37 protein-coding genes, 1 tRNA gene and 3 pseudogenes (1 of these 41 cut by a window edge) are annotated in these 40,735 nt (G+C 56.1%); 11 read left to right on the top strand and 30 right to left on the bottom strand.

Annotation, left to right across the window (positions count from 1 at the left end; genetic code table 11):
- The 19 genes from NMG80_RS26360 to NMG80_RS26455 form a co-directional block, all read right to left on the bottom strand.
- On the bottom strand, nt 1-121 hold the 5' portion of the coding sequence (locus NMG80_RS26360; protein WP_254020818.1) for a tyrosine-protein phosphatase. 689 nt of this gene lie to the left of the window's left edge; the window shows 121 of its 810 coding nt (coding positions 1-121); its start codon is at nt 119-121; its stop codon lies off the left edge, out of view.
- A gap of 263 nt (nt 122-384) precedes the next feature.
- A complete protein-coding gene (locus tag NMG80_RS26365; RefSeq protein ID WP_254020819.1) occupies nt 385-867 on the bottom strand; it encodes a hypothetical protein in 483 nt (160 codons plus the stop codon).
- Between the two features lie 311 nt (nt 868-1,178).
- Nucleotides 1,179-1,643 carry a hypothetical protein gene (locus NMG80_RS26370; RefSeq protein WP_254020820.1) on the bottom strand — a complete coding sequence of 155 codons (465 nt, stop codon included), beginning with the start codon at nt 1,641-1,643 and terminating at the stop codon, nt 1,179-1,181.
- Nucleotides 1,644-1,756: 113 nt separating this feature from the next.
- Nucleotides 1,757-3,997: an AGE family epimerase/isomerase gene (locus NMG80_RS26375; protein WP_254020821.1), complete on the bottom strand. Its 2,241-nt coding sequence runs from the start codon at nt 3,995-3,997 to the stop codon at nt 1,757-1,759.
- Between the two features lie 120 nt (nt 3,998-4,117).
- Nucleotides 4,118-4,738 carry a class I SAM-dependent methyltransferase gene (locus NMG80_RS26380; RefSeq protein WP_254020822.1) on the bottom strand — a complete coding sequence of 207 codons (621 nt, stop codon included), beginning with the start codon at nt 4,736-4,738 and terminating at the stop codon, nt 4,118-4,120.
- Between the two features lie 24 nt (nt 4,739-4,762).
- Complete coding sequence (locus NMG80_RS26385; protein WP_254020823.1) at nt 4,763-5,692, bottom strand: glycosyltransferase family 2 protein; 930 nt, start codon at nt 5,690-5,692, stop codon at nt 4,763-4,765.
- Between the two features lie 628 nt (nt 5,693-6,320).
- Nucleotides 6,321-7,058, bottom strand: a complete 738-nt coding sequence (locus tag NMG80_RS26395; protein ID WP_254020824.1) for an FkbM family methyltransferase — start codon at nt 7,056-7,058, stop codon at nt 6,321-6,323.
- On the bottom strand, nt 7,028-8,185 hold the full coding sequence (locus tag NMG80_RS26400; protein ID WP_254020825.1) for a glycosyltransferase: 1,158 nt from the start codon (nt 8,183-8,185) through the stop codon (nt 7,028-7,030). The genes NMG80_RS26395 and NMG80_RS26400 overlap by 31 nt, the downstream gene beginning before the upstream one ends.
- Nucleotides 8,182-8,901, bottom strand: a complete 720-nt coding sequence (locus NMG80_RS26405; RefSeq protein WP_254020826.1) for a glycosyltransferase family 4 protein — start codon at nt 8,899-8,901, stop codon at nt 8,182-8,184. Before NMG80_RS26405 ends, NMG80_RS26400 begins: the two co-directional genes overlap by 4 nt.
- Before the next feature lie 413 nt (nt 8,902-9,314).
- Complete coding sequence (locus NMG80_RS26410) at nt 9,315-10,535, bottom strand: O-antigen ligase family protein (RefSeq protein WP_254020827.1); 1,221 nt, start codon at nt 10,533-10,535, stop codon at nt 9,315-9,317.
- A 117-nt stretch (nt 10,536-10,652) separates the two neighbouring features.
- Complete coding sequence (locus tag NMG80_RS26415; protein WP_254020828.1) at nt 10,653-12,131, bottom strand: oligosaccharide flippase family protein; 1,479 nt, start codon at nt 12,129-12,131, stop codon at nt 10,653-10,655.
- Nucleotides 12,132-12,198: 67 nt separating this feature from the next.
- Complete coding sequence (locus NMG80_RS26420; protein WP_254020829.1) at nt 12,199-13,425, bottom strand: hypothetical protein; 1,227 nt, start codon at nt 13,423-13,425, stop codon at nt 12,199-12,201.
- 94 nt (nt 13,426-13,519) lie between these two features.
- Nucleotides 13,520-14,602 carry a polysaccharide pyruvyl transferase family protein gene (locus NMG80_RS26425; protein WP_254020830.1) on the bottom strand — a complete coding sequence of 361 codons (1,083 nt, stop codon included), beginning with the start codon at nt 14,600-14,602 and terminating at the stop codon, nt 13,520-13,522.
- Between the two features lie 18 nt (nt 14,603-14,620).
- Nucleotides 14,621-15,793, bottom strand: a complete 1,173-nt coding sequence (locus NMG80_RS26430) for a glycosyltransferase family 4 protein (protein ID WP_367186014.1) — start codon at nt 15,791-15,793, stop codon at nt 14,621-14,623.
- A gap of 17 nt (nt 15,794-15,810) precedes the next feature.
- The gene (locus NMG80_RS26435; RefSeq protein WP_254020832.1) at nt 15,811-16,566 is read right to left on the bottom strand and encodes a glycosyltransferase family 2 protein; all 756 of its coding nucleotides are present in this window, start codon (nt 16,564-16,566) and stop codon (nt 15,811-15,813) included.
- Nucleotides 16,567-16,587: 21 nt separating this feature from the next.
- The gene (gene gmd / locus NMG80_RS26440; protein ID WP_254020833.1) at nt 16,588-17,682 is read right to left on the bottom strand and encodes a GDP-mannose 4,6-dehydratase; all 1,095 of its coding nucleotides are present in this window, start codon (nt 17,680-17,682) and stop codon (nt 16,588-16,590) included.
- Between the two features lie 154 nt (nt 17,683-17,836).
- Nucleotides 17,837-19,039, bottom strand: a complete 1,203-nt coding sequence (locus tag NMG80_RS26445; protein WP_254020834.1) for a sugar transferase — start codon at nt 19,037-19,039, stop codon at nt 17,837-17,839.
- Between the two features lie 303 nt (nt 19,040-19,342).
- A complete protein-coding gene (nusG, locus tag NMG80_RS26450; RefSeq protein WP_254020835.1) occupies nt 19,343-19,900 on the bottom strand; it encodes a transcription termination/antitermination protein NusG in 558 nt (185 codons plus the stop codon).
- A 419-nt stretch (nt 19,901-20,319) separates the two neighbouring features.
- On the bottom strand, nt 20,320-20,904 hold the full coding sequence (locus NMG80_RS26455) for a biotin transporter BioY (protein WP_254020836.1): 585 nt from the start codon (nt 20,902-20,904) through the stop codon (nt 20,320-20,322).
- 242 nt (nt 20,905-21,146) lie between these two features.
- Here NMG80_RS26455 and NMG80_RS26460 point away from each other — a divergent pair, with 242 nt between their 5' ends.
- Both NMG80_RS26460 and NMG80_RS26470 read left to right on the top strand, forming a co-directional pair.
- The gene (locus tag NMG80_RS26460; RefSeq protein WP_254020837.1) at nt 21,147-22,055 is read left to right on the top strand and encodes an MBL fold metallo-hydrolase; all 909 of its coding nucleotides are present in this window, start codon (nt 21,147-21,149) and stop codon (nt 22,053-22,055) included.
- Between the two features lie 63 nt (nt 22,056-22,118).
- Nucleotides 22,119-22,424, top strand: a complete 306-nt coding sequence (locus NMG80_RS26470; RefSeq protein WP_436798687.1) for a DUF427 domain-containing protein — start codon at nt 22,119-22,121, stop codon at nt 22,422-22,424.
- A gap of 537 nt (nt 22,425-22,961) precedes the next feature.
- Here the strand turns inward: NMG80_RS26470 and NMG80_RS26475 are convergent.
- Nucleotides 22,962-23,816 carry a class I SAM-dependent methyltransferase gene (locus NMG80_RS26475; RefSeq protein WP_254020838.1) on the bottom strand — a complete coding sequence of 285 codons (855 nt, stop codon included), beginning with the start codon at nt 23,814-23,816 and terminating at the stop codon, nt 22,962-22,964.
- A gap of 217 nt (nt 23,817-24,033) precedes the next feature.
- On the opposite strand from NMG80_RS26475, the gene NMG80_RS26480 reads away from it, so the two are divergent.
- Nucleotides 24,034-24,270 (top strand): hypothetical protein, encoded by a 237-nt coding sequence (locus NMG80_RS26480; RefSeq protein ID WP_254020839.1) that lies wholly within the window; start codon nt 24,034-24,036, stop codon nt 24,268-24,270.
- A 345-nt stretch (nt 24,271-24,615) separates the two neighbouring features.
- On the opposite strand, the gene NMG80_RS26485 is transcribed toward NMG80_RS26480, so the two are convergent.
- From NMG80_RS26485 to NMG80_RS26495, 4 genes and pseudogenes are all read right to left on the bottom strand, one after another.
- Nucleotides 24,616-25,368, bottom strand: coding sequence for a class I SAM-dependent methyltransferase (locus NMG80_RS26485; protein WP_254020840.1), 753 nt, complete (start codon nt 25,366-25,368; stop codon nt 24,616-24,618).
- A gap of 576 nt (nt 25,369-25,944) precedes the next feature.
- Nucleotides 25,945-26,373: pseudogene (locus NMG80_RS38000) on the bottom strand (leucine zipper domain-containing protein); the annotation flags it as partial.
- A 16-nt stretch (nt 26,374-26,389) separates the two neighbouring features.
- Nucleotides 26,390-27,517 (bottom strand): acyltransferase family protein, encoded by a 1,128-nt coding sequence (locus NMG80_RS26490; protein WP_254020841.1) that lies wholly within the window; start codon nt 27,515-27,517, stop codon nt 26,390-26,392.
- Between the two features lie 277 nt (nt 27,518-27,794).
- Nucleotides 27,795-28,781, bottom strand: coding sequence for an NAD-dependent epimerase/dehydratase family protein (locus tag NMG80_RS26495; protein WP_254020842.1), 987 nt, complete (start codon nt 28,779-28,781; stop codon nt 27,795-27,797).
- Nucleotides 28,782-29,140: 359 nt separating this feature from the next.
- Here NMG80_RS26495 and NMG80_RS26500 point away from each other — a divergent pair.
- Nucleotides 29,141-29,506, top strand: a pseudogene (locus NMG80_RS26500) (MBL fold metallo-hydrolase); the annotation flags it as partial.
- 2 nt (nt 29,507-29,508) lie between these two features.
- Here NMG80_RS26500 and NMG80_RS26505 read toward each other — a convergent pair.
- Nucleotides 29,509-30,291, bottom strand: coding sequence for a DUF1499 domain-containing protein (locus tag NMG80_RS26505; protein WP_254020862.1), 783 nt, complete (start codon nt 30,289-30,291; stop codon nt 29,509-29,511).
- 78 nt (nt 30,292-30,369) lie between these two features.
- Nucleotides 30,370-31,998, bottom strand: a complete 1,629-nt coding sequence (locus NMG80_RS26510; protein ID WP_254020843.1) for a fatty-acid--CoA ligase — start codon at nt 31,996-31,998, stop codon at nt 30,370-30,372.
- Between the two features lie 181 nt (nt 31,999-32,179).
- Here NMG80_RS26510 and NMG80_RS26515 point away from each other — a divergent pair, with 181 nt between their 5' ends.
- Nucleotides 32,180-32,536 (top strand): hypothetical protein, encoded by a 357-nt coding sequence (locus NMG80_RS26515; protein ID WP_254020863.1) that lies wholly within the window; start codon nt 32,180-32,182, stop codon nt 32,534-32,536.
- A 135-nt stretch (nt 32,537-32,671) separates the two neighbouring features.
- Entirely contained in the window at nt 32,672-33,061 is a 390-nt protein-coding gene (locus NMG80_RS26520) for a DUF427 domain-containing protein (protein WP_254020844.1), read from the top strand.
- 66 nt (nt 33,062-33,127) lie between these two features.
- On the opposite strand, the gene ppdK is transcribed toward NMG80_RS26520, so the two are convergent.
- Entirely contained in the window at nt 33,128-35,806 is a 2,679-nt protein-coding gene (ppdK, locus tag NMG80_RS26525) for a pyruvate, phosphate dikinase (protein WP_254020845.1), read from the bottom strand.
- Between the two features lie 242 nt (nt 35,807-36,048).
- Between ppdK and NMG80_RS26530 the strand changes: the two are divergent.
- Together NMG80_RS26530 and NMG80_RS26535 are read left to right on the top strand one after the other, a co-directional pair.
- Nucleotides 36,049-36,360, top strand: a pseudogene (locus NMG80_RS26530) (VOC family protein).
- Between the two features lie 142 nt (nt 36,361-36,502).
- A tRNA-Gln gene (locus NMG80_RS26535) sits at nt 36,503-36,577 on the top strand.
- 518 nt (nt 36,578-37,095) lie between these two features.
- On the opposite strand, the gene NMG80_RS26540 is transcribed toward NMG80_RS26535, so the two are convergent.
- From NMG80_RS26540 to NMG80_RS26550, 3 genes are all read right to left on the bottom strand, one after another.
- Nucleotides 37,096-38,175 (bottom strand): mechanosensitive ion channel family protein, encoded by a 1,080-nt coding sequence (locus NMG80_RS26540; RefSeq protein ID WP_254020846.1) that lies wholly within the window; start codon nt 38,173-38,175, stop codon nt 37,096-37,098.
- Between the two features lie 259 nt (nt 38,176-38,434).
- Nucleotides 38,435-38,941 (bottom strand): type I restriction endonuclease, encoded by a 507-nt coding sequence (locus tag NMG80_RS26545; RefSeq protein WP_254020847.1) that lies wholly within the window; start codon nt 38,939-38,941, stop codon nt 38,435-38,437.
- A gap of 111 nt (nt 38,942-39,052) precedes the next feature.
- Nucleotides 39,053-39,373: a hypothetical protein gene (locus tag NMG80_RS26550; protein WP_254020848.1), complete on the bottom strand. Its 321-nt coding sequence runs from the start codon at nt 39,371-39,373 to the stop codon at nt 39,053-39,055.
- 289 nt (nt 39,374-39,662) lie between these two features.
- On the opposite strand from NMG80_RS26550, the gene NMG80_RS26555 reads away from it, so the two are divergent.
- Genes NMG80_RS26555 through NMG80_RS26565 form a run of 3 tightly spaced genes read left to right on the top strand, consistent with a single transcriptional unit; the run spans nt 39,663 to nt 40,469 of the window.
- The gene (locus tag NMG80_RS26555; protein ID WP_254020849.1) at nt 39,663-39,872 is read left to right on the top strand and encodes a hypothetical protein; all 210 of its coding nucleotides are present in this window, start codon (nt 39,663-39,665) and stop codon (nt 39,870-39,872) included.
- An 11-nt stretch (nt 39,873-39,883) separates the two neighbouring features.
- On the top strand, nt 39,884-40,213 hold the full coding sequence (locus tag NMG80_RS26560) for a hypothetical protein (RefSeq protein WP_254020850.1): 330 nt from the start codon (nt 39,884-39,886) through the stop codon (nt 40,211-40,213).
- Nucleotides 40,206-40,469, top strand: a complete 264-nt coding sequence (locus NMG80_RS26565) for a hypothetical protein (protein ID WP_254020851.1) — start codon at nt 40,206-40,208, stop codon at nt 40,467-40,469. Before NMG80_RS26560 ends, NMG80_RS26565 begins: the two co-directional genes overlap by 8 nt.
- Nucleotides 40,470-40,735 lie beyond the last annotated feature (266 nt).

Consider the following 40,735-nt stretch of genomic DNA (forward strand, 5'->3'; position numbering starts at 1 on the left):
GCGTACACGCCATATGGGTCGTTCCGTCGGCTACCGCCAGCCGCGCCATTTCCAGCGATTCAGCAAGGCTGCGCGAGCCGTCGTCAAGACCAGGCAAGATATGGGAATGCAGGTCGATCATTGACGTTTGTGGCCGCACTGGAGCAACGTGACGATTTCTCCCGAATAAAAGGTAAATGCGCCACCCGCACGATAGCGAATGACGCATTCGTCAAATCCATGCAATGCGGTAGATGCCAAATCCAAGCTATTCGCTGACAGCGAGCGGTATGGTGGATGAATTCTATCAACACCTCCTGCTCCAGCCAGCGCGCGAAGGCACTGCGGCACCGGCAATACGGCAGAGGCAGTCACACGCCCCTGCTATATTGTCTACTGGGCGACTTAACGGCTGACGGGGTCGCCATCATCCTGCGTTGCAGCAAGGATAGCTGCCACACCAACCATGCCCCCAAAAATATACAGCGGAGTGTTGGACTGGTTGTTGTTGCCCGGGGGAACCTGAGCCGTATGCTCAGAGCCCAGCATTCTCACGCAGATATTGTTCTCGACACGGGAAATGTCGAGGCTTGAATTCGCCGGCACATCCAGGTTGCAGCCACCGACATTGACGGAAGCCGATCCCTTGGCACCGACCACTATGCGGCTGCCGAAATCCAGCGCATTTCCCGCTTTTGCCGTGCCATAGCCCGCGGCTTGCGAAACCATTACGTCGCCATTGGCCTGCCCGATGGAACCAATCGAACTCGCCGCCCCCTGATAGGGTGTCGTACAGGTGCACGACGCATCCTGAGCGAAAGACGAAACCGGGCCGAAACCGATCGTGGCGGCAAATCCGGCTAACGCAACTTTTACAGTGAGGTTCATTCGTTTCGATCCTTTTTGTCCCGCCGCACCTCGGCCCCACCCGGGCACCAAGGTATTGATAAGCGCGTAACAGCTTTTAGCGTTGATTCCAACCTGCTTCGCAATTGCGAAATGATTTTTGGTTTCTCATGTGTTTCATTGGACACACTCCCTTGCCAGATTTGAATCTACCATTTTCGCGCCACTCTCTGGAAATTTCAGAAAACAAGTCTGTTCCTGGCCTTTGATGGCCATCGCGCCGATGCCTGTGATCGCACATTCTGTCTTTCATTTTATGACAGGGAGTTGACGAGGCCGTGAACAACGAACCCTTATTGGCAAGCTTTGTAGGTCGAACCTGCCTGCGCCGGCTGTCCGCACAAGATGCCATTCTCTGCAAGTTTGGCGGCCAAATCCGCGCCATCGGACGTGAGGCATTGCACAACGATGGCATCACCAAATTTTGAGGCGACATTGCCGTCGCAAGGCGTCCCCATGCCGACCGGCTTGCAAGTCAGGGCGAGCCCTTGGTAGTCCCGGCGCGCCGCATCCGTTACCATGGCACGCAGGGATTGAGGCTTGGTAAACGCCACGCCGCATAGCACAATTTTGCGGTTGGCGACGCGAAGATCATCAACCGCCTGGATGAAAAGCTTGCCATCAAACGGCTCGATCGCCGCTTGTGGCTTTGGGGCTGGCGGACGACGAGGCGTTCCTTTTTCCACGATGATGGCAAAGAAGCCAACCGCAAACGCCAGGGCAAGGAGTGCCAACAAGCTTATTTTCTTGAACGACAAAAATCCTCACTCCCGGCCAAGCACGTGTCTCTATCGCCTCTGGCGGAGACGGCCGGACGACTCACGGTCGCCTGGTAGCATCCATTTCAATCGAAGAAATTCCGTCAACTGCTCTATCGTGCTTCGCCGGCGGTGCTGTCGAGATATTGGGTCAGCGCGCAAACCAGATGATAAAAAATGCTTGCCGGCACATCGGTCGCCAGCGAGCGGCCGCGCTCGTCGATTCGGTCTATCCACAGGCCGAGCGGTGCCGGATTGATGTGCCAACGGAACAGCCGGCTGACACGCGCTTCGATCTCGGGCTTGAGGTCAGGTCCGCCCGAACCGTCCAATGCAATCGCCGCCTTGATCGCTTCGGCCTGAGGCCAACTGCGCGAGACACGGTCGAGCGGCAGACCTTGCCGCGAGACGGCGCCATAGGCGAGGCCGGTGGCGCGATTGAGGCCGTTGGCGACGGCCGAGGCATAGAGCTTTCTGGCAAAGCCGGTCAGTTCGCCCTGGCCAGTGCGCCCGGCGAAGTCGACCAGCAGCGAGGCCCATTCGAAATGGTGGCCGGGTTCCGTCCATGTACCTTTCTCGCCCTCCGCCTGCCTCCACTCGGCATCGAAATATTCGCCCAGCGTCCAGCTTTCCGGATCGAAGAAATGGCTGCGAAACAGATCGACGATGCGCGCGGCGCGGCGCAGGTAGGCGAGCTCGCCGGTCGCTTGATGCCAGGCCAGGAAAGCCTCGAGCAGATGCATGTGCGGGTTGGAACGGCGTTCGCCCTCGCCGCTCGACGTTTCGAGAAAGCCGGTCATGCGGTGATCCTCGAGATGCGCGTCGAGAAACGAAAACGTTTCTTCGGCAAGCCGCAATGCATCAGGATTGCCGACCATATGGGCATGCGCCAGCGCCAGCAGCACGCAGGAATGATCATAGGCATCCTCGGCTGCGTCGGCGACCGTGCCGTCGACATTGAACGTGCGCACCCAGCCGCCATTGTCGGTGCGGCCGTTCCTGGCCATGAATTCGAGGCCGTGGCCGATCAGCCGGTCGGCAGGCCCGTCCCAGCCGCGCGCCTTGGCGACAGCGAAGGCGTAGACTTGCCTGGCCATGGTGCGCATCCGCTTGGGCTTCTTCAGCGGTGTGGCGTCAAAACCGAGCGCCTCATGAAAACCGCCATGGCGCTCATCGACCCCAACCGTCGACCACAGCGGCACCGTCTCTTCAAACAGCCAGTGATGCACACGGCGCCGCCAGGCGCCGCTTTCGATGACGCGGTCACCGGCGGGCGTGAACCTGGTTTCCAGCCGGCCGCTCTTTTCGAGCTGCTCGACGATCTTCTTGACGTTCTGGCTGCGGCTGACCGGGGCGACGAATGTGGCATCGGCGGTCGAGACGATGGCAATGTCCTTCAGGCCGATGGCCGAGAGCAGGCGACTGTCGCTGCGGATATAGGAGTTCTCGCAGTCGATGGCGACGACATCGCCGACGATGACATTGCCGTCTTTGTCGGACGGGCCGACATCGAGCAGTGATTGCCAGGAACCGAGATCGTTCCAGCGGAAGCCGGCCGGCACCATGGCGATATGGCTGGCACGCTCCATGATTGCATAGTCGATCGACGTCGAGGGAATGGCGGCGTAGAGCTCCAGAGGCATGTAGAGACCAGAAAGATCTGACGTCGCCGCCTGGTAGGCAATTTCGGTGGCCTTCCAGATCTCGGGCTCGAAAGCCGTGAAGGCGTCGCGCATGGCCCTGGCGCGAAACAGGAAGATGCCGGTGTTCCAATAGAAATTACCCGCCGCCAGGTAATTCTGCGCGGTCGCGAGGTCCGGTTTCTCGACGAAACGCGAGACATCGCAGATGCCATCGGTCTCGCCGGCGATCTCGATATAGCCGTAACCGGTTTCGGGGTGGCCGGGCTTGATGCCGAACACCACCAGCCGGCCCGCACGCGCAGCGCCGGCGCCGTTTTCCACGCTTTGCCAGAATTGCCGTGCGGTCGTAATTTCATGATCGGACGGCACCACCAGCACCAGGCTGTCGCCGAATTCGGAGAGGGTGCGCAGCGTCGCCAAGGCAACAGCGGCAGCGGTGTTGCGGCCGGTCGGCTCGAACAAGGGGCCGCCGCCGGAAAGGTCGATGCCGGCGAGGTCCGCATGGACGCGGTCGGCATGCCGTTCCGAGGCAATCAGGAAGACCGGCGTTTCGCCGTCCGGCCGCGCCGTCAGCCGCCGCAACGTCTTGACCAGCATCGAGCCATCGCCGGAAAAATCATGGAACTGCTTGGGATTGTCCTCGCGCGACAGCGGCCACAGCCGTGAGCCAACGCCGCCGCTCATGACAAAACTGACGATTCGCTCGGTCATTTGGGCATCCCTGCAGAGAGCTAGGTCGTATTGAATCACCTGCGCGCGCAGTCCGCACAGGATGCGCTCCTTCACAAGCTCCGCCGCCAATCGTGCCGACTTCGAGTGACCCAAGCAGCATCACTTAGGTTTTTGAGCAATCACGATCATACTCTTCGCAAGCGCGGGGATACGTCCCACCCGTTCGAAACGTGAGACTTTCAAGCCGACTTCTTTGAGAAGTATGCCAAGGGTCCGGATGGACCAAAACTTGATATGACCACCATCCCACAGCGCCCAGAAATGGGCATCCATTCGGCCGGTCACAGCTAATGCCAAGTTCTTGATATAGCCGTGATAAGGCGTCGAAATGACGGCCGTACCTCCTGGATTGAGGAGCTCGTAAACATTCCTGGCAAACGCTCTCGGGTCGTAGAGATGTTCCACGACCTCAAGACTAAGAACCATGTCGAAGGTGCCATAGCGAGCGCGAAGATCATCATAAGCGGAACCGCTTTCAATCCTGATCTCCGGATAAGCTTTATTGGCCACGGCTACAGCAGATATTGATGGATCTATTCCGGTGACTTCACACCTGCCACTGAGGTGCTTCGCGACACTTCCATTACCGCAACCAAGGTCAAATATGGTAGCGGGAGAAAATTCTTTAACGATTCTATCGACAGCCGGCAGCAAAATGTTATGTGAATCGTTTGTCTCATGAGAGTCATAGAGATATTCCAGATTCTTTTCTTGGCTCATTTGAATCCCCTAGAGATGGTACCATTAATTTTCCTCGACAACGAGGCCGGTTCGATCCTTAATAGCGTTGGCTACTGAAATCCCCTTTTGTTTTGCAAATTCTTCAATCTCGAAGACTTTGGCATCGACCAAGCCGCGATACCAAAGCCCCTGCAAGAAATGGAAATAGAACCCCGGTCTGCCATCAAGAAATCCAAGCCGTATCAAATAGCGGTAGAGGAAGTAGGCTATCACTCGAACGCCGGCGGGGGTGCGTAGATAAATCTTTTCCTTAAGAAAGCGTCGCGCCCGGGCCTGTGGGCTGGCGCCGGAAACCGGCAGTTTGTCTGCTTTTAGAAACTCGAATCGTGCATTCAGCAGATCGATAGCTTCCCGAGAAGCATATTGGTTATGCTTTGCCGTCCACCACGTTAGAGAATTCATATTGATGTCTGAGATTACGATGTCTGATTTTTGAACATTTCCGCTCACTATTACATGCTCGTCCATCCAGCGCTGCTCGCAGCGCCCACGGCCGTTGCGCCAAAGCCGAAGCTGCCAACTGGGCTCGATCGCCCCATATCTCATCCGGCGGCCAAGGAAATAAATTCTGCGCTGCACAAGTATGCCGTCGCAATCACGGTCAGCTTGCGAAACAACCTCGGAAAGCCGATGTGACGTTGCTGGATCCAGCACTTCGTCAGCGTCTATTCGCATGAGCCAGCCCCCCTTGCCAACAAGGGTGGAGATTCCGAAATTCAGTTGCGTCGCATAATTGATCCAGGGATGACGAATTACCTCGGCACCAAGCTTTTCCGCTATCTCGACCGTTGTATCGGTCGACCCGCTGTCGATGACCGTAATGCTCTCTACCAGCTCCTTACAACTCTCTATACACCGGCCGATGTGAACCGACTCATTTAGAGTAAGAATAACTGCGTGAATTTTGACCGCTGCGTCGCTATCATCGCTCATTTCCGAATAACCATTTGTGGCCTGGGCCAAGACTAACGTGAACCTATCTGGCGGGCGGGATTGCCGGCTACTACAGTTCCATCAGGAACGTCCTTTGTGACTACCGAACGCGCCCCCACAACGGCCCTACTCCCAACCCGCACACCGGGGCCAACGAAGGCCTCAGCCGCCACCCAGGCACCCGTCTCAATAAGTATCTCTCCAACGACAAGCGGGAAAGCTGGATCGCGAAAGTTATGCGTCGCGGCGCAAAGGTAAGCGCCTTGACTTACTGTCACGTGATCCTCGACCGTGATCGACCCTACCGAGTAGCAATTCACTCTAGGCCCGAGGCTGCTCACATCCCCTAGACGCAAGTTCCAAGGTGCCCAAATCCGAGCAGATGGGTAGGGGTGAGCGCCCCTGCCTACAGTTGCGCCAAATAGCCGCAGGAGGAAGCACCGCCAACCATGAAATGCAGCAGGTGACCATCTGTACAAGGTGGCTTCTACAATCCGCCAAGCGAATCGTCTCGATTTATCTTTTAGATTTGGCGCGGGAACCGACTTTAGCCGAGTGCGCGGTGGGGTCGATGAGCGACCCGCAGCTAAATCAATCATTTGTGCAGTCTTGGTCGCAAGAGGGGAAATCAACCAACGCTATCCTCCCCAGGCATCGTCGTCTTTAGGGCGAAACCGTATTCTTTTCCGCTTTCAGAAACGTAGAAAATCTCGTAGCCGGCGGATTTTAGCTGTTTTACAGCCTCGCGCGTATCGTGGTCCGTTCGTCCGTACATTCCGTGATGAAATTCGACTAGTAGTTGAAATGGTCGATAACTCCCTGACAAAATGTCACGGAGTACCTTATACTCGAACCCTTCAATGTCCATTTTTACAATCTGTGGCTTGCCAAGCTTCAACTGCTCCACAATTGAACCGAGCCGCATTACTCTTGCCGCGACGGCATCTCCGACATTTTCACCGTGACTAGGGGCTTCGGAGAATGAAACGTGGGCCTCATTTTGAGGTGCGAAAAAACGCGCCTCTCCGTCGTAGTCTGAAATTCCCACAGGGTGAAATATAAGATTGGCGGAAGCGACCTGTTTTTGCATCCAGGCCTTACTCTTTGGTGTCGGATCAAAAGCATGGACGAGACATCCAAATCGCGCAATTGCACCCAAATCGAAACTAATATCTTCCCCCACTCCAAATGATAGGATCGTAGATCCATAACGTGTATTCGCCAGCAACGGCCAGCCACCATATTTCGTACCGAGAAATACATATTTGTAATTACCATCGACCCGGTGAAGTGACGGCCTAAAAAACCTCATTAGGACTTTGCGAATTCCTTTCTTCATGGAACTAACCTGTTTGAAATCGAACATTGATATACATCCAACATGCGCTTCGCGACCTTGGGCCAAAGGAATAGATTTTCGACAACCTTCACCGCTCTGTTCGCATAGATCTCGATCTCCGATCTGCCAATTTTAAGGAAATCTTCAAGATCACGCTGCATCTCAACAGGTGATAGAGAGAGACGTTTCCCAGCCCCAAAATAAAAAATGATATCTAAATTACAAGCTGTAGTCATTAATACTGGCTTACCGTAGGATAGCGCCTCCAGAACCGATACAGGGACCCCTTCACTTTTAGATGGCAAAACAAAAGCATCGGCATTCCGAAATGCCGAATCTTTCATATCTCCGAATAATGGGCCGGTAAAAACAACAGTTTTCTCAATTCCAAGGGTTTTCACCAACGATTTAAGTTCTTGCTCATGGCCTCCTTGATCCCAGCCTGCGATTATTAGCCGCCAACTAGCAGTTCCTTTGCGATCAGAAGTCGCTCGTGACCATGCACTTATGAAAGCTATGAGATTTTTCTTTGGATGAATGCGCCCCAGGAAGAGCATCACTTTAGCCTCCTCCGGAATTCTACCTTTCCATGGCGCCGCCTTACCCACGCCACCTTTTGGCAAATCGACTCCGTTGGGTACCACGTGTATGGGATTTTTTATTCCGAATGCTCGAATCGCAGCCGCCTCAGGCTCACATAGTGCATGAAAAGCCGCCGCTTCTCTCAAATGCGCCGCTTCATACGCCTTCGTGACTAGATACTTTTTCAGCCTGGAGTTTCTCACCGCCCAAGGGTCAAGCATACCATGTGGCGAAATGACGTAAGGTCTGCCGGTTCGATGAGACCACTGCAACACAGACCGAGAATTGTGCATCCAAAGCCCGTGACTGTGAACTATGTCCGGCTTCCAATCTACCAGCGCCTGAGTCAGTCCGGGGCTGTAGCCTAATGCACGAGGACCGATAGTCGGCAAAGCCACAGCCGGAGCACCAGTCCATTGGGCACGATCGGCATTCGACCACTCCGCGTCCATGAGCCCAAAAACTCGTACATCCGCTCCGAGCTTTTCTAGCTGGCGCGATAGGGACTGGAGAGCAGCAGACACCCCTCCACCTGTCCGTGACAAACTTGCTGAAACCATCGCCAGCTTCATTGGGTCACCTGATTCTCGACTTGTCTAACCAACTCGACAAATCGACTTGCCATATCTTCGGCATTAAAGGACGCTGATATGGTATCGACTGCTGCAATTGACATATCGGTTAGCCGCGCTGGGTCGCCCAGCACTGTCGCCACTACTCGAGCTAAGTCATCGACATCCCCGCGCCTGAACTCCATGCCATTAATGTCAGGCCGGAATGCAGCGATTTCCGGCATATGGGCCCATCGGTTATCTGGCAGAATTGCCGGCAACCCATAGCTTAGACCGTGAATTAGACTTAGACCCACGCTGCCAGGGTACACAAACGCTTTACACTGGTTCGCAATATGGCCTATCCTGGGTTCATCCGTAACTGCGCCGTACCAAGCAACGCGGCGGCCGATGCCTAACTCTTCAGCCAGCTTTAGCATTTCCGATTGCTTTGAGCCGTCGCCAATTACGTCGAGTGTTACCTCGGAGCAAATTGATTTAGATAAAGCCAGTAGGAGAAATTCTAAGTGCGCTTTTTCTTCCACCCTCCCGATAAAAAGGAGATCTCGATACCTGGAAGACGGCTCATATTTCTCGCGAACTTTAACGACCTCATCTGTATCAATGCCGTTATTCAACGCAGAAATCAACTTGTTTGAGAGTCGCCCCCTGGCGGAGTTGTTGTATTCTGCGATCTCTTGGTCGGTGTAAAATAGCACCGCATCTGCCAGCTGCATTATGGCCAACCGAAGCACTGCCCGCCAACCGCGGCTTGTTGAAGACCAGTAGTGGCCCCACCAGATCGTTCGCGCCCCAAGCATTTTAGCTTTCAAGAGGAGGGCTAGATTGGAGAGGCATCTCGGCGCGCCTGAAACCACCACAATGTCGCCTCGACCCATTGGAACCGATAATGCATCGGTCTGCCAATAAAGGCCCGCCAGAAGATGCCTATAAATCCCTAGTGGGCGTTGCCATTCGCGCCCTGCCATCCCCACGCTTAAAACATCCAGGTCCGATCCCGATGAGAAGACTGAGAATCTGGGGCCGAGTCTCTTGGAAAGGCGATCGAAGATTCCGTACCGATATTTCGGAAGGGCCGGCTGGATTACGGTAACTCGGTTAGCGCTCATAGGACGGACTTTCGATACCCCTATTGCGGGGATAGAAATTCGAGTGCCCCTTTTGGCCTCGGCATGAATGATCGTCTTTCCCATTTTGATCCATACCAAAAAGTAATGACCATAACGGACGCCACCCAGAAAGCCGAGTTGCCCCAAAGGCTTCCACTTCCAGCACTCGCAATTGCTTCTCTGATGAATAGAACCGCCGCAAAAACCGCGACGAGCGGGAACCTCCTCGACCGTATGACTCCTACGGTGGCTCGGATAGCCAGAAGAAGGTGAACAGCGAAAGGTATGGATCCCAACACACCCAAAGCCATTAACGACTCCAAATAGATGTTGTGCGGGTAAAAATTTGAACGCATTTCAACCGCAAAACGACCGAAGGCCCAATCATCTGCGAATTGCTGCCACGCTCCGGCGAATAAAAGGGATCTCGTTTGGGTTGAACTGTCCGTTTCTGCGTCTATCGCGGAGAGTCGTTGAGACACAACGTCCACATACTCTGTTCCGAACAGCGCGAGCAAGGCGGCTATCACTACCGCCGCTCCTAAAAGAGTCACCAGCCGCCGTCGACCTTCCAAAAGCAGTGCATACAGCACGAGGGATCCGCCCCCCGCCAAGTATGCTCCACGAGATCGCGCCCAAACAGCTACGGACAATAGAATTGGAACAAAGATCATCGCTTCGATCGTAAGCCGTCGAGACCGCTTGAATGAGAGTAGATAATAGATAATGAAGCCAAAGGCCGTGTGGCCCATTGCAATCGGGTTTATCTTCTCGAGTGACAACCGTGACCCACCAATGATCGTTAATTGCTGTCGGTTCAAGAACAAGCCAATTAGAAAAATGACGCAAAGCAGACTCATTGCTACGGAAAAATGCTCATCCGACATCTCGCGAAAGGTTCTTGATAACAGCAAAGCTGATAACACCCCACTCACCAAAAAGAAACCAAACACGATTCCGTTTCCCGGCTTTATCTCGATACCTAAAATAACAACGTTCTCAACAAGACGAAGGGAATACAATAGCACGAATATTATGAACGGATATAGAAACAAATACCTCTGCCCTTTTCCCGACCCTGAGAAAAAGAACGAAACAACCACAATAGACGTTATAATCGCACGTGAGAATATTGACCCAAAATTTCCATCTGGGAAAAATCTGCTCACCAAGCCGCCGAACGCATAATAACCGAGCACCGCCAAGGCAAATCCAGAGGCAGGAGAAACCAACGCCGACATGAGGGAAAACCGGCGTTGACGACCATTCGCATACCCGGAAGCTCTGCCCAGGAGCCTAGTTTCGGAGATGCCTCGACGTTGGCCACTCCGCTCACCTACATGCATCGACTAAGCTCCCTACCGTCTGTGAAAAAAGCGCGCGCCAACCAAAATGCGATACTTTTCCACCAGCGCCACACTCGTCTCGGAGAAAAACAAACCAGGGAAGAGAAACGTCGGCACTACAAACGCGCCACTAGCGAGGCAGGCGCTAGCCAAAGCCGACATCCATGGCGGAAGCAATTGCTGCAGGGCGACGTTAATTAAAAGACCGCCGGCTGAACAGCCACCCCACAACATCAGACAAGGTACCGTCTCGCGAAGCTCGCCTGAAAGACTTCTTCCTAGAATACTTGCGGTAAGCCACGCTCCGGGAACAACCATGGCTATCATAACGACACTAACGCAAACGGTGGCACGTTCCAGAGAAACTGGCGCAAACATGAAAAGTGAAAGAAGCGATAGAGCAAGCATCACCAATTGGAGAGCGATCCTAACTCCTTGTCGGCCTGCAGATCTGGCAAGAATGGCGTTCGCCCTATCTAACCCGCGAAATGGTAAAACAGCCGCCATTATCTGAATCAATATCCCAGCGGGCTCCCAGGCCTTCCCAAAGACTATTGGCGTCCATTCGCCTCCACAGATGATTATGAAAATCGATAGCGGCGCGCTAAACAGAAAAGTAATTATCTTCGTATTGCCGAATTCCCTTCCAACCGCCTTAATATCTTTTGCGCCAGATAAGCGTGGAAACGAAAATACGTCCATAGGAGTCAATATAAGATTGCCCGCTATTGTTCGTATGTTGCTAGCCCTCTGGTAAAAGCCTACGGCAGCCGTGCCGGCCACCCAACCCACGACCAGCCTATCTAGAGTCATTGCCGCGGTGTCTATCATCTTCAACCAAACATAGCTCCAAGAAAACAACAGCAAATCCTTCGCCTCCTGCCGGTGGTAAGCTATCTTTGGGCGAGTTGTGATCCACGAGCAGAACAACGTTGCGAGTTGGTAAGTTATCTGCCCCCCAACGAGCGCCCAAACGCCGAATCCTGCCAGTGCAGATACCAACGATACGACAACGTTTAATATTAATGATCCAATCTCGATTTTGGCTATTGCCTCAAATCTTTGATCCTTTTGAAGCAGCCCTCGTAAAACGGCCTGGAATGGTGCAACCAGGACAATTATTAGCAGCCATCTTGCAATATGAAGCTGATCTCCTGAGCCAGAAAACGATGCATATCGAGTTACTACCAGTAACATACAGCTCGTGCAAACAACGGAAGAAATTAAAGCGATAAAACTCGCTGTCGCAGCAGTTCGATCCTCGTCGTGCTTGCTGCGGACGATCCCAGGGCCTAGTCCAAGCTGTGAAAAAGTTGCCAAAAGAGACACGGGCGCCAAAACTAAAGCATAAATGCCAAACTCATGTGGGCTTACAAGTCGAGATAGCCCAATCATCAATCCAATTTGGACAATAACCCCAAACCAAGATTGTCCAGCTGTCCAACTGAAGGAAGCCACTCCAGAGGATTTTCCCCTATTCTTCCCCGTCATTCAGAGTCTCTTCACAAACGGGAAATATGAGCCCATGCAAATTCCCAACATTCATCGCAATCCGACATTAATACTCGATCGACTTTCCGTTATCGAACCTTAAAATCGTTGCGTGACGACCTCTTAGCGGGATTTCCAGCTCATTATTCATGCAGTCAGCCTTTACAGATGACGTTTCATCCTCGGCCTGCCACGGGTCGATCGCCATAAAGACGCACCCGGATGACTTGGTAAAAACTGCGCGCACCAAGGGCTTTTTAGCACGCCACAGATCTGGCGCGGTGTCTTGCGTTACAAACTGCCCTCCCTCGATGATTGAGCTAATCTCGGCCACTCTGTTCAATTGGGAAATGAATAGGCCAAGCGTCCTATACGGTTGAGTTCCTGCCTCCCTGATTTGTGGCTCATTGCCCCATAGCACGACACCTTTTGCTCCAGAGAAGTAAGGAACAATCGCCAAAGCTTCGACTAGATAAGGATCCAACTCATCGTTTCCCTTAAGCGGGTTCGAATTGTGAAACCGCAACCATCCATAGGCGTAGACTGGCTTACTACCAAACAATCGCCCTAGACGAACGTTTTCCTCCACGTTTGCCGCCATATAATACACCGAGCCGGGGTCCTGATAAAATAGATAGATACCCGAGACATAGAAATCCACATATGGATCGATGTAACGCCAAATGCTTAGTTCGAGATTGTGCTTATCGCTCACTCTTTTTTTGTCTGGTGAGTATAGGCCCCAGTAGTCCCTGTCGAAAACCTGTCGTCCATAGATTCCAATTTCTAGACCTGGATGCGCCTCCCTAGTCCACATCATCGGCAAAGCAAACCACTTGGACCATTCCCGAACGTATGACTTCTCAAATTCCCCTTCACTCTTGAACTGCGATGTTCGCAGTTCTTTCGCGGTTCGCCAAGCCTTTCCTACATCTCGCTCAATTGGGAACTCAATGTCGTTCACCCAAATCTCACTGCTACTTGGCTTCGAGACATTTCTCCTAACAATCTTCTCAAAGAACTCAGGCCGCTCCCAAGGATTATAATTTGGCTGTCGACTCAGAGTGTTGCGTATATTTTCTTTTTGGCCGCCAGGATAATCCGCAAAGGTATTAACCAGTGTAACACTAGCGAATCCGTGATCAGAGGCGATCGCCGCATTTGCTCCTTTTGAGGAATCGCGCACGTTCCAGAAGGCCTTCAGCCCTCCCTTCAACTTGACGGCTGGCAGATTGTCCCAAGAGCTGGGACTTTCCTGCCCGCTGGCGTTCAGACCTGTGCTTAGAACAGTCATCGCACAGAGCGAAATAATACTTAGTATGCTGTATGTTCGGCGAAACCCACATTTCACAGTAAACCTCCTGTATATATAAATCCCGGCGATTTTCTCAGCGCAAGAAACTCTGTAGCACCTCCCGATTTCTCACAGCCGCATTCCTCACTTCTGTTGAGACGATGAATTCTCCGCGTGATTGCAAAAAAGATCCGATCAACGCGCTTATCCCGTGGGCGGATGCGGACGAGAGCAGGATACAATTTTCCGGGACGCCGATCTTATGATAGGCGGATATATTCTTGGCGTGTTTGGCAATCGAAAATGGAGCGGTACCCATAGCAGCCGCGACCAATCCGACATGAAGCTTATCTGTAAGAACGGCATCAAGCCTCGCAAGGAGAGCTGCCAAGTTTAGAGGATTCTCGTACGGGACAACAGTTGACCGCTCGCGGCCGAGCTCCTTTGCCATATATCGTTGAAACTCTTTTTGCCCAGATTCCGGCTGTGAATGATCCTCTAGCAGAACGCAATGAGTGTCCGGATTTCTCGAGAGTTGATCCAAAAGCGAAGCGTATATATTTTCGTAACCAATGTGATTCACCGGAAATGAAAGCTGTATCCCAATAATATTGTTTGATTTTATTCCACAAATCTTCTCACTAGCGTAGTTAATTGCGCAAATCGGCAGATCTTCTTTCGTCATCGAAAATACTAAATCGGCTGTTTCGACAGGAGATCTAGAGACCTTTAATTTTGCGACTGCATCGAATGACCCTTTGTCCCTCACGGTGGCAATATCTGCATGACTAAACAACCTTCGTATTCCAGAGCGCAAGAGCATATCAGGGATAGAACCCCTTGGTACAGGACCAACGCCAACCGCTACAATCGCCGTGGGACGGCCTGCCAGTTGCGCAGTTAATATAGGACCTGCAATCCGAGCAAAGCGCTTGAGCGCTGGAAAGCCTCGGTCCATGATTTGAAAATAGCCGCCTCCAGACAGGATAGCCGCCTTGGCACGGAAGAGGTCAAGAAATGATGCAGGCCGGAGCTCAAGTAAGATGCGCAATTCAGGTTGTACGAACATCGCTCCTATAGGCTCGTCTGTTACCTCCCTTATCCATCGAAGGCATAACTGCGCGAGAAGCACATCACCGAAATTGTGGCTACGCAGCATTCCATGAAATATCAACATATCAAATTTAATTCCGCATCACCTATCTGAGACCTCAAGCAAGAGGTCATAGAATTTTTTGGCGGCCGTTTCGCTGTTTTGGTTCGCGGTAATATATATTCTTCCGCTATCAGCGTGCCGTTTCATTAACTGAGGGTCGTCCAAATACTCACTAATGGACTCCGCGATCGCACTGGAGTCTCTTTCCACGATTACTCCTCGACCCTCGTCCAGAAGCTCCGATATCCCTGAAATCCGAGTCCCAACGCACGCTAGCCCGGCCGACATAGCCTCAACCATGGCGTTTGGCATACCCTCGTCCGTCGAAGGAAGAACAAATACATCGCTTGCGAAATACGCTTCCTGAATGTCTTCGATGTGCCCGCATCTGTGAACGCGGTCCGCCACGCCATTTGCATTGCTGGATGAACTGAGGAGCGAACCGTACTCCGCTTCTCTCACCGGACCGACGAGGAGCAAATGAACGTCAGTGGGAAGTCGCGAAAGGGCCTGAACAAGCAAATGCTGTCCTTTACGCCTCGTAACTGCTCCAACCGAGACTATGACAATCCGTGCATCAGCGGGAATTCCAAAGCGGCGCCGGGCGCCGGCTTTTTCATCTCGATCTGCAGGCCGAAATCGCAGGCAATCAACCGAGTTTGGGAAGTAGACGATCTTTTCGGCCGGCACACCTAGCAGATGAAGGCGCTCTTCAATTTGACGGGAAATTGCCACGATCCTGGAAAGTTTGGAAATCAACGACGCGCGGCGCGACGACCACCTCATCATCGCACGGCCTTTGCCGTTGTCGTAGAGCTCTGTGCCAGCGGCGGCCACTCTCCCGACAACCGGGATGCCAAGGCGAACGGCACTCATACTTGGAACCAAAGTTAATATATTGGATGCCGGGGTAAACATCACGTCGAAGTCTTGATAATTCCGGCGTATCCAACTGCGTGACGCCAACAGAAACCTCATCTGTCTTAAATACGAAACAATACTACTTCCTCCTACATCAACTTGCGGCAATTTAACAACATTGCTGAAATAACCGTCATTCGGATCTTGCAATCCAGATCCATGAACCAAGGTCACTTTTACCCGGTTGTTATCCACAACTCTCTTTATTAGTCGGTAAGTTGAAGTCGCTGGACCGCTGTAGTGAGAACCGCACCCGGTAGGAGACCATATTAAAACACGCAGAGTTTTTATTACTCTCTCCTATTAGATTAACCGAATCGCTTCGACAAAAATTGGCCCAGTTTGCGCGCCGGCTTCGCAACAAGTGCATAGTCAATTGGACCGGAGCGCAGCCACTGGCGCCGCGACCGCAACGCCTCAAAATTGTGCCCGATGTAGGAGCCCAGGCTACGCGTGCTGGCCCCGCCAACCATCATGTCCACCAGTATATGACTAATGGTAGCGGAGCCGAATCCATGGAGCTCAACTGCTCTCAGCATCCAATCGTAATCCGATGCCACTTTGAGACTGAGGTCGAACGCACCGACAGACTCCGCAACCTTCCGCTTGACATAAAAAGTTGGGTGAGCCGGCATCCAACCGGTCCGAAAACCCTTGGCGGGCCTGGGAGCAGCACGCCAACGCCGGACGACCCGCTTGTTGAGATGGTTTTCAACAAAATCCAAATCGCCATGGACGATGTCGGCTCGTCCGAGTTCTGCCGAAATCCGCGTCAGCACCGTCTGATCGTGGAAACAGTCATCGGAATTCAGCACGCCAACCGCGTCTCCGGTATAGAGGCGCAGTCCTTTATTCAATGCGTCATACATTCCGCGATCGGGCTCGCTGATCAACTGAATCTGATCCTGAGGATAGGATCGAATGATTGTAAGCGTTTTGTCCCACGATCCGCCATCAACGACCACCAACTCTTTATCCTGATGATCCTGGGCAAAGAAGCTGTCGACCGTATGCCTGATCGTTGCGGCCGAGTTCCAGCAGACCGTCAAAACCGAGATTTTCATGTCAACTCGGACCGACGTTCATTACTGTGCCGCAACGCGAATGCGATCTTCGTCCAGGCGCCGGTGCTCCGATTCTCGTCTCACTGTTTCGAGGTCAGACTGGACCATCTCGCGTACCATCGCAGGCAGCGATGTTGTCGCTTTCCATCCAAGAATGCGCTCTGCTTTTGAAGGGTCGCCGATCAAAAGCTCCACTTCGGTGGGCCTGAAATAGCGCGGGTCCACCTCGACCAGAACGGCGCCCGATTTCGCGTCGATGCCTTTTTCGTCGATGCCGGAACCGACCCACTCGATCTCGGTCCCGACCTCGCCGAATGCAAGCTCGACAAAGCGGCGGACCGAATTCTTTACGCCGGTTGCAAGGACGTAGTCGTCCGGCACTTCATGCTGAAGGATTCTCCACATGCCTTCGACGTAGTCGCAGGCATGGCCCCAATCCCGTTCAGCCGACAGATTGCCGAGGTAGAGCTTGTCCTGAAGACCGAGGCTGATTGCAGCCGCCGCGCGCGTGATCTTGCGGGTAACGAAGGTCTCGCCGCGCATCGGGCTTTCGTGATTGAACAGGATGCCGTTGGACGCATGGATATCGTAAGCTTCGCGGTAATTCACGGTGATCCAGTAGGCATAAATCTTTGCCGCCGCATATGGCGACCGCGGATAGAAAGGCGTCGTCTCCCGTTGCGGGATCTCCTGCACCTTGCCGTAGAGCTCGGAAGTCGATGCCTGATAAAAACGGGTCTTTTTTGTCAGGCCAAGCAGCCGGATGGCTTCAAGGAGACGCAATGTGCCGATCGCGTCGGCATTCGCGGTATATTCCGCGGTCTCGAAGCTCACCTGGACATGCGATTGCGCCGCGAGATTGTAGATCTCGTCTGGCTGCACTTCCTGGACGATGCGAATGAGGTTGGTGGCGTCGGTCATGTCGCCATAGTGCAGCGACAGTCTTACGTCCTTCTCATGCGGATCCTGGTAGAGATTGTCGATGCGACCGGTGTTGAACGACGAGGAACGCCGTTTGACGCCATGGACGTCATAGCCCTTCGCTAGAAGGAGTTCGGCCAGATAGGCACCATCCTGGCCGGTGATGCCGGTAATGAGTGCGGTCTTCCTGGTCATTGTGCTTCTCCGAGGTCGATAGGACGATACTTCTCAACGCCGATCAGCGTGGCTTTAGACATTACAAAAACCCATTCAAAAAACTGGTGGCTACCTAACCTTGTGAGGCTCGAGAGCGGCTTGGCTACACCGGCTACCGATCTTTGCCGCATTGTCAACGCGCGCCAAAACCTGTCAGCATGGTTCGGATGGTACGAAACACAATCAGCACGTCGAGCCAAGGGGAGAAATTCTTGATGTAGTAGAAGTCGTAGTGAAGTTTTTCCAGAACATCGTCCACAGCCGCAACGTGGCCCTGATTGACTTGCGCCCACCCGGTAATGCCGGGCCGAACGATGTGGCGGTATCGATAGAATGGCAGCTCGGCCTCGTACCATTTAGAGAGCACGAGTGCTTCCGGGCGCGGTCCGATCCAGCTCATCTCGCCGCGCAGGATGTTGAAGGCCTGCGGCAATTCATCAATCCTGGATTTTCTCAAGAACTGCCCAAGGCGCGTAATGCGCGCATCGCCGGCCTTTGTGATGGCCTCTTCCTTTTCATCGCCAATGGGGGCGCCGATTTTCATCGTCCGAAATTTGTAAACTTCGTAGATCTTTCCTCTGTAACCCATTCTTTCTTGCATGAACAAGGCCGGACCAGCTGAGTCAAATTTTATCGCTGCCGCCACGAACAGGAGCAACGGTGAAAAAACCACTAGAATAAATAGCGCAGCGATCCAATCGACTGCTTGTTTAATTTTTAAATATGCCTGGTTTGGATTCAACGATCCTAAGGTATTCTCGGAAAGGTGCTCTATTTCTACTCGACCTGTAAGCGACTCGCTGATCTGCTTGACATGATAGACCGGCGTTCCCGAGAGCGCGCGATCGGCAATATACCGCTCCCATTCATCCGAAAGATCGGAACGAAGATCGGCAACGACGCCATTTACCCGGTCAATGATGATATCGGGCGAGGCAAGCCAGTGCCAATTCACGCCACCAATCTCTTCAAGACGACCGATAGCCCCCCCTGGAATTACGGCAAGGCTGTAGGGATCCAGGCGCCGACTCAAGATGCTCAGGCCGAAATACCAGATGATCGACAGTGTCAGGCTGCTGGCCGCCTGGAACGCACTATAGTCGATACGAAACAGGAAAATTGCCAAGTACACGAGGCCGTAGCACAGGGCAAATGTGGGCATAATATAACCAGCGGCCGCGACGCCTGGCAAATTGGCTATTCGACGAAAGAAAAAAAATCCCAACGTATGTGCGACGAGGCCGGCGAAAATCGTGATCTGAATGTTGGAATAGGAAAATATATTTGGATCAATCACCATCCTGACCAGCGCAGGAGTCAGAATTGCAAAAGCCAATCCGCCAAGAAGTTGAAACCTAACGCGGTGTAACAGGTGCCGTTGATTTCGCGGCTTTATGATGGGAGCATTCAACTCTACGTGCCCTCAGAGAGGTTACCGAAAGCAGGCCAAGGACATTGGGCATTCCATGCAAATACAGAAATTTTCCGCTCCGCGCTCCGTGTCTTTGAGCGCGACGAAAACTTGCGAACACTGCAGCTGCTGCGGCATCGCCCTGTCTCTCCAACAATGGCTACCGCACTCCCGGGTGAAACCCGAGAGCCGACTTTGCAGCACTTGCATCGCATAACCGAGCGTCAATTACGCGATCGCGACGAGTTCCCTTGAATCCATGTCAACAGGGATCTCGCCATTCATGATGGCAACCAAAACCCGGGCCCTTCCGGCCGGATCGAGCCGGTCAAGGCGACCGATCATTTCCGCGAAAGGACCCGAGAGAATCCGAACCGAAGCGCCCGCAGTAAGGCCTCCGCTGAAATCAAGCAAGCCGTCCTTGCCGGTCAGGGCAATGAACCGCTCCACCAGCCCCGAGGGGACCGGCAATGGCCGATCGCCCTGCATGATGAGGGAGCGCACACCGAATGTTCCATTGACCGAGCGCCACCGCTGCAGCGCAACATCGAGGGCGATGAACATGTAACCTGGAAAATATGCTGCCGGTCGCGTCTCGATGCGCCTGGCATGACGTATGGTCTTCTCGCAGCGGGGTATAAACGGGTGAAACCCCTGCAGCCGGAGATGCCGTTCGGCGACGTCTTCTTTTCCCGGAAAAACGCTGGCGGCATACCAGCGCGCTGCGGCGCCGGTTGAGGGCCGTTGCAACGCTGCCTTGTCTGTTGTTTTTTTCGGGCTAATCACGCTTCTCGCTCTCGGCGGTCTTCGGCATGGTCGATGTCAACGGTTACGACAGCGCAACGATACCGCAAGCAGCTGTGTCGCGGGATCAAGGCGGTTCGTCGAAAAATTCCTGCTATTTGTCCATTAATTTTAGCTATGCCTAACAAGCTGTCGAGCCGCATCATTTTTAGCCACCCAACCAGCGATATCGAACGATTGCGCCGATGTGTAGCCGCTCGGTTACACTGGCTCGGGACGAATCGCTGGCTGTTGTGGTCCTTAGTCCTTGGTCTTGACCATAGTGTGACGGTATCGTTAGCAAAGCGTTGCGAAGCAGATGCCGGCCAATGGCCCGCCCTGCGTTGACGAGAAGTCCGACGAGCCCGTCGCTGAAACAGGATCATTCCACGATTACAGCCAGCGATTGCGTCGACCCGAGTTCAGGAACGTTTGAGCAATGACCAGACGGCTGGCACAAGGCTCGCCGCCAGGCCGACCTTGATCAGGTCGCCGACAATGAAGGGCGCGACGCCGAACTGCCATGACTTTTCCGGGCCGATGAGCAGCGCCAGCCAGGCAAAGCCCATCGCCATCATGACGATTTCGGCAACCAGAATCGCGTTGAAGAGCTTGACCGGATGGCGATCCCAGCCGCGATCGGCGGCCCAGCCGACGATCGCCGCCATGACGACGAAGCCGAAGAGATAGCCGCCGGTCGAGCCGAGCATGTAAGCGATGCCGATGCCCTTTTCCGGCGTGCCCTGGAAGACCGGCAAGCCGATGGCGCCCTCCGCCATGTAGAGAAGCAGCGTGGCGACGCCGAGGCGCATGCCGAATGCAGCTGATATCAGAAACACGGCCAGGGTCTGCATCGAAATGTCGACCGGTCCGAGCAGAACTCTGGTCTTGGCCGACAAGGTCAGCAGCAGCGTTCCAACGATCGCCAGCAAAAGCTGCGTCGCCAGGCGGGCTGCGCCCTTTTCAGGCAGAGCGAGGGAAACAAGCGGCGTCGTTGCAATTGCCATGGTCTTCCTCATTGCGGATTGCCGCAGATCGCGGCCTGCGTTTTCCTATATTGGCTTCCGTGCTATGCGGCAATCGGTTTTGTCGTCTCTAAACCGCGTCGCGTTCGACCGGCTCATGCGACGCGCTTTAGATTGTTGTTTTATGCATGTCGTTATCGCAAAACCGCTGCACACCCTCGGGTCAGGCCCGAGGGCGCGCTTTTGCGCGACATGCATTGGAACAGAACTGAACGACATTGGCCATGGCGCTGAAATTCGACACAGACTTCGACCCGGCCTACGGCCAGGGCGTGACCGTTGCGCCCGACGTGCTTCGGATTACCGCGAAAAATCCCAGCCCGTTCACATTCTACGGCACCAACAGCTACATCGTCGGGCGCGAGACGCTGGCGGTGATCGATCCGGGGCCGGATGACGATGCGCATCTCAAGACGCTGCTCGAGGTGATCGCAGACAGGCCGGTCAGCCACATTTTCGTCAGCCACACGCATCGCGACCATTCTGCGCTGGTAGCGCGGCTGAAGCAGCACACTGGCGCAATTATCCTAGCCGAGGGCCCACATCGGCCGGCGAGGCCGCTGCGCATAGGCGAAATCAATCCGCTCGACGCCAGCGCCGACACCGCCTTCAATCCGGATATCGCGCTCCCTGATGGTTTGGTGGTAAACGGCGACGGCTGGGCGATCAGAACGGTGCTGACGCCGGGCCATGCCGCCAATCATGCAGCCTTTGCGCTGGAAGGAACCGGTATCCTGTTCTCGGCCGATCACGTCATGGCGTGGGCGACCTCCATCGTAGCGCCGCCGGACGGCGCCATGGCCGACTATATGGCCTCGCTGGATCGGCTGATCGAGCGCGACGACCGCCTGCTGCTGCCCGGCCATGGCGGGCCGGTGACAGCGCCGCGCAGCTTCATGCGCGAGTTGAAGTCGCATCGCAGGATGCGCGAGAAAGCGATCCTGGAGCGGATCAGAAGCGGCGACCGGACGATCAAGGAGATGGTCGCGGCGATCTACAGGGATACCGACCCGCGCCTGCACGACGCGGCCGGGCTGTCGGCGCTTGCCCATCTCGAGGACCTGGTGGCCCGCGGCCTGGTGAGCACCGACGGCGACCCGGCAGTCGACGGCATTTTCGCGCCCATCGCGTAGCCGCTACTCGGCCGGGGCCGTGCCGACCTGGCCGGCGACTTCCTGATCCAGCTCGGCCAGGAAATCCACGATGCGGGCCGCATTGTCGCCGAGGTCGTAACGCGAGGCCGAACGCATGTCGAATCCCCCTACCCCCCGGCCCTCTACATTCCATTCGAAGACATCGATTTCGACCAGCTTCGCAAGACGGAATCGTCGACTCATTGCCCATACAAGGGCGATGCGAGCTATTGGAGCGTGCTGCCTGCCGCGGAAGCAGGCAAGGATGCGATGTGGGCCTATGAGCAGCCTTTCGACGAGATGATCGAAATCCGCGATCACGGCGCGTTCTATCCCAACAAGGTGACGGTCGAAGCCAAACCAGCCTGAACAGGGACGGCTCGAAACCTTTTCTGCCGACCAGTCGGTGGTGCGGCCATGGCCGGCGTCGGCCTCGTCGCGCGGCACGAAGGTGAGTCCCTCAGTGCCAGAAGGCCCTGCGTCCCGCCTTCGCCGGCGGCGTGGGTCGGCAGCTCGATCTGAGCGATGATGACGTCACCGTCAGTGTCTCGGCAATCCGCCTGGGCGGTTTGCGCCCAGCAATGGGCGGCCATCGCCGTCCATCAAAGGAGGACCTGTATGCAGGTCGCAAGCCGTTTTTTGCCTTCCCCAATGCCCCTTCGTCATAGACCTTTGCGGGCGTGCGAAGCGCCGCAAGCTGCCCTTCAAACGCTTGCTCGATCTCCGCTCTAGTCTGGGCACCCGTTCCATTCTTCCCGTCCCTACCGCGCCGAACCTGGCAGCCTGGACCACGCCATCAAGCGGGTTAGCCGGCACGGCCGAAGTATCATCCGAAGCTTCAGCCGCTCGCGATCGAAGCCATCTTCCCACTCTTTGCGCGGGCTCCAGTTGCCAAAGCCCCGCTCTCTAGGATGCCGAGTTCTCCAAACTGGCACCCTTCTCGTAGACAACAAAAATAGACCCTGCGGCCAATTTGCTGATTGTCGTCTCTCTTCGGTAACGCGCGTTGAAGGCAAGCAGATTGGAGATCAAAGCATCCAGCCATACAAACCATGGCCGGTTGTATCGACCTTTGATCCCTAGTGGCTTCGTAATCTGCACAAGAGGAGTGAACATGCATAGACTTGAAGAAATGGCCCGAAGGTTCAGGGCGTGGGCTGTCTTCTTAAGGTAAGGCAGCGGCAGCCCGCGTTCATTCGGAGTCAGGCCCGGGCGTTTTCGCCTCCAGTCGCCCATCCAGCTGATTGGCTCTCGCAGAATCAGAAGTCCGCCAGGCTTCATAACTCGGATGATCTCTGCCAATACGCTTGTGACATTAGGGATATGGTGAAGGACGCCGAATGAGACAGCGAGGTCAATACTCCCTGCTTCAAGTTTGACCTTACCAGTAAGAGAGGGGGAAACGAAAGTCGCAGGCTTCCCAGCTATTTCGTCTTTCCACCACGATTTTGCGGGTTCAATGCAATAGAACGCGTCGACAAACGCAGCCAGAGGCTCAAGATCTGCCCCTGAACCGCACCCGAGCGCCAGGCAAGTTGGGAATTTGCGATCATGAAGGTGGCGAAGACCGTGATGGGCATTGAGGCCATGGTAGCCGTAATTTGCGCTTTCCTGCGGATCAACAAGTTGGGAGTTCGCTAGGTCGTAGTAGCCCCGTTCCTCGATCTCATACCACTGAGCTATAGCGAGCTCGTCGAAATCATCGCCGTAAAGGATGTCGCCGTTCAGGTGGGCCTCTTCCGTGATTGGCACATGGGCCATCGGTACTAACCTCACATATTAGCTTCCGAGCGGTGTCAGCTTTAGCTGCTCAGAGCCGGTAGTTCAACAGAGATCCACAACCCCGGAAGTACCACATGAATAACACGTTCAGGGACGCCTTAACCGATCGGTGTACTGCTACATAGGGCAGCGGGCCGATTGGCGACGAAGAGGATTACGTCACTCCGCCTGCCGTGTTTCCCGGGCCGAGCCCGACTTGATTGGCCAGAATTTTGCCATCTCGAAATCCATGCTGTCGGGTTCGAATTTGCCAAACTCGCCCTACAAAACGAAGCTCATCTCTTCGAACCTGCAGCAAGGCTTTCCGGGCCTTCTATCATTCGGTCAAGCGAACCCGGCCGCTGAAAGTCGGTCGGGGCAGATGGGTATGGATAACCGAGATCTTGCCGCCCCACTGGCGATTGTAGAACGCGCGCATGCTGACGGCACATAGCCTTCACCGTCCAGCGCGCTGCGGCGGTTTCTTCATCTTGCAACATGGACAAATCCCGCTGTCCTCCCCTTTAGGCTCATTTCACACATCGCTTGCAAACATCACCCTGCCCGCGGCCCGGGCCGAAAGCTCAAGACCCTGGACACTGCTTTCAGGGACGCCGCCAAGCGCCTCGAGTATCTCGATCTCGCAGCTGCTCTGTCGACCAGCAATGACGAATCGACGCAGAATTTCACTATTCAAAGCCAATTTTCGCCAGTCATATTTGACCGCGGTCGATCATCGCCGGGCAGACCAGTTCAGACGCGACTTTGCTTTGGGACTTAGTAGCGCGCGATGTGAAGCCTATTTTGAAAGCCGAAGGCAAAGGAAATGGCCGCCCCATGGGAAGGCAAAGCGGCTGCGCGACGTTGCTTCGAAGCCTTTCTTGTTGAAGAACTCGACGAGGTCGTCGACACTTTTCCACCAAAAGCTTGCAAACGATTCCGGCTCCTTGCCTTCGTCGGTACCGCGGACGGCCTCAACGATGAAGGTACCGCCTGGCTTTAACACGCGACTAACCTCGGCCAAGACTTTATCGATATCGAACACATGGTCGAGCGCGTTGGTGAAGGCGAGATCAACCGAACTGTCAGCAAATTGCAGGTGATGAAAATCCCCGGTCACAACATACTTGTTGTCGACGCCGGGATTGAGATCAATGCCGAGCGCGAAATATCCTTGGCCGATAAAGGCGCGGACCTCGGTTCCGAGCCGGGCACCGAGACACAGCACGCTTCCCGTCTTCGGGATGATGCCTGGCTCGATGCCGCGCAGCCGATCGGCCAGGGCGGCGTAGTACCTCTCGTCATATGATCCGAGATCCAGCGTTTCGACTTTGGCGCGCTGGTGCTTGACATACTGATCATAGGAATTGTAGCGGCGGCTCTTCAGGTTTCCGTCCTGCTGCCAATCGCTTGAAATGTTCCGCAGTTGAAAACTATTCACGACCATTGCCCGGAGTCGGCGCGCACCGGTTGGACTGAAAACCATACCTATACGGGCAGGATTTTTCAGTGTTGCCTTTGTTTGATCAGCTAGAAATCTCGCAAGGTGCATAGTTCCTCCGAAACGCTCTGCCAGAACAATGATTTTCGAGGGAAATATTGGGATCGTCAAGCACGATAAGGTTGATGGCTGGCATTGGCGGACGGCTCGGGGTTACAATACCGTCGGGCGAACTAACGTTCTATGGACATACCGCTTGAACACGCCAGAGTCCGCATTCCCGCGATCTGAGTAAATCCAACCTGAAAATCTTAACCAGCCCGCGGCCTGGGCGAAAAGCATTAAGACCACGGGCGCCACTTTCAGGGAGCGCCGCAGGCAACCGGACGATCTCGACTTGATGAGGCTTGGCGCCAGGATTGGCGCGGGCCAGGATGAGATCCACGTTTTCGAGGCCAGCGCGCAGGGCTTCGACGCACGTGTTGATCAATCTGTTCGAGTCGCACGTCTTTTTCCCACAATTTCTGGTGCGGCGCGAGCGTGAGCCGTTGCGGCGGATCTCACCTTTCCGGACTGCAGAAAAATTCCTGTTCCAGGATAACTCCGCGCCTGAAGGGCGCCTGCGCGATCGACGAGATGCGGCGCTCACATCGGCGTCGTGGGGTCTCAGCCAGGTTCGGCGAGAATTTCGAAGCGGCTGAGCTTCTCAATATTGATGTGGATCAGTTCACCAGAATGCTGGCGCTCGTAACGACAGTCCGGTTCGGCCGGCTCCAACGAGGCGATCCGATTGAGACCGAGGCGCTGCAGTATGCGGCTGACGGGAGCCGGCGAGGCCGCAGACCTCGGCAGCGATCGCTTTGCCAGTCAATCGTTCGCGGCAAAAGGCCTCAGCCTGCTCGATGATGGCCTGCCGCGTTGGTCGGTAGAGACGACGCGGTCGCGAGGACCGATCTTTGAGCCTTCACACCTTCGGCTTTGAAGCGGCCATCCACTTGCGCACTGTGCATGCACACGCCTTCGGCTGACGCGACGGCCTTCGGCGTCTGCTCGCTCATCACTGCGTCACAATCCGCTCCCGAGCGAGCGGCTCAACGGGTTCTTGTGCATATTCATCCGGTCCTCCGAGGAATCACTGAAGTCTCGCGACCTCAGCCTCCTCGCCCGGGATCGAAAGCTCACAATTCGCCGCCTCTTGATTAGAGCCAGCGTCAACAGGAGATGGTCGCAGAAGGCTCCTTTCGGTCTTCGATCGCTCGTTGATGAATCGCCGCGCCGGCACTTCAATGAGACGATTAGCGAGGTGGCTGGCAACCCAAAGGCTGATAACGAGACAAATAAACAAAACCATGGGAGGGAATTCCCAACCCGTATACGCCAGTATCCCCCGCCACACTGACATTGCAGGCCTATGCAATAGATATAGGCCAAAGGATAACTCCCCAATATAAACCATGGGCCGTGCGCCAAGGACTCGGGATGTCTTAGACGCGGGACCTGACTTTGCAGTGAAAAATACTATAGAAGCCATCAGGACAGCCGGAAGTACGCCGTATCCGGGATGCTTTAGTCCAAATGCCCAATATAGAACCTCAGGTAACGTCAACACGTAAATAACGAGTGATACTGGGAGAGCCCAGTTAGCCAAAGAAACGCCGCGGATATGCCTATGGGCAGCAGCGGCGATCATCCCCAGCAAAAAGAAGTGCAAATATCGCGTAATTGCGATACGGCCGCCTGGAAAACCCATAAGCCATAATAAAAAAACCAGCAATGCCACCACTGCCAAGAGTCGAAACGTCGTCTTTGATGGAGATCGAGAAGAACACCACACCCAAATTGGTATGAATAATCCATAAAAATAGAACTCCGTAGCAATTGTCCAGATAGTGTTTGTGTCTCCAAAGAGGAGGAGATGCTGAACAGCATAGGCCACATCAAGGTCGTACGCGAATCGATTATCCAAATAATGCATTGCACAACAGAACAAAATTACTACCGCAAACAGTGGATAGACTCGTCCTATTCTTGCCGCCGAGTATTCCACGATCGACTCCCCCGACACCGGCCTCCAAAGATAAAGGTAAGCCATCAGGAATCCGCTCAACGAAAAGAATAACATTACACCAACACTGGCTGCGCCATCTAAGAACATCTTGGGCAAAAATCCAGATGAAGCGGAGTGCGATAAAACAACCGTAATGGCGGCTATAGCTCTTATCCCACTCAAAGCAGGAATAAATTTAGGCGCTGACCGCAAAACATCCTCCATCTCGCAAAATGAAAAGTGAAACAGCGAACCGCAACCTTTGTTGTTATCGGATCATTTCTTCACTAAGAAGAGCTGAACGTTAACATCGCAGCCTGTCAAACTTTGAGTAAACGCCAAGTCAGGATTGCGCTACAATCCCGACAAATTATCTGTACCGTTGTCCGAGCATAGGACCACACTATGATCCCCCAAGACGGAATTGCGACCTCTGGCCGAATTTTCTTGGAGCTTAGTTCACAAGCAACACGGGTACGACAGGCCGCAGTCACCTTGTCGTTGATCCCGCAGCCCAATCGGACCGATACCAGTCGACGAATTTCTTCAGCCCATCTTCGATCGAAACGCTCGGCTTGAAGCCGAAATCGCGCTCCAGCGCCGTCATGTCGGCACAGGTCCGCTCGACATCGCTGCTCTGCATCGGCTCGCTGTGGCGGATCGCTTTTACGCCGAGCAGTTTTTCCAGAGTGTCGATGAAATCGCCCAGCCGCACCGGCCGGTTGTTGCCGACATTGTAGAGCCTGCTGGGCGGGACTTCAGCCGATGGCGGCTTGTCGAGCACGGCAACGACAGCTCTCACCACATCGTCTACATAGGTGAAATCCCGCCACATCTCGCCATTGTTGAACACCCGGATCGGCTTGCCTTCGAGCATCGCCTTGGTGAATATCCAATAGGCCATGTCGGGCCGGCCCCAGGGACCGTAGACGGTGAAAAATCGCAAGCCGGTCTGCGGCACCCCGAAGAGATGGGCGTAGGTGTGGCTCATCAATTCATCTGTTTTCTTGGTGGCGGCGTAGAGCGAGACGGGCTTGTCGACCTGATCGGTCTCGCTGAACGGCACTTTGCGATTGCCGCCATAGACCGAGCTCGACGAAGCATAGACCAGATGCTCGAATGCGGGCTGCGCGCGACAGAATTCGAGCACTTCGAGATGGCCGACAACATTGGAACGGACATAGAGCCTCGGATCGTCGAGTGAATGGCGCACACCCGCCTGAGCGGCGAGATGGACGATCCTGGTTATGCCTTGTCCGGCCAAAGCGTCGGCAAGAGCGCCCTGTTCGGCGATGTCGATCTGGTGAAATGAAAAATCCTTGTGAGGTTGCAAGCGGGCGAGGCGCCCCTTTTTCAACTCAAGGTCGTAATAGTCGTTCATGTTGTCGACGCCGACGACCGCTTCCCCCTTGCTCAGGAGGTGGTGGCAAACATGACTGCCGATGAATCCCGCGGCTCCGGTGACAAGTACGCGCAACAAGGTTCTCCATGCATATGCTGGCACTGATCGCGAAATCGAGCTCGATTTCCGAAACGACCACGCGCAACATCAAAATGCTACATCCGAATGAGGGACCGTCCCAGTTCGTGCTATAGCCGATAGGCGCTACCGACAAGCTCTTTTGATCGTGGTCAAGAGTGATGGATGAACTTTTCCGCCCCCGTGTCCTTCACGAGGTTTGTTCTTCGTTGATGGGGGCAGCACGGGGACGGGATGGGGCCCTGAGACGACGGTTGATCCAGCTCTTATCCGCGGGTTGGTTACCGCACTTCCGTAATTCGTCTGGGCTATCCCTGTCTAGTTTCGGGCGTTGGGTGGATAATACCCAGCCACATACCTCCATCGTAGCGCCGCCGGACGGCGCCATGGCCGACTATATGGCCTCGCTGGATCGGCTGATCGAGCGCGACGACCGCCTGCTGCTGCCCGGCCATGGCGGGCCGGTGACAGCGCCGCGCAGCTTCATGCGCGAGTTGAAGTCGCATCGCAGGATGCGCGTGCAAGCGATCCTGGAGCGGATCAGAAGCGGTGACCGGACGATCAAGGAGATGGTCACGGCGATCTATCACGATACCGACCCGCGCCTGCACGGCGCTGCCGGGCTGTCGGCGCTTGCCCATCTCGAGGACCTGGTGGCCCGCGGCCTGGTGAGCACCGACGGCGACCCGGCGATCGACGGCATTTTTGCGCCCGTCGCGTAGGGCTACTCGGCCGGGGCCGTGCCGACCTGGCCGGCGACTTCCTGATCCAGCTCGGCCAGGAAATCCACGATGCGGGCCGCGTTGTCGCCAAGGTCGTAGCGGCCGTAACGCGAGGCCGAACGCATGTCGACGATGACCGCATCGCCATCGTCGGTCACCCGGATGGCGACGTCGGCGGGAAGGCTGAGGATGAAGCTCCTGGCCAGGGCGTTGATCGTCACCTCGCTTTGCCCGATCGCACGGGGAAACGGCGCCGCAAGCTGCCAATCCCGACGACCGAGCACGGTTGCGACTGCTTCCAGGACCCGATCGAAAGGCAGGACATAGCTGCGTCCGGTGACAAGCGGATAGGTCTCGGCCTGCAGGCGCCGCTCGCCCGGGGTCGGCGGCGAAAGCGCTTTCATATCCGCGGTCCGGGTGCTGGTGTCGAGCACCGGCGGATCGTCGAAATCCGTCGAGATGTCCCTGAGCGGTGGAGAAGTCGCTGCCCAGTAGGCGGCAATGCCGAAAGGAGCAAGCACCAGCAGCGCCAGCACCGTGCCGACGGTGAGATCGCGACCGCCACGGTCGCCGAAATTCCAGAATCTCGAAAAGGCAAATCCGGCGAACAACAGCGCGAAAGCGGCAAGCAGCGCGACAATGCCGAGCAACCAAAGGAACGCCGGCGTTTCAACAAGCTGATAGCGGTGGCCGACGAGAACGGTCAGCAGCAGGACCGCCGAAAAAGCGCCTGCCCGCCGCGACCAGCCGGCCGCCCTCGACGTCTGCCGCTCGGGAATTTCCATTGTTTTCAGCACTGCTTCACCCGAACGGGCGTTTTGCGCCGTTTAGCGGCGGCTTGAAGGCGAAAGACGTCATGTCAGTCAGTCCGTCGGCAGGCGATAGTCGCTGAACTGCCGGCGCAGGAGCGTCTTCTGGATCTTGCCGGTAGCGGTGTGGGGAATTTCGCCGACGAAGGCGACGTCATCCGGCATCCACCACTTCGCCACCTTGCCGTCCATGAAAGTGAGGATATCGGCCCTGGTCGGCTCCCGGCCCGGCTTGCGGACGACGACAAGCAACGGCCGTTCGCCCCATTTCGAATGCCGGATGCCGATGGCGGCCGCTTCCGCCACATCCGGATGAGCGACCGCGAGATTCTCGAGCTCGATGGTCGAGATCCATTCGCCGCCCGACTTGATGACGTCCTTGGCGCGATCGGTGATCTGCATATAGCCGCTCGGGTCGATATGGGCGACGTCCCCGGTATCGAACCAGCCTTCTTCGTCGAACTGTTCGGAGCCGATGCCGCCATAATAGGCACGCGCGACAGCCGGTCCGCGGACTTTCAGGCGCCCAAATGTCTTGCCGTCCCAAGGCAGTTCCTTGTCGTCGTCGTCGGTGACCTTCATTTCGACGCCGAAAGGCGGAAAACCCTGCTTGCCCTGGACGTCGAGCCGGGCGTCGCCCTCAAGCCCGGCATAGCCCGGCTTCATGGTGCACAGCGTGCCGAGCGGCGACATTTCGGTCATGCCCCATGCATGGATGACCTCGACATCGTAATTGCCCTGGAATTTTGCCGTGATCGCACGCGGGCAGGATGAGCCGCCGATGACGACCCTGTTCAGATAGGGAAGTTTCTTGCCGGTCTCCTCCAGGTACTGCAGCAGCATCAACCACACTGTCGGCACGGCGGCGCTGAACGTCACCTTTTCGGTGTCGAGCAATTCATAGATCGAGGCGCCGTCCATCTTGCAGCCAGGCATGACCAGTCTGGCGCCGATCATCGGGCCGCTCTGGCCAAGGCCCCAGGCGTTGGCGTGGAACATCGGCACGACCGGCAGTATGGTGTCGCGCGAGGAGAGGCCCATCGCATCGGGCATCGCCGCGATCATGGCGTGCAGCACGTTCGAGCGATGGCTGTAGAGGACGCCTTTCGGATCGCCTGTCGTGCCCGAGGTGTAGCACATGCCGGCGGCGGTGTTCTCATCGAACGTCTTCCAGGTGAAGGCGCAGTCGACTTCGTCAAGCCATTCCTCGTAGGCGACGACGTTCGGCAGCGCCGTCTGCGGCATGTGCGCCTCGTCGGTCAGCACGATCACCTTTCTGACCGATTTGACCGCGCCGGCGATCTTTTCAAGCAGCGGCATGAATGTCAGATCGACGAAGATCGCTTTGTCCTCGGCATTGTTCATGATCCAGACGATCTGCTCGGGAAACAGGCGCGGGTTAAGCGTGTGATAGATCGCGCCGACACCCATGATGCCGTACCAGGCTTCGATGTGGCGCGCCGTATTCCAGGCCAATGTGGCGATGCGGTCGCCAAGCCCAAAGCCATCACGATCGAGCCGCTCAGCGACCCGCAAGGCGCGGCGATGAATTTCGGCATAAGTGGTCCGGACGATCGGGCCCTCGATCGAGCGCGACACAATCTCGCGTTCGCCGTGCTGCCTGGCTGCGTGGTCGATGAGCTTGTGGCAAAGCAGCGGCCATTCCTGCATCAGTCCGAGCATTTTTTCCTCCCATTGGTTTTTCGCTCCATTGTGGGACGAACAGGCGGATTGTCCAGCCATGACCGGGGCAGAAGCAGTACATTGAACGCAACGACAGTCAAAACCGCCACAATCCGGCCATCGTCGGCGTTAACCTTGATTAATTGGGCAGGGGTGTGATGGGCGAATGAAAGAGGTTCGCATGGACGCGCAGCTCGACGACAAGACTCTCGAAGATTCGCTTGCCGAAAGCCTGGCCGATCTGGCGCCGGACGCCAAAACCGTTTCCGAGGACGAATTCATCGAAGTCGTCGGCGGCGCCCTTGAGGCGGTCGGCGGCAAGCTGCTGTTCAAGATGTGCGTTCAGAACGAAGGCGAAAGCCAGCACGTCGCCGCGGCTTGCGTCGGCGATGGCGGCAACCGCCAATTCCTGCTTCTTACCTTGCCGACCGGCGGTGGTGCGCTCAAGGTCGAAACCGCGTCGCGAAGCACCAATCCGGTCGCTGGTATCGCCGCCGCCTATGCCGGGTTGATGGATGCGTTTCAGGCTGCCGCCTGATCGGTCATCGGCAGGGCCGGTTTGACAGAGACCCAGCAACACGAAAGGCGATGGTTTTCGCACCCGCATTCGACGGCGGCCTTGCGCAGCGCGCACGCCCGACACACCTTTAGGTCGATGCAAGGAGAACCCGTCATGGACCAGATCGCCAATCCGTCACCCGGCTTTCAACGCAACCCGGATAAAGTGATTACTGTCGAGCCCTACAATGGAACTGTGACCGTACGCGCCGGCAACGCGGTCATTGCCTCGTCCACGAGGGCCAAGCTGTTGACCGAATCCCCCTACCCCGCGGTCCTCTACATTCCCTTCGAAGACATCGATTTCGACCAGCTTCGCAAGACGGAATCGTCGACTCATTGCCCATACAAAGGCGATGCGAGCTATTGGAGCGTGCTGCCTGCCGCGGAAGCTGGCAAGGATGCGATGTGGGCCTATGAGCAGCCTTTCGACGAGATGATCGAAATCCGCGATCACGGCGCGTTCTATCCCAACAAGGTGACGGTCGAAGCCAAACCAGCCTGAACAGGGACGGCTCGAAACCTTTTCTGCCGACCAGTCGGTGGTGCGGCCATGGCCGGCGTCGGCCGCTTACCCGCGACCGTTCTTTGCAGCCTGCACCGCCGCCTGCGCAGCAGCCAGCCTGGCGATCGGCACGCGGTAGGGAGAGCACGACACGTAGTCGAGGCCGACCTCCTCGCAGAAATGGATCGACGCCGGATCGCCGCCATGCTCGCCGCAAATACCGAGCTTGATCTCCGGCCGCGTCGCCCGGCCCTTTTCGGCCGCCATCCGCACCAGTTCGCCGACGCCCTCGATGTCGAGCGACACGAACGGATCCTGCTCGATGATGCCCTTCTGGCGATAGGTCTCCAGGAACGAGGCCGCATCGTCGCGTGAGATGCCGAAGGTGGTCTGGGTCAGATCGTTGGTGCCGAAAGAGAAGAATTCGGCCGCCTCGGCGATGACCTGGGCGCGGATCGCGGCGCGCGGCAGTTCGATCATCGTGCCGGTAAGATACGTGATCTTGACGCCGGTTTCCTCCATCACGCTCGTGGCAACGGCATCGATCCGCGCCTTGACGTAGTCGAGCTCCTTCACCAGACCGACCAGTGGCACCATGATTTCCGGAACCACCAGCGCGCCGGCCTTCCTGCCGGCTTCGACCGCGGCCTCGAAAATGGCGCGCGCCTGCATCTCGGCAATTTCGGGATAGGAAACCGCAAGCCGGCAGCCGCGATGGCCAAGCATCGGGTTGAATTCGTGCAGAGCCTCGGTGCGCTGCCTGAGCTTGTCGGGCGACACGTTCATGGCGGCGGCGACTTCGGACACCTCCTCCTCGGTCTTGGGCAGGAATTCGTGCAGCGGCGGATCGAGCAAGCGAATCGTCACCGGCAGGCCGGCCATGATCTCGAACAATTCGAGAAAATCAGAGCGCTGCATGGGCAAGAGTTTTGCGAGCGCCGTTCGCCGGCCCTTTTCCGTGTCGGCCAGGATCATCTCGCGCATGGCAACGATGCGGTCGCCCTCGAAGAACATGTGCTCTGTGCGGCAAAGCCCGATGCCTTCGGCGCCGAAGGAACGCGCCATGCGCGCGTCGAGCGGCGTCTCGGCGTTGGTGCGCACCTTCATGCGGCGCACCGCATCGGCCCATTCCATGATGGCGGCGAAATCGCCCGAAAGCTCCGGCTGCAGCATCGGCACGGCGCCTTTCAGCACCTGGCCGTTACCGCCGTCGATGGTGATGATGTCGCCCTTGCGGAACGTCGACCCCATCGCCATCAGCGTGCCGGCTCTGTAGTCGACGCGCAGCGAGCCTGCGCCCGACACACAAGGCTTGCCCATGCCGCGCGCCACCACCGCGGCGTGGCTGGTCATCCCGCCACGCGTGGTTAGGATGCCTTCCGCCGCATGCATGCCGTGGATGTCCTCGGGACTGGTCTCGATGCGCACGAGGATCGCCTTGCGGCCTTGCGTCTTGAGCTCCTCGGCATCGTTGGAGGAAAAGACGATCTCGCCGGTGGCTGCGCCCGGAGATGCGGGCAGGCCGATGCCGATGACATCGCGTGCCGCCTTCGGATCGATGGTCGGATGCAGCAACTGGTCGAGCGAGGCCGGATCGATGCGGGCGACGGCCTCCTCCTTTGAAATGAGCTTGTCGCGCGCCATCTCGACGGCGATCTTGAGCGCCGCCTTGGCGGTGCGCTTGCCGGACCTCGTCTGCAGCATCCACAATTTGCCGCGCTCGATGGTGAATTCGAGATCCTGCATGTCGCGGTAGTGCTTTTCCAGACGGTCGGAGATGGTGACGAAAGACTGGAAGGCGTCCGGCATCAGCTTCTGCAGCGACGGCTTGTCGGAGCCGGCGGCAATGCGCGCCGCCTCGGTGATGTTTTGCGGGGTGCGGATGCCGGCGACTACATCCTCGCCCTGCGCATTCACCAGGAACTCGCCATAAAGCATCTTTTCGCCGGTCGACGGATTGCGGGTGAAAGCGACACCGGTGGCCGAAGTCTCGCCCATATTGCCGAAGACCATGGCCTGGACGTTGACCGCCGTGCCCCAGCTTTCGGGAATGTCGTGCAGGCGCCGGTAGGTGATGGCGCGGTTGTTCATCCAACTCGAAAACACGGCGCCGATCGCGCCCCAGAGCTGCTCGTTCGGATCTTGCGGAAACGGCTTGCCGAGTTCCTCCTCGACCTTGGCCTTGTAGAGTGCGATCACGCCCTGCCATTCGATGGCGGTCAGTTCGGTATCGAGTTCATGGCCGAGCCCGCCCTTCTGGTCTTCGAGGATTTCCTCGAACACTTCGTGGTCGAGGCCCATGACGACATCGGAATACATCTGGATGAAACGCCGGTAGCTGTCATAGGCAAAGCGGGCGTCGCCTGAATCGGCGGCCAGCGCCTCGACCGTCTCGTCGTTTAGGCCGAGATTGAGCACCGTGTCCATCATGCCGGGCATCGAAGCGCGGGCACCGGAACGCACCGACACCAAAAGCAGTTTTGAGGGATCGCCGAAACGGCGCCCGGTCAGCCGGCCGATATGATCTAGTGCGACCGCGACATCCGCCTCCAGCGAGGCCGGGTAGGTGCGGCCGTTGGCGTAATAGGCGTTGCAGACCTCGGTGGTGATGGTGAACCCCGGCGGCACCGGCAGGCCCAGGCTGCACATTTCGGCCAGATTGGCGCCCTTGCCGCCCAGGAGGTTCCTATCGCCGGCACGGCCTTCCGCAGCGCCGTCGCCAAAGGTGTAGACCCATTTGGTCATGCTTATTCTCCGGTAGCAGGAGATTGAAAAGATTGACGAAGCCGAAGTTTCGCCGTGTCGCTACACGAGCGATATGATGCTGCACTGCGAAAGGCAAGGCGTCGGCAAAGCCAGCCGGCTTCTACAATCGATTAAGAAAAAGCTGTGGCAAAATGACTTGCGGCTCGGCGGCCACTTGAAGAGGACAAACCAGGAACTACGGGTAACGCCATGTAACTGACCGGAAACTTGATTATCTAGAAATGCGGCAACTGGTGGAACGCTGGATAGGCTAAAGGCTTTCTACAGCGCCGCCTTTTCCTGGTCGTTCACCGACTACGGGCCGACCTGTTCGGCCTTTTCAGAAGGGCTTGAATGGAGGCTTTCAGGCTGATGCCGGCGAAGCGCCCGCCAAGCCGCTTCTCGTGCTTTATTCCGAGGACCTGGAAGAAACCCTGGGCGCCGTCGAAAATGCCGGCGGCACGATCGTCAAGCCGATCTTCTCATCCCCCGGCGGCAGGTGGTTCCATTTCGTCGATCCGGCGGGCAATGAAATGGCTGTTTTGAGTGAATAGCGACAGAACTCCCCTCCAGGACGGGTGATCGTGGACCGAAGCTCTGGCCGGGGGATCCGTCGCGCATAGTTGCTATTCTCGGCATTGAGCTTTCCGCCGGCTCGTCCTATAAGGCCGCGCGCAGCGGGCATGTTCCAGCTGTTGGGGCGTAGCCAAGTGGTAAGGCATCGGTTTTTGGTACCGACAATCCCAGGTTCGAATCCTGGCGCCCCAGCCAAACTGGCAATGCGCTATGGACAATTTCGCCGTGGTGGCACCGCTCGATGCCGCTGCAGCCGCTGATTCTGCAAGTAAGTCAAAAGGCTGCCTGAAGTTTGCGCGAACTTCGCCGCGATCTTATTCGCAGTTCGGCGGCACTAAATTCAGGAGCCGTTTTTTCTCGTTTGGAGCCTGATTGATTCAGCAACGGCTGGCGGTGGCGATTGCGTGTGAAATTCCGCCCTGACAAACCAAGCCTGCCGGGCGCGCGATGGAAAGCGCTTGAAAGAGCCGAGCGCGCTCAAGAAACAGCCAGCGCGGTTTCATCCTTACCGAAGCCAAACCCAATGATCGCAATATCGGACGAGAAGAACGGGTGCAGCCATGTAATGAAAGCCCCGCCAGCTCGCGCTATTGCCCTGCAGACACCGGATCAGCGAATTGTCCCCGCGATACATCCATGCGCGAGCCGGATCAACGGAGCCCATATAGTCGGTCATCCGGGCTTGCCTGCCGCGACGCGGGGCGTGAGGAAGTTCACCTCAAATTGCTCTTCGGAAACAACACGCGATCGGGTTTTGCATTCATTCGCGCCAGCATTTCCTTGATCAGGCGTGTTTTGGTGCGCCCCGCCTCCTTCGGCGGCACGAGGTAACGCACGATGGCCTCGAGCCAGGTGTTTTCACTGACGCGAAAATGAACCACGGGATGCTCCTTCACTTCGAGTTCGTCCACCGGCGTTTGCGACAGGATGTGCTTATAGACCTTCACCTTCCGGCTCATGATGTCGCCGATCTGCTCGTCGACGACCTCTCTCATGGTTTTCGCTACGAATTCCAGATCGCTTTCATAAGCGAGCTGGAACTTGATTTCGTTCCAGACATAGGGAAACAGCGGCCAAGAGTAGTTGAAGACCGGCGTGTCAAACACGGTGGAGTTCGGAAACTTGATGACGCGTCCGCTCGGATGATCGGTCCAAAGATGTTCGCCGCCGAATTCCCATAACGTCGTGTCGAGGTAGCTGACATCAATGACATCGCCATGGGCATCGCCGATGCGAATGCGGTCGCCAACGCGATAAGGCGCCCTGGCCAGAATATAAATCCACGCGATGAAACTGGAGATCGGCATTTGCAGCGCAAAGCCGAGAATCAGTGAAATCAGGCCGAGTGAAACAACCGCAGCGTACCAGTTCACAAATAAGACTGAAATGGCCACGAAGACGATGGCGACGACGACGACCAATCGAAAAATACGTTGCAGGTTGAAACGCGAAACACGATTGGGAATTCGGCCAATGAGAAAGACTTCGATAACATTCGCAACGGTCAGCATAACGAAAATGAGAAGGCCGCCTCTGACGTAGTTCAGCACGCGAACGCGCAAAGGCGCGTCAAGCCATTCTAAGCGCCAATTGATCAGGACTTGGATGCCAAAAAGCAGCAAAGCAGCGGCAGCGAAACCAACCGTCCACCAGACGTCTTCCTTGCGAAGGCTGAAGCGGAATTTTTCCTCGGGCTTTTTCGCCTTCTGTTCGATAGTTTTTGGATCAGCAGTCTGTTGCGCGGCCCGTTCGAGTCGGGAAAGGTTCTCCTCTTCCTTGGCGCGCGGTTCCATGGGTTCACCTCCCGATGTGGCCATCAACACCCAGCCAGTGCCTTCTCGTTCCTCGACGGCGGCATTCCGGCAAACGACCGATGTCAGTCGCTGACTGGCTCCTTGCCGGTCCACGAAAGCTGGCCTTCATTCCGGCGGCCCCGTCCTTGGTGAAATAGGGCGGCAAGCAGAAGATGCGACGCCGCCACCATATTCGGCAAATGCCTTATAGCCCGATCCGAAATTAAGCTGAGTTTGGTATCAGCAGCTCCCCGATAGCTCACCGGTAGAGATCTCGACTGTTAATCCAGCGGCCGTTGGTTCGAATGTCTTTCGCTAACGCTATCAGAACATTAGTTTCGCTGTCCCATTCGGAGAGCGCGATTTGCTCCCCGTTGCTCGCTAGCACGTAACCGATAGGATTGACTTCGGGCGGGTAGCGACGGTTGATTTCGCCGGCATAAAGCCTTGCTTCTCGAAGGCCAGTTTCGACGGTAACATCCGGTTCCTTCGCCTCGACAATCATGAGCGGAAGTCCGCCAAGCCAGACTGAATAATCGGGGAAGTACCCAAATCTTTTTCCGGCCGCTTTATCGATCTCCGTGGGTGACATGTATTCCTTCGTCCGCACCCAGGCAGAAGGAATATTGAGATAGCTGACGTTGGTCAAAAACGGGTAGATAAGTTTCTGCTCAACGTCGCTTTCGCTACGCAACTCTCCCTTCTCAAACACGGGGTTTGTAAAGGTTTTTTTCTTGTTATGCGAGCAATCATGCGCCGATCCCACGACTCACTCAGCCTATATGATATTTGACGATTTCGGCAGGCGGACGTGGGCTCTTTCTTCAATCCTTCCGCCCTGAAAGGCTTCTAGAAACATCGGACAGATGCTCCGTCTTCAATTCTCATCTCGCCAGATGACCCGCCGCAGCACCTTTATCCCGGCAAGCCGCCTAACCCGAATGCCCTGCCGTTCTCGCGCCGAAGGGTTTTGTGTCTCGGCGTGCATGTACTCGTTCTTGCCGCATCGCTCGCAACTCATTTTGCTCCCCACCAACACCGCCTCAACGTTGCCAAAGATTTCCCTCAGGTCCCCCGGCTGGTACCAACGCTTGACGTTGCAAAGCCCGCATTGAACGCGCGCAAGCTGCCCGACCTCGTGGGCATTGCTGAGCTTCCATTCGCTGCCGCGCTTACGTCTTCCACCAGTGTCAGGCATGGCCCAAAATAGGAACTCATTCCTCCTCCGGTCAATTCGCCTTGACAGATTTGTTCCTATTTTGTTCACTGTGGCCATAGAACATTTGGAGGCACTGCCATGGACCGCACTGTGACGCTGGACAGCCACCAAGGGCCGCCCTTCAAGCCGTCGCCGACAAGTTCGTTGCCCTCCACAAGGGCGACGTGATGAAGGGGCTCAAGAAGATGATCGTCCTCAATGGGCGCCTTCAGGAGCAACTTGACGCACGCTCAACACCGCGCCGGGCGGGCGGTTAGGAGGAACGGCAATGGGCATTTTGCATCTGGACGAAGAAGCCAAGGCCGAACTGCATTCCGAGGCCGTCAAGCTGATCGCTTGGTATGACAGCCCACTGGAGACGGTGAAGGCGCTCATGGCCTACAACTGTGAGCTTGAGACGAAGATACTCGCCATGGTCTATCGGCATCCCGGGGTTGCAACTGTCAGCTACGACGACACGCCTGTTGTGTTGGGGTGACAACCACAGTCATGCAGGAACTTATCACCTTTTTAGAAACCAACTCGGCGCTGGTGCTCGCGAACCCGGCCGTCTTTGCGACGTTTGCAGTTCTCTTCGGAGGCGGGGGCTTCTTAGTCGGCCGCTACTTGCTGACCGAGCGTATCGCCAATCTGGAAAGCCGAATAGCAAGACGCGACGAGGAAATCGCAGACCTACAGGGCGAACAGAAAGTTCCAAAGCGGGAACTGTCGATGGTGCCTTTGATCGGTGCCACTGCGGTTTATCCCAGTGAACCGGAACGGCTCCCCATGCCTGCTGCCCAACTCCCCGCTCAGCGGAAAGGCAATCAACGTGTCTGACAACATCCTCCCCCAGCAGAAGTCCCCTAAGCTCATCGTGGTCACCGCCTTCGACCGCGACGAGGGCGGCGACCTTCAGCCTGTCTTTGGGCCAGCCGAGCAGCAGACCGAGGATAGGGCCATAAGGACCGCGAAGGGACTGGCTGGGAAACATGCCGGTGTAATCGCGTGGTCGCGTGAAGCTAACCCGGCGCTCGGCGAATACGGCGAGCCGACAACGCTCTTTCTGGGTGGCGACGTGCCAGACATGGAGTGACGGTTGGCCAGTAGCCCTCAGTTACCCCAGCAGTTCTCCACTGGTGTAGCCGAGGCGGCATAGGGACACAGGAGATCCGCCTTTATTAGTCCAGACCGTAACCAATGCCCCCTGACAGCTATTTACCGGTAGAGTCTCGGGTACTTGGCCTTCTCAGTCTGGCAATCATCCCTGCGCCGCACCGCTTTGTTGTAAGCGACTTCATAGGCGCGGATGGCCCTCTTGAACTTAGGTGGATTGGGTGTGACCTGCCACGGGTAATTTCC

Origin of the sequence: Mesorhizobium escarrei (genome assembly GCF_935825525.1) — a bacterium.
Taxonomy (GTDB): domain Bacteria; phylum Pseudomonadota; class Alphaproteobacteria; order Rhizobiales; family Rhizobiaceae; genus Mesorhizobium; species Mesorhizobium escarrei.

Excerpts from the sequence above, each read along its gene's own strand:
- NMG80_RS26365 (WP_254020819.1), bottom strand. The coding sequence starts at position 867 with ATGAACCTCACTGTAAAAGTTGCGTTAGCCGGATTTGCCGCCACGATC.
- NMG80_RS26375 (WP_254020821.1), bottom strand. The coding sequence starts at position 3,997 with ATGACCGAGCGAATCGTCAGTTTTGTCATGAGCGGCGGCGTTGGCTCA.
- NMG80_RS26380 (WP_254020822.1), bottom strand. The coding sequence starts at position 4,738 with ATGAGCCAAGAAAAGAATCTGGAATATCTCTATGACTCTCATGAGACA.
- NMG80_RS26385 (WP_254020823.1), bottom strand. The coding sequence starts at position 5,692 with ATGAGCGATGATAGCGACGCAGCGGTCAAAATTCACGCAGTTATTCTT.
- NMG80_RS26395 (WP_254020824.1), bottom strand. The coding sequence starts at position 7,058 with ATGTTCGATTTCAAACAGGTTAGTTCCATGAAGAAAGGAATTCGCAAA.
- NMG80_RS26400 (WP_254020825.1), bottom strand. The coding sequence starts at position 8,185 with ATGAAGCTGGCGATGGTTTCAGCAAGTTTGTCACGGACAGGTGGAGGG.
- NMG80_RS26405 (WP_254020826.1), bottom strand. The coding sequence starts at position 8,901 with ATGCAGCTGGCAGATGCGGTGCTATTTTACACCGACCAAGAGATCGCA.
- NMG80_RS26410 (WP_254020827.1), bottom strand. The coding sequence starts at position 10,535 with ATGTCGGCGTTGGTTTCTCCTGCCTCTGGATTTGCCTTGGCGGTGCTC.
- NMG80_RS26415 (WP_254020828.1), bottom strand. The coding sequence starts at position 12,131 with ATGACGGGGAAGAATAGGGGAAAATCCTCTGGAGTGGCTTCCTTCAGT.
- NMG80_RS26420 (WP_254020829.1), bottom strand. The coding sequence starts at position 13,425 with ATGACTGTTCTAAGCACAGGTCTGAACGCCAGCGGGCAGGAAAGTCCC.
- NMG80_RS26425 (WP_254020830.1), bottom strand. The coding sequence starts at position 14,602 with ATGTTGATATTTCATGGAATGCTGCGTAGCCACAATTTCGGTGATGTG.
- NMG80_RS26435 (WP_254020832.1), bottom strand. The coding sequence starts at position 16,566 with ATGAAAATCTCGGTTTTGACGGTCTGCTGGAACTCGGCCGCAACGATC.
- gmd (WP_254020833.1), bottom strand. The coding sequence starts at position 17,682 with ATGACCAGGAAGACCGCACTCATTACCGGCATCACCGGCCAGGATGGT.
- NMG80_RS26455 (WP_254020836.1), bottom strand. The coding sequence starts at position 20,904 with ATGGCAATTGCAACGACGCCGCTTGTTTCCCTCGCTCTGCCTGAAAAG.
- NMG80_RS26460 (WP_254020837.1), top strand. The coding sequence starts at position 21,147 with ATGGCGCTGAAATTCGACACAGACTTCGACCCGGCCTACGGCCAGGGC.
- NMG80_RS26475 (WP_254020838.1), bottom strand. The coding sequence starts at position 23,816 with ATGGCCCATGTGCCAATCACGGAAGAGGCCCACCTGAACGGCGACATC.
- NMG80_RS26485 (WP_254020840.1), bottom strand. The coding sequence starts at position 25,368 with ATGCACCTTGCGAGATTTCTAGCTGATCAAACAAAGGCAACACTGAAA.
- NMG80_RS26505 (WP_254020862.1), bottom strand. The coding sequence starts at position 30,291 with ATGGAAATTCCCGAGCGGCAGACGTCGAGGGCGGCCGGCTGGTCGCGG.
- NMG80_RS26510 (WP_254020843.1), bottom strand. The coding sequence starts at position 31,998 with ATGCTCGGACTGATGCAGGAATGGCCGCTGCTTTGCCACAAGCTCATC.
- NMG80_RS26515 (WP_254020863.1), top strand. The coding sequence starts at position 32,180 with ATGGACGCGCAGCTCGACGACAAGACTCTCGAAGATTCGCTTGCCGAA.
- NMG80_RS26520 (WP_254020844.1), top strand. The coding sequence starts at position 32,672 with ATGGACCAGATCGCCAATCCGTCACCCGGCTTTCAACGCAACCCGGAT.
- ppdK (WP_254020845.1), bottom strand. The coding sequence starts at position 35,806 with ATGACCAAATGGGTCTACACCTTTGGCGACGGCGCTGCGGAAGGCCGT.
- NMG80_RS26540 (WP_254020846.1), bottom strand. The coding sequence starts at position 38,175 with ATGGAACCGCGCGCCAAGGAAGAGGAGAACCTTTCCCGACTCGAACGG.
- NMG80_RS26550 (WP_254020848.1), bottom strand. The coding sequence starts at position 39,373 with ATGCCTGACACTGGTGGAAGACGTAAGCGCGGCAGCGAATGGAAGCTC.
- NMG80_RS26555 (WP_254020849.1), top strand. The coding sequence starts at position 39,663 with ATGGGCATTTTGCATCTGGACGAAGAAGCCAAGGCCGAACTGCATTCC.
- NMG80_RS26560 (WP_254020850.1), top strand. The coding sequence starts at position 39,884 with ATGCAGGAACTTATCACCTTTTTAGAAACCAACTCGGCGCTGGTGCTC.